Here is a 54808-nt window from a genome sequence, read left to right as displayed (position 1 = left end):
CGCCCGGCTCGGCGAGGCGGCGACGGCCCGCGTGGTCGACGCCGAGGACCAGGGCTCGGTGGCCGGCTTCTTCGCGGGGATCGCCCATCTCGACCACCTGTTCACCCCGGGCTCGGCCTACGCCTACGGCCGTATCGACGAGATTTCCGACGCGGTCGCCGAGAGCCCGTTCCGCAGCAAGTTCTGGGGCCAGTACTGGGCGGTGAAGCACGCCTTGCCCAAACTGGCGCGGGACGGCTCGATCGTGCTGATGTCGGGGGCGGCCAGCGTGCGGCCGCTGGCCGGGGCGGCGGCCTACGCCGCCTGCAACGCCGCAGTCGAGGGGCTGGGCCGGGCCCTGGCCCTGGAGCTGGCCCCGATCCGGGTCAATGTGGTCTCGCCCGGCACGGTCGACAGCGATCTTTGGCGTCGTCGGCCGGCCGCCCAGCGCGAGGCGGCGTTCGCCGGCTATGCGGGCCTCGCCGCCCTGGGCCGCGTCGGCGCGGTCGACGAGGTGGCGGACGCGGCGCTGTTCCTGATGGGCAACGGCTTCATGACCGGCTCGACCCTCTACGCCGACGGCGGTTACGCCCTGCGCTGAGCCGTCGGCGCCCGGAAAGGCGGCGGACGGCGGCTTTCGCGCGACGCGGCGGTTCGGAGGGTGACGGCGCGGCCGCGACCGCTTACCTAATGAAGGTCATGCCCTCCCGCCTTCGCCCGACCCGCCTGGAATACGTCGTCGACGGCCACCGCCTGCGCGCCCAGTTGTCGGCCGCCGCGCTGGACGCCATCGGCGACGAGGCCGAACAGCGCCGCCGGGCCATCGACATCCTCAAGGGCGCCCTGTTCCGGGGGCGGATGATCGCCAAGGAACGGCTGGAGAACGGCGGCGGCGGCATCGAGACCGCGCGGTTGCTGTCCGGGGTCACCGACGAGGTGGTCTCGGCCCTCTACGACTTCACCACGGTGCACGTGTTCCGCGCCCGCAACCCCACCGAGGGCGAGCGGCTGGCGCTGATGGCGGTGGGCGGCTACGGCCGCGGCACCCTGGCGCCGTTCTCCGACATCGACCTGCTGTTTCTGCGGCCCTACAAGCAGACCGCCCACACCGAGAGCGTGATCGAGTACATGCTCTATGCGTTGTGGGACCTGGGCTTCAAGGTCGGCCACGCCTCGCGCACCATCGAGGAGTGCGTCAAGCTCAGCCGCGAGGACTTCACCATCCGCACGGCGCTGCTGGAGGCGCGGCGCCTGACCGGCGACGAGGTCCTGGCCGCCGACATGCAGCGCCGCTTCCGCGACGAGGTGGTCAAGGGCACCGGGGCCGAGTTCGTCGCCGCCAAGCTCAAGGAGCGCGACGAGCGCCACGCCCGGGCCGGGGCCAGCCGCTATCTGGTCGAGCCCAACGTCAAGGAGGGCAAGGGCGCGCTGCGCGACCTCAACACCCTGTTCTGGATCGCCCAGTACCTGCACCCGACCGACAGCCTGGAGGGCGTGCTCAAGCTCGACATGTTCGAGCGGCGCGAGGTCGCCACCTTCATCCGCGCCTCGGACTTCCTGTGGTCGGTGCGCTGCCAGCTGCACTTCGCCACCGGCCGGCCGGAGGAGCGGCTGACCTTCGACCTGCAGCCCGAGATCGCCCGGCGCATGGGCTACGGCGACCGCGGCGACGCCCCGGCGGTGGAGCGGTTCATGCGCCGCTATTTCATGACCGCCAAGGAGGTCGGCGCCCTGACGCGGGCCTTCACCGCCAAGCTCGAAGCCGAGCACATGAAGAAGCCGCAGGGCCTGTCACGCTTCCTGCCCGGGCGGAAGACCGCGCGCAAGGCGCTGGACGCCCCCGGCTTCCACGAGGACGGCGGCCGGCTGAACATCGACGGGCCTCAGACCTTCGAGCGCGACCCGGTCAACCTTCTGCGGATGTTCGTCATCGCCGACCGGCGCAATCTCGACCTGCACCCGGACGCCTTCACCACCGCCACCCGCTGCCTGAACCTGATCACGCCCAAGCTGCGGCGCGACCCGGCGGCGGCCAAGGCCTTCCTCGACGTGCTGGCGCGCGGCAAGCACGCCTATCGCACCCTGACCCTGATGAACGAGGCCGGCGTGCTCGGCCGGTTCATCCCCGAGTTCGGCCGCGTCGTCGCCCAGATGCAGTTCAACATGTACCATTCGTACACGGTGGACGAGCACACCCTGCGCGCGGTCGGGGTCATCGCCGACATCGCCCGCGGCCAGCTGGGCGAGGACCATCCGCTGTCGGTGTCGATCTGGCCGCTGATCGACGACCACGAGGCGCTGTTCCTGGCCATGCTGCTGCATGACGTCGGCAAGGGCGGCGTCGGCGGTCAGGAGAAGGCCGGGGCCCGCGCCGCCCGCTCGGCCTGCGAGCGGCTGGGCCTGGAGCGCGAGCGCATCGAGCTGGTCGCCTGGCTGGTCGAGCACCACCTGATGATGAGCGACTTCGCCCAGAAGCGCGACGTCGCCGACCCCAAGACCGTCGCCGCCTTCGCCCGGGTGGTGGAGAACCCCGAGCGCCTGCGCCTGCTGCTGGTGCTGACCGTGGCCGACATCCGCGCCGTCGGGCCGGGGGTGTGGAACGGCTGGAAGGGCCAGCTGATGCGCGAGCTCTACGCCGCGACGGAATCGCTGTTCCGGGGCGGGCGGGCGGCCGATCCCGCCGCCGGCCTGCAACGCCACCAGGAAGGCGCCGCCGCCGAGGCGCGCGAACGGCTGCTGGCCGCCGATCCCCAGGCTGGGCCGTGGGCGCGGGCGATGGAGAACGCCTACTTCCTCAGCTTCACCCCCGACGAGCAGCTGACCCACGCCGCGCTGGGGCGGCGGGCCGACGGCCAGGGCGGGGCGGCGGCCGACGCGCGGGTGCGCGACGACCTCAACGCCGCCGAGGTGACCATCGCCGCCCACGACCGCCGGGGCCTGTTCGCCGACCTGGCCGGGGTGATCGCCGCCCTGGGAGCCAACGTCGTCGGGGCCCGGGTCTACACCGCCAGGGGCGGCCAGGCGCTCGACGTCTTCTATGTGCAGGACGCGGTCGGCGGTCCCTACGGCTGCGACAACCCCCGCGCGCTGCGCCGGCTGGCCGACGCGCTGGAGGCCGCCGGGCGCGGGGAGGCGGCCCGCTTCGAGCCGCGCCGCCTGGCCGAGCTGGGGCGGACGGCGGCCTTCGCCATCGCCCCCACCGTCGCCGTCGACAACGAGGCTTCGGAGGACGCCACAGTGATCGAGGTCTCCGGCCGCGACCGTCCCGGCCTGCTGGAGGCCCTGTCGCGCCGCCTGACCGAGGCCAGCCTGTCGATCCAGTCGGCCCATATCGACGGCTATGGCGAGCGGGCGGTCGACGTCTTCTACGTCCACCAGGCCGACGGCCGGAAGCTGGCCGACGCCCGCCGGATCAACAGCCTGAAGACCCACCTGCTGGCCGTGCTGGAGGAGGCCGAGCGCGGACCGCCCGGCGGGCGGCCCAGGCTGGAGCGCGCCCGGGCGAGCGTCGCCCGCTAGGGCCGGGCCGTTAACGCAACATCGCTTGACCGCTCCGGTCGCGGCCGGTACGGCCGCAGGGTGAGCCGCCCCGACGTACCCCTGAACACAGACGCCCCAGCCACGGACGCGCCCGCGGCGGACGACGCCCTGTCGGAGGCGCTGGTCGAACCTCAGACGGTGCGCACGCCCCGGCCCAAGGGGCAGAGCCTGATCCGTTCGTCGATGGTCTATTCGGCCCTGACCCTGGTCAGCCGGGTGATGGGTTTCGTCCGCGACCTGGCGGTGACCTACCGCATGGGCGCCAGCCTGACGCCGGCCGCCGACGCCTACAACACCGCCCTGGCCTTTCCGAACCTGTTCCGCCGCATCTTCGCCGAGGGCGCCTTCGCGGCCGCCTTCGTGCCGGCCTACGCCAAGGCGCTGGAGCGCGACGGCGAGGAGAAGGCCGACATCCTGGCCGCCGACGCCATGGCCACCCTGGCGGCGGCGACGATCATCATCGCCGTGGCCGCCCAGCTGAGCATGCCGTGGCTGATGTACCTGATCAGCCCCGGCTTCGCCTCCGATCCGGTGAAGTTCAAGCTGGCGGTGGTGCTGACCCAGATCACCATGCCCTACCTGCCGTGCATGGCCATCGTCGCCCACCTGTCGGGGGTGCTGAACGCCCGCGGCAAGTTCGTGCTGTCGGCGGCGGCGCCGATCTTCCTCAACCTGTGCACGCTGGTCGCGGTGCTGCCGCAGGACGGCGCGGTCTCGGCCGCCTGGGCCGCCTCGTGGGGGGCGCTGGCCGCCGGCGTCGTCCAGGCCGGCCTGCTGTGGTGGGGCGTCAACAAGTCCGGGGCCAAGGTGCACTGGCGCCTGCCGCGCCTGACGCCGGAGATTCGCGGGCTGATCGCCCTGTCGATCCCGGGGGCCATCGCCGCCAGCGCCACCCAGATCAACATCTTCATCTCCAACTTCCTGGTCAGCCACGTCAACGGCGGCCGCTCGTGGCTGGCCACGGCAGACCGGCTGTACCAGCTGCCGATGGGCCTGGTCGGGGTGGCGGTGGGCGTAGCCCTGCTGCCGCGCCTGTCGCGGGCGGTGCAGGCCGACGACAGGGCCGACGCCCAGACGGCCATGGACCAGGCGATCACCTTCTCGCTGGCCCTCACCCTGCCGGCCGCGGCGGCCCTGACCGCCATGCCGTTCTTCCTGATCGACGGGCTCTACACCCGCGGCCAGTTCACCGCGATCGACGCCCACGCCACGGCCGCCGCCCTGTTCCACTACGGCTGGGGCGTGCCGGCCTTCGTGCTGACCCGCATCCTGGCCCCGGCCTTCTTCGCGCGCCAGGACACCAGGGCGCCGATGCGCTTCGCCCTGATCTCGGTGGCGATCAACATCACGCTGGGGATCGCGCTGTTCCGGCTGGTCGGCGTGCCGGGCGTGGCGGCGGCGACCAGCGTCGCGGCCTGGGTCAACGTGATGCTGATGCTGGGAACGCTGGCCCGGCGGCGGACCTATACGCCCAGCCTGCAGGCCTGGTCGCGCCTGGCCCGCATCGCCCTGGCCACCGCCGTCCTGGCCGGCCTGCTGGCCCTGGCATCGCACTATCGCGGCCATGTCGAGGCGCTGTTCGGGGGCTTGCACGTCGGCCGCGCCCTGGGCGCCAAGGAGTTCGCCATCGTCCTGACCACCCTGGTCGGCGGCGCGCTCTATCCGCTGATCCTGTTCGGCCTCGGCGGGGTCACCCGCGCCGAGCTGCGCGCCGCCCTGCGCCGCCAGCCCAAGGCGGCGGGCGCGGACGCTTCATCGCCGCCGGACCTGCTTTGAGGCGACTTGCCCTGGGGCCGGGTTCCGGCTACGCCGAGGCCATGGATTTGACGCGCTTGCACGCCCAGGGGCGATGGCGTCGCTGACACGCCCCCCAAAACGTCCCCGGCGGCGGAGGTCTCCGCGCGCCCGTCACCCGTTCCCGATCCGAAGAGCGCTCCCATGACCGACCAAGCTCCGGCCGCCTACGCCGGCCCCAAACGCATCCTGTCCGGCATCCAGGCCTCGGGCTCGCTGCATCTCGGCAACTATCTCGGCGCCCTGAAGCGGTTCGTCGCCGTCCAGAACGCCGACACCTTCGTGTTCGTCGCCGACCTGCACGCCATCACCGTCTGGCAGGACCCGGCCCAGCTGGCCGCCCAGACCCGCGAGATCGCCGCCGCCTATCTGGCCTCGGGCCTCGACCCCAAGCTCGCCACCATCTTCCCGCAGTCGGCGGTGCCCCAGCACACCGAACTGGCCTGGATCTTCAACTGCGTCGCCCGCCTCGGCTGGCTCGACCGCATGACCCAGTTCAAGGAGAAGTCGGGCAAGCACAAGGAGCGCTCCAGCGTCGGCCTCTACACCTATCCGGTGCTGCAGGCGGCCGACATCCTGCTCTACAAGGCCACCCACGTTCCGGTGGGCGAGGACCAGAAGCAGCACCTGGAGCTGACCCGCGACATCGCCCAGAAGTTCAACAACGACTTCAACGTTCCAGGCTTCTTCCCGATCACCGAACCGGTGATCGAGGGGCCGGCGACGCGGGTGATGTCGCTGCGCGACGGCGCGGCCAAGATGTCCAAGTCCGACCCGTCGGACCAGTCGCGCATCAACCTGCTCGACGACGCCGACGCCATCGCCTCCAAGATCCGCAAGGCCCGCACCGACCCCGAGCCGCTGCCCGAGACGCTGGACGGACTGGCCGAGCGGCCGGAGGCGGGCAACCTCGTCGGCGTCTACGCGGCCCTGGCCGACCTGACCAAGGCCGAGGTGATCGCCCAGTTCGGCGGCAAGGGCTTCGGCGTCTTCAAGCCGGCGCTGGCCGACCTGGCCGTGCAGAGGCTCGCGCCGATCACCGCCGAGATGCGGCGGCTGATGGCCGATCCGGCCGAGATCGACGGGGTGCTGAAGGCGGGGGCCGAAAAGGCCCGCGACATCGCCGCTCCGGTGGTGGCCGAGACCCGCAAGCTGGTCGGCCTGCTCCAGCTCTGAGGCGGCCCGAGACAGCCCGCTTGCGCGCGGGGGCGGCAAGCGCCACCCTCGCGCCATGAGCGTGCGCAAGTTCCTGGTCATCGCCGACGACAGCCCCGAGTTCCAGGCGGCGCTGCGCTACGCCTGCACGCGGGCGCGCTCCACCGGCGGCCGGGTCGCCCTGCTGCGGGTGGTTGAGCCGGCGATGTTCGAGCACTGGTCGGGCGTGCGCGAGGAGATCGAACGCCAGAGCCGGGCCGAGGCCGAGGGGCTGTTGCAGCGCCTGGCCGAGCAGGTGGTCGCCGCCACCGGCCATCCGCCGGAGTTCCTGATCCGCGACGCCGAGAACACCAAGGCGGCGGTGCGCGCGGCCTTGGCCGAGGACCCCGACATCAAGATCGTGGTGCTGGCCGCCGCCGGCGGCGGCCGGGGGCCGGGGCCGCTGGTCTCGTCGATCGCCAAGGACGGCGTCAGCTGGGGCGCGCGCAAGGTGCCGGTGACGGTGGTGCCCGGCGACCTGACCGACGACGAGATCGCCGACCTCGCCTAGGCGGCGGGTCCGCCTCCGGCCGGAAGGACGGCCGCCGCGAGCAGGGCCGCGCCATAGAGGCCGAGGCCGAACACCAGATGGTTGGCCAGGCTGCGCAGCCTGGCCTTGCCTGGCGAGGGGGTCCTGGAGGCGGCGATCCCCATGCCCATGCCGGGCTGCATGGTCAGGAACGGCGCGGCGACGGTGGCGAGGCCGAAGAGGACGGGAGCCAGCGGCGTCGGCCGCTGCGCCCAGCCGGGGCCGGCGATGGCCAGCAGCGTCGCCGCGAAGATCAGGCCGATGGCGTAGTGCGCCGCCCAGCCGATGACGCGCTCCCCGGCGACCGGGGCGGCCTTGGCGATGCTGTCGTGGACGAAACGGCCCCTGGGGAAGTGCCCGATCCAGCGCCCGACCAGCCCCCAGTTGGGCGGCGGGGCGCCGGTGGCGCGCCACAGGGCCTGGCCCCACAGGTCGGACGTCGCGGTCGCCCCGACGCCCATCGCCGCGGCGCGGATCGCGAACTCCAATCCTTCGGTCATGACGCGGATGCTCCTGTCGACGTCCGGCCGTCGTCGGACGCGCCGGATCGATACATCAATCAATAGATTGATTGAATGATGGGGAAGGGCTAGGGTCGTGTCAATGCGCGATCCGCCGTCCCCGCCGATCTTCCTCGAACTCGCCGAGCTGGCGCGCAGCCTGGCGCACCCGCATCGGCTGGCGCTGCTGGAGCACGTTTCGCAGGGCGAGCGCGCCGTCGAGCGGCTGGCCGAACTGACGGGCCTGTCGATGGCCAACGCCTCCCAGCACCTGCAGCACCTGCGCCGCGCCGGCCTGGTCCAGACCCGCCGCGACGGCAAGCGGGTGCTGTACCGTCTGGCCGAGGGGCCGGTCGAAGCCCTGCTGGCGGCCCTGCGCCGGCAGGTCGAGCACGCCCGCGGCGAGGTCCAGCGGCTGGTCGCCGACAGCCTGGACCGGCGCGAGCGGCTGGAGGCGGTGTCGCGAGAGACCTTGCTCGCCCTGATGCAGGCCGAGGGCGTCACCCTGCTCGACGTCCGCCCCGAGGACGAGTTCGCCCAGGGCCACCTGCCCGGCGCCCTGAACATCCCGGTCGAGGAGCTGGAGCGCCGGCTGGCCGAGCTGCCCCGCGACCAGGAGATCGTCGCCTATTGCCGGGGGCCCTACTGCGTCCTTTCCGTCGACGCCGTCGCGGCCTTGCGCGCCCGCGGGTTGCGCGCGCGCCGCCTGGAGGACGGCTTTCCGGACTGGAAGGCGGCCGGGCTGCCCGTCGAGGCGGCCTGAGCGCCGGACCGTCGCTTCAGCCCGCCCGCCCGCGCAGGCGGCCGGCCAGGTGCAGCGCCGAGGCCAGGGCCGCGCCCAGGCCGGCGCCGATCAGGGCCGAGATCGCCGCCGTCGTCGCCCAGCCGAGGACGCCGCCGACCCAGGGGACGCGGCCGGCCGTCGCCGCGGCGGCTTCCACGGCGTGGGGCAGGGCGGCGAGGCCGAAATGGTCGAGGCCGTGGACTATGATGCCGCCGCCGACCCACAGCATGGCCGCGACCCCGACCGTGGCCAGGACCCGCATCGCCACCGGCATGCCGCGCACCAGGGCGCGGCCGAAGGCGCGGGCCAGGCGGCCCTGGCGGCGGGCCAGGTTCAGGCCGATGTCGTCCATCTTCACGATCAGCCCGACCACGCCGTAGACGCCGACGGTGATGAGCAGCCCGACCAGGGCCAGGGCGGCGGCCTGGATCGCCAGGGGGCGGCCCTCGACCGAGGCCAGGGCGATGGCCATGATCTCGGCCGACAGGATCAGGTCGGTGCGGATCGCGCCCTTGACCTTCTCGGCCTCCAGCGCCTTGGGATCGGCCGCGGCGGGCGCGGCCTCGTGCTCGGCGCCGTGGGCGCCGAACGCCTCGATGATCTTCTCGGCGGCTTCGAAGCACAGATAGGCGCCGCCGACCATGAGCAGCGGCGTCACCGCCCAGGGGGCGAAGGCGCTCAGCAGCAGGGCGCCGGGCAGCAGGAACAGGAACTTGTTGCGCAGCGAGCCGACGGCGATCTTGGCGACGATGGGCAGCTCGCGTTCGGGGGCGAAGCCCATGGCGTAGCCGGGGGTGACGGCGGCGTCGTCGACCACCACCCCGACCGCCTTGGAGCCGGCCTTGCCGGCGGCCCCGGCCACGTCGTCGAGCGAGGCCGCCGCGACCTTGGCGATGGCGGCGACATCGTCCAGCAGAGCCACCAAACCCGACGCCATCCCGTTCTCCCCGTTCCGATGCGGCCGCGAGGGCCTCGTTCGGACCTACAGGAGCGGGGCGGCGGTTGTCGACGCCCCGGGCGAGGCGCGCATGGCGAAAAGGCCGCCCGCGGGGCGGACGGCCTTTCAGGTCTCGGATCGCAGCGGCCGCGGCCGGCCGGTCAGAAGCTTTCCCAGCCGTCCTCGTCCTCGGCCGCCGCGATCTTGCGCGCGGCCGAGCCGTGATAGGCCGGCGCCTGGGCGGCGCGGCGGGGCTCGGGCCGGGCCGGCGGGCGCGGGGCCTGCCGGTGGGCCGGAGCGGCGGCCTGGACCATGCCGCCGCTGACGCGGAAGCGGCCGACGCGCTGGTTGAGGTCGATGGCTTCCTGGGCCAGCGAGTGGCTGGCGGCGGTCGACTGCTCGACCATGGCCGCGTTCTGCTGGGTGATCTGGTCCATCTGGTTGACGGCGGTGTTGACCTCGTTGAGGCCGGTGGCCTGCTCCTGGGCCGAGGCGGCGATCTCGACCACCAGGGTGTTGATCTCGCTGACCTTGCCGACGATGCGGTTCAGGGCCTGGCCGGTCTCGCCCACCAGGTTGGCGCCCGAGGCGACTTGCTGGCTGGAGGTCGAGATCAGCGACTTGATCTCCTTGGCGGCGTCGGCCGAGCGCTGGGCCAGGGCCCGCACCTCGGAGGCGACCACCGCGAAGCCCTTGCCGGCGTCGCCGGCCCGCGCCGCTTCGACGCCCGCGTTCAGGGCCAGCAGGTTGGTCTGGAAGGCGATCTCGTCGATGACGCCGATGATCTGATGGATCTGCTGCGAGGACTTCTCGATCTGGCTCATCGCCTCGACCGCGCGGCGGACGATGTCGCCCGACTGCTCGGCGTCGCCGCGGGCGGCGGCCACCGTCTCGCGGGCCTGGTTGGCGCCGTCGGCGGTCTTGCGGACCGTGGCGGTGATCTCGTCGAGGGCGGCGGCGGTCTCTTCCAGGCGGGCGGCCTGCTGCTCGGTGCGCCGCGACAGGTCGTCGGCGGCCTGGCTGATCTCGCCGGCTCCCGAACGCATGCCCGACGAAGCCGAGACGATGGCGCTGAGGGTTTCTTCCAGAGCCTCGATCGCGCCGTTGAAATCGGTGCGGAGCTTCTCGTATTCCGGCGCGAACGGGTCGTGCAGGCGGAAGGTCAGGTCGCCCTTGGTCAGGTGGTCGAGGCCGAGGGCCACGCCGTGCACGGCTTCGGTCTGCTCGCGCTCGGACTTGGCGCGGGCGGCCTCCTGCTGCTCGCGGCTGGCGGCGTCGCGGGCCTGCTGGGCCTCCTGCTCCTGGTGCATGGCGGCCAGGCGGACCTGGTTGTCGCGGAACACCGTCAGTGAGCTGACGATCGCGCCCAACTCGTCCTTGCGCTTCAGGGCGTCGACGTCGACGCGGTTGTCGCCGGCGGCCAGGCGCTCGGTGGCCGAGGCGATGCGGCCGACGGCGCGGCGGATGTTCATGACCAGCACCACGGCCACCAGGCCGACGGCCAGAAGGGTGGCGGCGACGATGGCCATGCTGAGGCCGCTGAGGGCCTGGGCGTTCTTGGCCGAGGCCTGGGCGCGGGCGTTGGTGTCTTCGGCGGCGGCGTCGACGGCCTTCTTCAGGGTGCCGTTCATGTGGGCGTACTGGGTTTCGAACGGCACGGTGAACTGGGCCGCGGTGGCCGCGTCGGCGGTCAGCATGGTGGTCACCACGCCGATGGCGTCGTCATAGGCCGCCAGCTCCTTCTTGAGCGCGGCCAGGGGCGCCTTCTGGCTGGCCGGCGCGCCGGCGAGGGCGTTGTCGACGTCCTTGCGGATGGTCTTGACCTGCGCGTCCAGCTCCTTGATCTGGCCGTCGATCTTGCCCGTGTCGATCGAGGCCGACTGGTGCGTCAGCAGCACGTAGAGCTCGCCGTGGGCGGCGGTGATCCGCTGCGAGATGTCGGCCAGGCGCAGGCTGTCGGGCATGTCCTGGCTGACGACGCGGTTGAGCGTCGCGGTCTGCCCGCGCAACACCATGATCGAGCCGCCGGCGATCAGCGCCAGCATGACCAGGGCGAACACCGGGGCGAAGGCGATCTTGACGATCAGCGGCATATCATCGAGGCGCAGGGCGCGCATGCGTGGCTCCATCATGGCCGTGCAAGGTCTGTGACATTCTGTCTCGCATCGAGACAATGACCGTTGAGTAAACGCCGATACGGGAATGCCTGGAAAATCTTCCGGCCGGCGGCGAAGTCAGACTCCAGACGTGAAAAAGGGGCGGGATCGCTCCCGCCCCGTCTTGGATCGAGAAGACTCCGAGAAGCCTTCCCATCTGTCGGCCGGCCCGTCCGCCAACGGGGGCGCGCGCTCCGAACGAGGCGCGCCGTCCGCGACGGGACGGGCCCGGCGTCCCGCCGCGTCAGGCGCCGGGGAAGCGCACGGGAACGCGGATGGTGCCGGTCTTGCCGCCCATCGGCAGGGCCTGGGCGACGCACATGGCGGCGGTCTCGAAGCCCTTGGACGGGGCGTTGCTCTCGACGACCTTGCAGGCCGACAGCTTGCCGTCGGCGGCGGTGCATTCCAGCATGACGTTGGCGGCCTGCTGGGTGTTGGCGTGCTTGGTCAGGCACGAGTCGATCTGGGCTTGCAGGCCGGCGGCGCTGGCCGAGCCGGCGAAGGCGAGGGCCCCGGCGAAGCCGGCGGCGATGAGGGTGGGATATTTCATCCTGAACAGCTCCTTTTGAGCAGGTGACGAGAAGGAGCGTGTAGGGCCAAGGTGTTAAGGACGCCTTTCAGAGTACGCCGTTCTCTCTACGAACCGCGGCGGACGTTGCGCCGGCGGCCTCGGCGGGCCATCTAGCGTGCGACGGAGTTCCTTGCGATGTTCATTCAGACCGAAGCCACCCCCAATCCCGACGTGCTCAAGTTCCTGCCCGGCCGCGACGTGCTAGGCGAAGGCGCGCGCGAGTTCCGCGACCTGGACGAGGCCCGCGCCTCGCCGCTGGCCGCGGCCATCTTCGCGGTGGACGGCGTGGCCCGGGTGTTCTTCGGCCCCGACTTCGTCACCGTCAGCAAGCGCCCGCACGACCTGGAATGGCCGCAGCTCAAGGCCCCGGTGCTGGCGGCGATCATGGAGCACTACACCTCCGGCGCGCCGCTGTTCCTGGCCGAGGACGGCGCGGCCGGCGCCGAGGACCACGACGCCGACGTCTACGAGGGCGAGACCGCCCAGATCGTCGCCGAGATCAAGGATCTGCTGGACACCCGCATCCGCCCGGCGGTGGCGCAGGACGGCGGCGACATCCTGTTCAACCGCTTCGACGCCGCGACCGGGGTGGTGTGGCTGCACATGCGCGGCGCCTGTTCGGGCTGCCCCTCGTCCTCGGCGACGCTGAAGGCCGGGGTCGAGAACATGCTCAAGCACTATGTGCCGGAAGTGACCGGGGTCGAGCAGACCCTCTGACGGCGTCTCGACCAGCCCCGGCGCCGGCCGGGCTGGCCAATCGGCGCCCGCGGCTATATAGCAACCCGTCTTGTTGCGAATAGGAGCCGGCCGATGTCCGCCACCCCCCTCGACGACCGCGCGCTGGACCAGCTTTTCCGCGAGGCCCGCACCCGCAACGGCTGGCGGACCGAGCCCCTGCCCGAGGCGCTGCTGCGCCAGGTCTACGACCTCGCCCGGATGGGGCCGACCTCGGCCAACATCAGCCCGGCCCGCTTCGTGTTCGTGACCAGCGACGAGGGCCGCGCGCGGCTGGCCGGTCTGGCCTCCGAGGGCAACGCCCCCAAGATCGTCGAGGCGCCCTGCACGGTGATCGTCGGCTACGACCTCGACTTCGCCGACCACGTGCCCAAGCTCTTCCCGCACAATCCCGGCGCCAAGGACTGGTTCCCCAAGGGCGCGGCCTCCACCGAGCAGGCGGCGTTCCGCAACGGCTCGCTGCAAGGCGCCTATCTGATGCTGGCGGCCCGCTCGCTGGGCCTGGACTGCGGGCCGATGTCGGGCTTCGACAACGCCGGGGTCGACGCGGCCTTCTTCGCCGGCACGGCGGTCAAGTCGAACTTCATCTGCTCGATCGGCTACGGCACCGACAAGAACCTGTTCGCGCGCAGCCCGCGGCTGGCGTTTGAGGAAGCCTGCAAGATCGTCTAGTCAGCGGGCGTGCTGATCCTCGCCCTCGACACCGCCTCGCCCGCCTGCTCCGTCGCCGTCCTGCGCGACGGGAAGACCCTGGCCGCGCATGTCGAGCCCATGGCGCGCGGCCATCAGGAGCGGCTGGCCGGCCTGATCGCCGAGACCATGGCCGAGGCGGGCGCGGCCTTCGACGCCCTCGACCGGATCGGCGTCGGCGTCGGGCCGGGCTCGTTCACCGGCCTGCGGGTCGGCCTGGCCTTCGCCAAGACCCTGGCCCTGGCGCTGGATCGGCCCTGCGTCGGGATCGGCTCTCTGGAGGCGCTGGCCGCGGACGAGCCCGGCTTCAACGCCGCCGTGATCGACGCCAAGCGCGGTCAGGTCTACCTGCAGGTGTTCGAGGACGGGCGCGCCCTGATGGCGCCGGACGCCCTGGACGTCGGCGTCGCCGCCGCGCGGCTGGCCGAGCTGTGGCGCGGCGGCCCGGCCCGGCTGATCGGTTCCGGCGCGGCCTTGCTCGACGGGGTCATCCCCGGCGCGGCGCTGACGGCGCGCGAGGCCCCCGATCCCGTCGCCCTGGCCCGCATCGCCGCGCGGCGCGCCAGCCTGACGCCGCCCCGGCCGCTCTATCTGCGCGCGCCGGACGCCAAGCTTCCCGGCGGGATCTCGCCGCCGTGATCCTGCGGCCCGCCCAGGCCTCCGACGTTCAGGCCCTGGTCCGCCTGCACGCGGCCGCTTTCGACGCGGCGTGGAGCGAGGCCGACCTGCGCGGCCTGCTGGAGGCCGAGGGCGGTTTCGGCGTCGTCGCCGAGGACGGCGACCGCGCCCTCGGCTTCATCCTGTGCCGCGCCGCGGCCGGCGAGGCCGAGGTGCTGACCCTCGCGGTCGATCCCGCCGTGCGACGGCGCGGCTGCGGCAGGGCCCTGGTCGAGGTCGGCGCGGCCGGCGCCCAGACGCGCGGGGCGCTGTCGCTGTTCCTGGAGGTCGCCGCCGACAACCCGGCCGCCCTGGGGCTCTATGAAGCCGCCGGCTTCGCGCGGGTGGGGCTGCGGCGCGGCTACTATCCCCGGCCGGGGGGACCGGCGGCCGACGCCCTGGTCCTGGCGCGGGCGCTGCCGCCGGCCTGAGCCGGACCTGTTTCCACGAGGGGCCGGGCTTTTGCTCGACGGCCTCTCGGCCTATGTTGTGGCCGCATTCAGTCTGGGATTCGCCGCGTGGACCGCATCGAGAAACTCTGCATCGAAAAAGGCATGCGCATGACGGACCAGCGCCGCGTGGTCGCGCGCGTGCTGTCCATGGCCTCCGACCATCCGGACGTGGAAGAGCTGTACCGTCGCGCCCACGAAGTCGATCCGCACATCTCGATCGCCACGGTCTATCGCACCGTGCGCCTGTTCGAGGAGGCCGGCATCATCGCCCGCCACGACTTCCGCGACGGCCGCTCGCGCTACGAAGAGGCGACCGAGGTCCACCACGACCACCTGATCGACATGAAGACCGGCAAGGTCGTCGAGTTCGTCGACGAGGAGATCGAGGCCCTGCAGGCGGCCATCGCCCGCAAGCTGGGCTACAAGCTGGTCGACCACCGGCTCGAACTCTACGGCGTGCCGATCGAGGAATAACCCGCCCCGTCCGCGACCGGGCGAAACTTGCGTCGCGCCCCCCGCGACCCCATAACGCCGTCCATGACCGATCAAGCGCCGCAAAAGCGGCTCTACATCAAGACCTACGGCTGTCAGATGAACGTCTATGACAGCGAGCGCATGGCCGACGTCCTGCGCCCGCTGGGCTACGGCGTCACCGACCAGCCCGAGGGCGCCGACCTCGTCGTGCTCAACACCTGCCACATCCGCGAGAAGGCCACCGAGAAGGTCTATTCCGAGCTCGGCCAGATCCGGCGGATGAAGGAACGCAAGGCCGAGGCCGGCGGCCAGATGACCGTGGCCGTGGCCGGCTGCGTCGCCCAGGCCGAGGGCGAGGAGATCATGGCCCGCCAGCCGGCGGTCGACCTGGTGGTCGGGCCGCAGTCCTATCACCGCCTGCCCGAGCTGATCGCCCGCGCCCACCGCGCCTCGGGCCAGCGCCTGGCCGCCGACTTCTCGGCCGACGAGAAGTTCGACGGCCTGCCGGCCGAGCGCCATGTCGCCGGCGTCACCGCCTTCCTGACCGTGCAGGAAGGCTGCGACAAGTTCTGCACCTTCTGCGTGGTGCCCTACACCCGCGGCGCCGAATATTCGCGCCCGGCCCAGGACATCCTCGACGAGGCCCGCCGCCTGGCCGACAAGGGCGTGCGCGAGGTCACCCTGCTGGGCCAGAACGTCAACGCCTATGCGGGCGGCCAGGGAGGCGGCTTGGCCGAGCTGGTCCGCCGACTGGCCGATATCGGGGGCCTCGACCGCATCCGCTACACCACCAGCCACCCGCGCGACATGGACGACGACCTGATCGCCGCCCATGGCGAGATTCCGCAGCTGATGCCCTATCTGCACCTGCCGGTGCAGGCCGGCTCGGACAAGGTGCTGAAGGCGATGAACCGCGCCCACACCGCCGAGAGCTACCTGCGCCTGGTCGAGAAGATCCGCGCCGCCCGCCCGGACATTGCCATGTCCGGCGACTTCATCGTCGGCTTCCCCGGCGAGAGCGACAAGGACTTCGAGGCGACGCTCGAGCTGGTCCGCGCCGTCGGCTTCGCCAGCGCCTTCTCGTTCAAATATTCCCGCCGTCCGGGCACGCCGGCCGCGGCCATGCCGCTGCAGGTGGCCGAGGAGGCCAAGGAAGAGCGCCTGGCCCGCCTGCTCGACCTGCTCGACGAACAGCAGCGCGCCTTCAACGCCGCCTGCGTCGGCCGCACCCTGCCGGTGCTGTTCGAAAAGCCCGGCCGCCACGCCGGCCAGGTGGTCGGCCGCAGCCCCTACCTCCAGGCGGTCCACGCCGAGGCGCCGGACGGCCTGATCGGCCAGATCGTTCCCGTACGGATCGAGAGCGCCGCCAAGATGAGCCTGGCCGGCGTCCTGGCCGGGCATGCCGCGATGGAGCCCGCTTGAGTTCGGCCGGTCAGGAGTTCGTGCCGCTGTCCGAAGCGGCGCTGTGGGCGGTCTCCGGCCCCAACAGCCGCCACGCCGCCCTGATCGAGGACGGCTTTCACGTGCTGGTCGAGACCCCCGGCGGCGGGGTGTCGCTGTCGGGCCAGGCCAAGGACCGGGTGGCGGCCAAGCGCGCCGTCCAGGCCCTGGCCCGGCGCGCCGACGCCGGGACCGAGGTCACCGAGGCCGACGTTCGCGTGGCCATCGCCTCGGCGCGGACGGGCGAGGCCGGCCCCGGCGGCGCGGCCCTGCCGGTCGGCCGCCGCGGCGGCGTGGCGGCCAAGACCGCCGCCCAGGCCCGCTATCTCGACCTGCTGGCCAGGCACGACCTGGTGTTCGGCGTCGGCCCCGCGGGCACCGGCAAGACCTTCCTGGCGGTGGCCCATGGCGCGGGCCTGCTGCTGCGCGGCGAGGTGGACCGCCTGATCGTCACCCGTCCGGCGGTGGAGGCCGGCGAGCGGCTCGGCTTCCTGCCCGGCGACATGAACGAGAAGGTCGACCCCTACATGGCGCCGGTGTGGGAGGCGCTGTCCGACATCCTCGGGGCCGACCAGCTGCGCCGCCGCCGCGACAAGGGCGAGATCGAGGTGGCTCCGATCGCCTTCATGCGCGGCCGCACCCTGAACCACGCCTTCGTCATCGTCGACGAGGCGCAGAACGCCTCGCGCCTGCAACTGAAGATGGTGCTCACCCGCCTGGGCGAGGGGGCCAAGATGGCGGTGACCGGCGACCCGACCCAGGTCGACCTGCTCAATCGCGCCGATTCGGGCCTGTCGCACGCCGTCGGCCTGCTCGAAGGGGTCAAGGGCGTCGCCGTGGCCCGCTTCGCCGCCGAGGACGTGGTGCGTCATCCCCTGGTCGAGCGCATCGTCAAGGCCTACGACGCCGACGCGGCGCGCGATGGCGGCGGGCGTCGATGATCGACATCGAGATCGAGGACGACGCCTGGCTGGCGGCCTTGCCCGAAGCGGCCGACCGCGTGCGCGCCGCCGCCGACGCGGCCCTGGCCTTCGCCGGCCGCTCGGGTTCGGCGGTGGTGCTGCTGGCCGACGACGACGCCGTGCGCGAGCTGAACGGCCAGTTCCGCCGCAAGGACTCGCCGACCAACGTGCTGTCCTTCCCCGCGCCGCCGAATCCAGAGGGCCTGCTGGGCGACGTCGCCCTGGCCTTTGGGGTCTGCGCGGCCGAGGCGAAGGCCCAGGGCAAGCCGCTGGCCGACCATCTGCAGCATCTGGTTGCGCACGGCGTCCTCCACCTCGTCGGCTACGACCACCAGGACGAGGTCGAGGCCGAGGCGATGGAGGCCCTGGAGCGGCGCATCCTCGACAGCCTGGGCGTCGCCGACCCCTACGCCGAGCGCGACTGAGGCCGCGTCCCGGCGCGCCGGCGCGTTTCCCAGTTCAACGGAAGCGAAAAAGGCTTTAGCCTCGCAAGTCCGGAAGCGGCGCAGGCCCTTCCCCCACAACGGAGCCAGACCGGCGCACATGCCGAGCGACGATCAGAGTCCCAGGCCCGAGACGCCGCCGAAGAGCCGCGGCGTCCGGGCGTTCCTCAAACGGTTGCGCCGCCGTCCGGCCGCCGTTCCCCAGCCCTCCGGCTCGGCGGCGGATCGCGCCGTCGACATCGTCGACCAGGCCGAGGCGTTCAAGAGCCTGCGGATCGAGGACGTGATGACGCCGCGCGCCGACATAGCGGCGATCGAGATCTCCACGCCGTTCGACGAGGTGGTCGGCGAGTTCGTCGAGATCGAGCACTCGCGCATGCCGATCTATCGCGACACCCTCGACGACCCGGTCGGCGTGGTCCACGTCAAGGACGTGTTCAAGCTGCTGGCCGACGAGGCCCGCCGTCCGGCCGGGACCGAGCCGGTGCTGCACCGCCTGCGCCGCGAGGTGCTGTACGTGCCGGCCTCGATGCGGGCCGCCGACCTGCTGCTGCGCATGCAGGCCAGCCGCATCCACATGGCCCTGGTCATCGACGAGTTCGGCGGCACCGACGGGCTGGTGACCATGGAGGATCTGGTCGAGGCGGTGGTCGGCGACATCGCCGACGAGCACGACGAGGCCGCCGCCGCCCAGGTGATCGCCCGTCCCGGCGGCGTGTTCGAGGCCGACGCCCGCGCGCCGCTGGAGGACCTGGAGGCCGCCCTGGGCGTGAGCCTGACGCCCGAGGACCAGGAGGAGGAGATCGACACCGTCGGCGGCCTGGTCTCGACCCTGGCGGGGCGCGTGCCCCAGCGCGGCGAGGTCATCGCCCATCCCGCCGGCTTCGATTTCGAGATCACCGACGCCGATCCGCGCCGCGTCAAGCGCCTGCGGGTGCGGCGCGCGGCGGCCCTGGACGCCCGTCCGGCGGAAAGCCCGGCCCCGGCGTGACGGCGGCGACGGCTTCCGGTCCGCCGCGCCGGCCGCCGGCCTGGGTCCTGGCGCCTGTCGCCGGGCTGGCGCCGGCCCTGGCCTTCCCGCCGTTCGGCCTCGTCGTCGGCCTGGCCGGCTTCGGCCTGATGCTCTGGCTGCTGGACCGCGCCGAGCCCGCCAAGCCGCTGCGCAGCGCCTTCTGGCGCGGCTGGCTGGCGGGGACGGCCTATTTCGCGGTCGGGACGTGGTGGGTGACCGAGGCCTTCCTGGTCGACGCCGCCAACCAGGGCTGGATGGCCCCCATCGCCCTGGCCCTGCTGGCGGGGGGGCTCGGCCTGTTCTGGGGCGCGGCGGGGCTGGTCTATCGCCTGCTGCGGCCCGTCGGCGTGCTGCGGCTGGTCGTCTTCGCCGGCGTGCTCTGCCTGTTCGAATGGCTGCGCGGCCATGTCCTCACCGGCTTTCCCTGGAATCTGCCGGGCGAGGCGTGGCGGGCCGGTTCGGCGCCCTCGCAGGCGGCCAGCGTCCTGGGCGCCTACGGGCTGAGCTGGGTCACCGTGGCCGCCGCCGCCGCGCCCGGCCTGATCGAGGGCCGCCGGCCCGGCCGCGCGACGCTGGGCGCCCTGGCCGCCGCCGGCGTGGTGGTGGCCGGCCTCTACGGCTTCGGCCTCGTCCGTCTTTCCCGCCCCGCGCCGAGCCGGCCCGACGCGCCCCTGATCCGGGTGGTGCAGGCCGACGTGCGCCAGGAAAGCAAGTACGACGCCGAGAGCTTCGCCGCGATCGTCGACCGCTATGTCGGCCTGACCGCCCGGCCGGGCGCCCGGGTTCCGGACGTCGTGGTCTGGTCCGAGGGCGCGGTGCCGGCCGCCGTCAACGACTACCTGGCCCCCGGGACCTGGACGCGCGCGGCGATCGCCGGGGCGCTGCGGCCCGGCCAGACCCTGCTGGTCGGCGCCTATCGCGTCGCCGGCCCGCCTGAGCGTCCGACCTACTACAACAGCCTGGCGGCGGTGCGCGCCGGCGAGGCCGGGGACCTGCGCGTCGTCGGCCTCTACGACAAGTTCCGCCTGGTGCCGTTCGGCGAATACATGCCGATGGACGGGGTGATGTCGCGGATCGGGTTCAAGAAGCTGGTGCATGTCGGCGACGGCTTCATGCCCGGCCCGCGCCCGCGCCCGCTGGTCGTGCCCGGACTGCCCTCCGTCCAGCCGTTGATCTGCTACGAGAGCCTGTTTCCAGGCTTCACCCGCGAAGGCGCCGCCGCCTCCGGCGCGCGGGCGGACTGGATCGTCAACGTCTCGAACGACGCCTGGTTCGGGGCCACGTCGGGGCCGATCCAGCACCTCAACCTGGCCAGCTACCGGGCCATCGAGGAGGGGCTGCCCATCGTGCGGGCGACGCCGACCGGGGTGTCGGCCGTGATCGACCCGTTCGGCCGCCCCCTGCCGGACGCCAGCCTGGGTTTAGGGAAAAAAGGCTTCATCGACGCGCAGTTGCCGGAAAAACTAAAACCGACCTTTTTTTCCCGCGCGGGCGATCTACTATTCTGGGTGTTGATCGGATTCTCCGCGGTCGGCGCGGTTGTGTCGCGTCGGTCACATCAGCGTACAGATCAGAATTATTTCGCCCCGGTTCCGCCCAATTGAGGTGACTATTACGGGGCCGATAGAGAAAGCGCGGCGCCAGCTATGGTAGATAAAACTGATCTTGAACGGTCCCCTAATCCCGTCGACATCCACGTCGGCGCCAGAGTGCGGACCTTCCGAAAACAACTCAGTGTAAGCCAGGAAAAGCTCGCTGAAGATCTTGGGCTGACCTTTCAGCAGGTCCAAAAATACGAGCGCGGCGCCAACCGTATCAGCGCGTCCAAGCTTTATGAAATCGCCTGTTCCTTGCGGCGTCCTATCATCGATTTCTTCGACGGACTGCCCGATCCCATCGCCGGACGGGCCGGAGGACTGTCTGAACCGGGCGGCGCCCAGTTCGTCAACGAACTCCTGATGACGCCGGAGGGCATGGCCCTGGCCGAACTGTTCCCCAAGATCAAACGCCCCCGCGTCCGCAAGCGCGTGCTCGATCTCGTCAGGGCCCTGGTCGAGGAAGAAGAAGCGGGCGAAGGCAGCGACTGATCGTCGCGCCCTGCCTCAGCTTTTCTAACAGCGTCCCCGCGCAAAGGGTCGCTTGCAGATATAAACATGTCTTTATATGGTGGCCGTCCCTGACGGCCGCCGACGGCGCGACGACTGCTCATGTCCCGCGCCGCCTGCGGCCTGCGCCATTGGAGTGATCCCGGGTGAGCCGTTCGTCCTACATCTTCACCAGCGAAAGCGTGTCCGAAGGCCATCCGGACAAGGTCGCCGACCGTATCTCCGACACCGTGGTCGACGCCTTCCTGGCCGCCGAGCCCGAGGCCCGCGTCGCCTGCGAGACCCTGGTGACGACGAACCGCATCGTGCTGGCCGGCGAGGTGCGCGGCGCCTCCAAGGACCAGACCAAGCAGATCATCAAGGACCTGGAGCCCAAGGTCCGCCAGGCGGTCAAGGACATCGGCTACGAGCAGAAGGGCTTCCACTGGCAGAAGGCGAAGTTCGCCTGCCACCTGCACGGCCAGTCGGCCCACATCGCCCAGGGCGTCGATTCCTCCGACAAGAAGGAAGAGGGCGCCGGCGACCAGGGCATCATGTTCGGCTACGCCACCAGCGAGACCCCGGAGCTGATGCCGGCGCCGCTGCAGTACAGCCACAACATCCTGCGCGAACTGGCCCGCGTGCGCCATTCGGGCGAGCGTCCGGAGCTGGAGCCGGACGCCAAGAGCCAGGTCACCCTGCGCTACGAGAACGGCAAGCCGGCCGAGATCCTGTCGGTGCTGGTCAGCCACCAGCACAAGAAGCGCATCGACGGCAAGATCGCCACCTCCAAGCGCGTGCTCGAGGTGATCAAGCCCTACGTCCTGTCGGTGCTGCCGGCCGAGCTGGTCACCAAGAAGACCAAGTGGATCGTCAACCCGACCGGCCGCTTCGAGATCGGCGGCCCGGACGGCGACGCCGGCCTGACCGGCCGCAAGATCATCGTCGACACCTACGGCGGCGCGGCTCCGCACGGCGGCGGCGCCTTCTCGGGCAAGGACCCGACCAAGGTCGACCGCTCGGCGGCCTATATCTGCCGCTACCTGGCCAAGAACGTCGTCGCCGCCGGCCTCGCCGACCGCTGCACCATCCAGATCAGCTACGCCATCGGCGTGGCCAAGCCGCTCAGCTTCTATGTCGACCTGCACGGCACCGGCCGCGTCGATCCGGAACTGCTGGAAAAGACCCTGCCCGAACTGGTCGGCGGCGCCACCCCGCGCGCCATCCGCGAGCACCTCGGCCTCAACAAGCCGATCTACGCCCGCACCGCCGCCTACGGCCACTTCGGCCGCACGCCCGACAACGACGGCGGCTTCTCCTGGGAAAAGACCGACCTCGTCAGCGAACTGAAGGGCCTTGCCTAGCCATCGTCCCAGCTTCGGTGAAATTGAAGGCCTCCCGGCGATGGGAGGCCTTCTTTCATCTCGGCCACAATACCATCTGGGTGCAGCGGAACAGGGCGATGGTCTTGCCGGTGTCGTCGTGCTTGGCCTCGGCGTCCCAGACCTGGGTCATGCGGCCGCCGTGGACCAGGCGGGCCTCGCAGGAGACCACGCCCTCGCGGGCGGTGCCGAGGAAGTTGGACTTCAGCTCGACGGTGGTGAAGCCGGCGGCGCCGGCGGGGACCGAGGCCATGCAGCCGTAGCCGCAGGCCGAATCGACCAGGGCGATGACGGTGGCCGCGTGCAGGAAGCCGTTGGGGGCCATGTGCTTGCCCTCGACCGTGAAACTGCCGCGCACCAGCCCGGACTGCACAAGCTCCCATCGCAGGTTCAGCAGGTCGGGCAAGGTTCCCTGCTGCCGCTCGGTGAACAGGGGGGCCAGATTCTCGCTCATTGGAAACTCCCGTGCCGGCCTTGGCCGGAAAAGAAACGCTTGGCGCCGAGGACGGTCTCGCCCGAGCGCATGGTCGCAAGGCCCAGGCGGGCCTCGCGGCGCGTGGCGGCCTCCCAGTCGAGGCTCCACTGGTCGAGGGCCGAGGCGCGGTCGTTGCGCAGGCAGCCTTGGGGGAAGGCGGCGATCTGGCGGCCCAGCGCCCTGGCCGCCTCCAGCGCCTGGCCGTCGGCGACCATGCGGTTGGCCAGGCCGATGTCGAGCGCCTCGCGCGCGTCGACCGGGCGGCCGGTGAGGATCAGGTCCATGGCCCGCGACTGGCCGATCAGGCGCGGCAGGCGCACGGTGCCCAGGTCGACCAGCGGCACGCCGAACCGCCGGCAGAACACGCCGAAGGTCGCGCCCTCGGCCGCCACCCGCAGGTCGCACCAGCAGGCCAGCTCGAGGCCGCCGGCCACGGCGTAGCCTTCGACGGCGGCGATCACCGGCTTGGAGAGCCGCATCCGCGTCGGACCCATCGGCCCGAACTCGCCGTCCTCGGCCACGCGCCGGCCGGTCTCGCCCTCGCCCTCGGCCACGGCCTTGAGGTCGGCGCCGGCGCAGAAATGCCCGCCGCGCCCCTGCAGGATGGCGACGGCGGCGTCCTCCTCGGCCTCGAAGCGCTGGAAGGCGGCGTAGAGCGCATGGGCGGTCGCCAGGTCGACGGCGTTGCGCCGCTCGGGCCGCTCGATGGTGACGACCGCCAGCGGGCCGTCGCGTTCGTAGGAGATCAGGTCCATGGTCGAACACCGTTTTCTTTGCAGACGGACTATGCCTGTTTGACCCATACGGAAAGCAAGCGGCAAGACGGCGCCATCCGCGCCCTGGCGCGTTTGCTAGACGCCGCCCCCAGACTAGGAGCTCCGCCATGACCGAGGCCAGCCTCGCCGCCCACGCCGCCGCCGGCCGGGCGCTGATCCGCGACAAGGCGCTGGTCGCCGGCCATTGGGTCGCCGGCGACGGCGCGGTCGAGGTCGACGACCCCGCCGAGCGGACGAGGCTGGGCTCGGTCCCCAGGCTGTCGGCCGCCCAGGTCGAGGAGGCCGTCGCCCAGGCTGCCGCCGCGTTCGCCGATTGGTCGCGGCGCAAGCCGGTCGAGCGCGGGCGCTTCCTCTCGGCCTGGGCCGACCGCGTCGACGCCGCCGAGCAGGCCCTGGCCGCCCTGATCTCGCTGGAGAACGGCAAGCCCTACGCCGAGGCCCTGGGCGAGGTTCGCTACGCCAATTCCTTCATCCGCTGGTTCGCCGGCCAGGCCGAGCGCATGGACGGCGAGGTGATCGCCACCTCGGCCGGCGACACGGTGCTGACCTTCAAGGAGCCGGTCGGGCCGGTGGCGGCGATCACGCCGTGGAACTTCCCCGCCGCCATGATCACCCGCAAGGCGGCCGCAGCCTTCTGCGCCGGCTGCACGGTGGTGCTCAAGCCGGCCTCGGCCACGCCGTTCACCGCCCTGGCCCTGGCCGAGCTGGCGCTGGAGGCCGGCCTGCCGCCGGGGGCGTTCAGCGTGGTCACCGGCGACCAGGCGGTGATCGGCGGCGTGCTGACCGGCTCGCCGCTGATCCGCAAGCTGTCCTTCACCGGCTCGACCCCGGTCGGCCGGCTGCTGGCGGCCCAGTGCGCGCCGACCCTGAAGAAGCTGTCGATGGAGCTGGGCGGGGCCGCGCCGCTGATCGTGTTCGAGGACGCCGACCTCGACGTCGCGGTCGAGGGGACGATCAAGGGCAAGTTCCGCAACGCCGGCCAGACCTGCGTCTGCCCCAACCGCATCTATGTCCACGCCCGCGTGCGCGAGGCCTATCTGGACAGGCTGGCCGCCGCCGTCGCCGCGCTCAAGGTCGGCAAGCCGTTCGAGGCCGGCGCGCAGATCGGCCCGCTGATCGACGACAAGGGCCTGGCCAAGGTCGAGGACCATGTGGCCCGCACCGTGGCCGCCGGCGGCCGGGTCCTGACCGGCGGCGCCCGACACGCGCTCGGCGGCGGCTTCTACCAGCCCACCGTCCTCGACGGCGGCGACGACGAGATGTTCCTGCACGAGGAGACCTTCGGCCCGGTGGCGCCGGTGTTCGCCTTCGACAGCGACGACGAGGCGATCGCCCGCGCCAACGCCTCGGAGTTCGGCCTGGCCGCCTTCGTGTTCACCCGCGACCTCGACCGCGCCATGCGGGCGGCCCGGGCGGTGGAGGCCGGCGTGCTCGGCGTCAATTCCGGCCTGGTCTCCAACGCCGCCAATCCGTTCGGCGGGGTCAAGCAGTCGGGCTACGGCCGCGAGGGCTCGGTCTACGGCCTGGACGACTATGTGCAGGTCAAGTCGGTGACGCTGGCCCTGCGCTGAACGAGCCGGGGAGCCCCCGGGAGGCCGGAGCGCGGAACGGAACAGCGGCGGACGCATTGACCCCGCACGGGGCTTGCGCTTCCATCCAGGAGCGAGCCCCGCGCAGGCGTTCGCGCGCGGGGCGACAAGGAGGGGCGCATGACCGACGGGACGCCGAACGAGCCGCAATCCGCCCCGCCGCCGTCCCCGCCGCCCGCCGCCCGCAAGGGCTCCTGGCTGACCCGCGCCGTCGGAATCGCCGCGGCGGGCGCGCTCGTCGTCGGCTTCGGCGGCGGCGTGCTGACCGCCCAGACCGTCGGCAAGCTGTTCCCGCACCGGGGCGGAGAGGCCTCGGCCCAGGCCGACAAAGGCTTTTCCTGGCCGCTGTTCGGCAAGCCGCGCGCGGCCGGGGCCCGCCGCGCCGGTCCGGCCAAGCCCGAAGGGTTCGCGGTGTGGAAGAGCCGCCTCGACACCTCGGGCGCCGCTCCCGCCGCCTGCATCCAGTTGAGCCGCGACCTCGACCCCGGCAAGTCCTACGCCGACTATGTGCTGGTCTCGCCGGACCTCGGCCGCACCCCAGCCGTCAGCGTCAGGAACGACGAGCTGTGCGTCGCCGGCATCGGTTTCGCCGACCGCCGCATCACCCTGCTCAAGGGCCTGCCGGCCAAGGGCGGCGAGACCCTGGAGGCCAACGCCGACGTCGATTTCACCTTCGGCGAGAAGCCGCCCTATGTGGGTTTCGCCGGCAACGGCGTCGTCCTGCCGCGCGAGGATTCCGACGGCGTCGGCATCGAGACCGTCAACGTCCAGAAGCTGGCCATCGAGGTCTGGCGCGTGCCCGACCGCAACCTGGTGCGCAAGTCCATCGCCGCGCCCGACCCGACCGGCGAGGGCCAGTACGCCGACGACTACGGCGAGGACAGTCCCAACGACGAGGGCCGCGTGGTCTGGAAGGGCGAGGTCGCGGTCAAGGGCGACGCCGGCCAGCGCGTGACCACCGTCTTCCCCCTGGGCGCCGTGCTCAAGGAGATGAAGCCGGGCGGCTATGTCATCAAGGCGCGCGACGCCTCGGGCGGCCGCGACCTGAAGAAGGACAAGGACCACGACAGCTACGACCCCAATCCGCCGGCCCAGGCGCGGCGTTGGGTGATCTTCACCGACATGGCCCTGGTCTCCTACACCGGCTCCGAGGCGCTGGACGTCACGGTGCGTTCGCTGAAGACCGCCAAGTCGCTGGCCGGCGTGCGCGTGGCCCTGGTGGCCAAGAACGGCGAGGACCTGGCCGAGGGCCGGACCGACGCCGCCGGCCGCGTGCGCTTCCTGCATCCGCTGCTGGAAGGCGAGGGGGCGGGCGCGGCCAAGATGCTGATGGCCTATGGACCGCAGGGCGACCTGGCGGTGCTCGATCTCGACCGCTCGCCCGTCGACCTGTCCAAGCAGGGCGTCGGCGGCCGGGCCGACCCCAACGCCTCCGGCGCGACCACGGCCGGCCGCACGGTGGCCACCGACATCGACGGCTATCTCTACGCCGACCGGGGCATCTATCGTCCGGGCGAGACCGTGCACCTGGTGGCCATGGTCCGCGACCGCGAGGCGCGCAGCGTCGAGGGCCGCAAGGGCGAGCTGGTGGTGCTGCGCCCTTCGGGCGTGGAGTTCAAACGCTTCGCCTTCGACAAGGCCCCGGCCGGCGCGGTCGCCCAGGACGTCGCCCTGCCCAAGAGCGCCCCGCGCGGCCGCTGGACCGCCAAGCTGCGCTTCGAGGGCGTCGAGCAGGACGCCGGCGCGCTGAGCTTCTCGGTCGAGGACTTCGCGCCGCAGCGGCTGGCGGTGACCGCCGTCGGCCAGGCCGACCGGCCGGTGGCCGCCGGCGAGACGCGCATCGTCGACGTCACGGCCCGTTTCCTCTACGGGGCGCCGGGCGCGGGGCTGCAGACCCAGGGCGAGGCCCGCCTGCGCGTCGATCCCAACCCATTTCCTCAGTATAAGGATTATCGTTTCGGCGACGAGCAGACCCCCTTCGAGGAAAAGCTGGTCGAGCTGTCGGCCACCGTCACCGACGGGGCCGGCCACGCCGCCCTGGCCGTCGATTCCAGTCAGGGCGCCGGCGCCAGCCAGCCCCTGGTCGCCGCCGTCACCGCCTCGGTGTTCGAGCCGGGCGGCCGGCCGGTGCGCGAGGGCCTGACGCTGAAGGTGCGGCCGAAGCCGCTCTATCTGGGGGTCAAGGTCGATCCCGGCGACGGCGGCGGCTTCGGCGCGCGCAACCAGTCGCCGACCAATATCGACATCATCGCCGTCGACGCCGCCGGCCGTCGCGTCGCCGCCGCCGGGGTGAGCTGGACCCTGATCACCGAGAACTGGGACTACGACTGGTTCCAGCAGAACGGCCGCTGGCAATGGCGGCGCACCAGCCGCGACGTCGTCGCCGCCAAGGGGTCTGGCGACGTCGCGGCGGGCGCGGCGTTGCGCTACGCGCGCCGGCTGGGCTGGGGCGACTATCGCCTCGTGGTCGAGGGGCCGGACGGCGCCAAGACCGTGACCCGGTTCTCGGCCGGCTGGGGCGCGCCGGCGCGCGAGGGCGAGAGCCCCGACGTCGTGCGCGTCAGCGCCGGCACGCGGAGCTACGCCCAGGGCGACACCGTCGAGCTGACGCTCAAGGCGCCCTACGCCGGCGAGGCGCAGGTCGCCGTCGCCACCGACCGCCTGATCGACTTCAAGACCCTGAGCGTCGGCAAGGACGGCGCCAGCCTGAAGCTGAAGACCTCGGCCGCCTGGGGCGGCGGGGCCTATGTGCTGGTCAGCGTCATCCAGCCGCGCGACCCGGCGTCCTCGCCCAAGCCCCGACGGGCGCTGGGCCTGGTCTATGTTCCGCTCGACCCCAAGAACCGCAAGCTGACCGTCGATCTCGGCACGCCGGTCAAGCTGGACTCCAAGGCGCCGGTGTCGGTGCCGGTGGCGGTGCACGGCCTAGGCCTGGGCCAGCGGGCCCACGTCACCATCGCCGCCGTCGACGAGGGCGTGCTGCGGCTGACCAAGCAGGACAGCCCCGACCCGGCCAAGTGGTACTTCGGCAAGAAGGCGCTGACCGTCGACTACCGCGACGACTACGGCCGCCTGCTCGATCCCAATCTCGGCCCGCCGGCCAACGTCAATTTCGGGGCCGACGAGATCGGCGGCGAGGGCCTGACCGTCACGCCGATCAAGACGGTGGCCCTGTGGTCGGGGGTGGTCGAGACCGGCCTCGACGGCAAGACGACGGTGAAGCTGCCGGCGGCCGACTTCAACGGCGAGCTGCGGGTGATGGCCGTGGCCTGGACCGACGCCGCCGTCGGCTCGGCCTCCAAGCCGATGACCGTGCGCCAGCCGGTGGTCGCCGACCTCAACCTGCCGCGGTTCCTGGCCCCGGGCGACAAGGCGGTGGCCACGCTCGAACTGCACAACCTCGAAGGCAAGGTCGGCGACTATGTCGCCGAGATCGCCGGCGGCGGCGGGGTGCTGGCGCCGTTCAAGAAGCTGTTCCACCTGCTGCTGGGCCAGCGCGTGGCCGAGCACGCGCCCCTGAACGCGCCCACCGTGGCCGGGATCGGCCAGGTGGCCTTCAAGGTCACCGGGCCGGGCTTCTCGACCAGCAAGGACTATCCGATCCAGACCCGGCTGGGCTGGGGCCCGGTCACCCGCACCGTCACCGAGCTGCAGGGGGCGGGACAGGCGTTCACGCCCTCGCCGGAGCTGATGCGCGGCCTCGCCGCCGGCAGCGTCACGCTGCAGGTCAGCTATTCGCCGTTCAAGGGCTTCGACCCCGGCGCCGTGGCCCTGGCGCTCAACCGCTATCCCTACGGCTGCACCGAGCAGCTGGTCTCGACGGCCTATCCGCTGCTCTACGCCGCCGAGATGGCGTCGGACGCCAAGGTGCGGCGCTCGACCGTCGGCCTCAACGAGGCGGTGGGCAAGCTGCTCGACCGCCAGACCCTCGACGGCGCCTTCGGCCTGTGGCGGGTGGGCGACGGCGAGGCCGACCCCTGGCTGGGCGCCTTCGCCACCGACTTCCTGATCGAGGCCCGCAACCAGGGCGCGCCGGTGCCCGACGGGGCCGTCGATCGGGCCCTGGCGGCCATGCGCCAGGTCTCGCGGCCGGAGGGCTGGGCCTCGGTGTCCTATCGCCTGGAATCGCCGCGCGGCTGGTGGCGCACCGACGACGAGGCCAAGAAGGCGACGGCCCGCCTGCGCAGCCGCGCCTCGGCCTATGCGCTCTACGTGCTGGCCAAGGGCGGACGCGGCGACCTCGCCCGGCTGCGCTGGTGGCACGACGTGCAGATGAAGAACGAGTCCTCGCCGCTCGCCCGCGCCCAGATCGGCGCCGGCCTGGCCCTGATGGGCGACAAGGCCCGCGCCCGCGACAGCCTGCGCCAGGCGGTCGAGGCCCTGGGCTATCGCGACGAGGTCGACTGGTACCAGAGCCCGCTGCGCGACCTCGCCGCCGTCATCGCCCTGGCCTACGAGGCCGGCGCGCCCGACCTCGCCCGGCCGCTGCAGAGCCGGCTGGACGGCGCCGTGCGCGACCCGGACCAGCTGAACACCCAGGAGCAGGCCCGCCTGCTGCAGGCCGCCCACGCCATGCTCAAGGCGGCCGGGCCGGTCAAGATCCAGGCCCAGGGCGACCTTATCGGCCTGTCGGCCACCGCCGGCGCGCCGCGCTGGGCGGTGGGCAAGCTGGCCTCGGCCCGCTTCGTCAACGCCGGCGGCGGCGGCCTGTGGCGCACGGTGACGGTGGCGGGCGTGCCCCTCGCCGCGCCGGCGGCCGAGGCCCAGGGCCTGACCGTGGCCAAGAGCCTGTGGACCATGACCGGCCAGCCGGCCGACCCGGCCAAGCTGCGCCAGGGCGACCGGGTGATCGTCCGCGTCTCCGGCGTGTCGCGCCAGGGCCGCTCGATGATGCTGGTGGTCGACGACCCCCTGCCGGCCGGCTTCGAGATCGAGACCACCCTGGGCCCCGACGACGCCCAGCCGGCCAGCGGCTCCGGCGGCGGCCCGTTCAGGTTCCTCGGCGTGCTGACCAGCCCCAGCATCCAGGAAAGCCGCGACGACCGCTATGTCGCGGCCATGACCCTGGACGGCGGCAAGCCGTTCTCGTTCGCCTATGTCGCCCGCGCGGTGACCCCCGGCGACTTCTTCCTGCCCGGGACCCAGGCCAAGGACATGTACCGGCCCCAGGTCTTCGCGCGCTCGGCCGGCGGGCGCGCGGCCATCGCGACGGGGCCGTGAGCGGGCCGGGCATAGGGTGAGGGCGTTTCGGGCGTTCAAGAGGCTGGGCGGCGGCCCGCGCGGGGCCATGCGGCTGTTGGTCTTCGGCCTGATCGGGCTGGTGGCGCTCGAGGCCGCGGCGATCGGGCTGGACGCGGCCTTCCCGGTCGACATGGGCAAGGCGCGGCGCTCGTCGCCGGTGGCGCTCGACCGCCGCGGCGGCTGGCTGCGCGCCCTGCCGGTCGAGGCCGGGCGCTGGCGCATCCGCGCCGACCTCGACCGCACCGACCCGATATTCCTAAGGCGGCTGGTCGCCGTGGAGGACGCCCGCTTCTGGGTCCATCCCGGCATCGATCCCCTGGCGGTGCTACGCGCCGGCGCCCGGGCGGCGGCCACCGGCCGCGTGCGCTCGGGGGCCTCGACCCTGAGCATGCAGACCGCCCGCCTCCTGGAGCCGCGCCCCAGGACGCTGGCCGCCAAGCTGATCGAGATGGTCCGGGCCGCCCAGCTGGAGGCCCACCTGTCCAAGCGGCAGATCCTGGCCCTGTACCTGACCCTGGCGCCCTACGGCGGCAATCTGGAGGGCGTGCGCGCCGCCAGCCTGGCCTATTTCGGCCACGAGCCCGAGACCTTGACCGACGGCGAGCAGGCGCTGCTGATCGCCTTGCCGCAGTCGCCCGAGGCGCGCCGGCCCGATCGTCGGCCGGAGGCCGCGCGCCGGGGCCGCCAGGCGGTGCTCGACAAGCTGGTCCGCGCCCGCGTCCTCACCGAATCCCAGGCGGCCGAGGCCCAGTCCGAGGCCCTGCCGCGACGGCTGGGCTTCCCGGCCCGGGCCTGGCACGTCGCCGGCGAGCTGGCGGCGAACGCCCCGGCGGGCCAGGCCAGCGTGGTGGCGACCCTCGACGGCGCCCTGCAGGCGCGGCTCGAGCCTCTGGCCGCCGAGACGGCCCGGGCCCAGGGCGAGCAGGTCTCGGCCGCGATCCTGGTGGTCGAGATCCGCAACCGCGCGGTGCGGGCCGCCGTCGGTTCGGCCGGGCTGCAGCGGCCGGGCGGCTGGGTGGACATGACCCGGGCCCTGCGCTCGCCCGGCTCGGCCCTCAAGCCGTTCATCTACGCCTTCGCCTTCGACGACGGGGTGGCGGCCCCCGACACCCAGATCGACGACGCCGCCCGCCGCTTTGGCGACTACCAGCCCGAGAACTTCGACCACGTCTTCCACGGCAAGGTCACCGCCCGCGAGGCGCTGACCTATTCGCTGAACGTGCCGGCGGTGGCCACGCTGGAGAAGATCGGCGCCGACGCCTTCCAGGCGCGGCTGGAGGCCGGCGGCGCGCGGCTGGTGCGGCCGGCCGGTCCGGCCCAGGACGCGGGCCTGGCCCTGGCCCTGGGCGGCGAGGGGATCACCCTGCGCGACGTCGCCTTGCTCTACGCCGCCCTCGGCGACGGCGGCGTCGCCAAGCCCCTGGCCTGGACCGAGGCCGAGGCGGCGCGCCGGCCGGGACAGGGCGGCGTGCGGCTGATGCGCGCCGACACCGCCGCCCAGATCCTCGACATCCTGCGCGAGGCGCCGGCGCCGCGCGGGCGGGCGCCCTCGGCCCTGACCCAGCGGGGGCCGCGCATGGCCTTCAAGACCGGCACCTCATACGGCTTCCGCGACGCCGTGGCGGCCGGCGTGGTCGGCGGCTATGCGGTGGTGGTCTGGACGGGCCGGGCCGACGGCGGCGCGCGAGGCGGGCTGACCGGCCGCGACGCGGCCCTGCCGCTGCTGTTCGACGCCGCCGACGCCATCGACGCGCCGGTCTCGGCGCCGCGCCCCATCGCCCCCAAGGCCGCGCCCGAGGGCCTGCGCACCCTCGAGAGGGCGGTCTCCGAGGGGCCGCGCCTGATTTTCCCGCCCGACGGCGCGGCGGTGCAGGTCGACGCCCTGGGCCCCCGCTCGCGCGGGCTGGTGCTGGCGGCCAGCGGCGAGGGGCTGCGCTGGTACGTCGACGGCCGGCCCCTGGCGGCCGACCCCTTGAGCGGGCGCGTGGTCTGGCGGCCGGCGACGGCCGGCTTCTACCGCTTGGTCGTGGTCGACGAGCAGGGGCGCAAGGCCGCCGCCAAGGTGCGGGTCAGGGGCGGCTGAGCCGCCCGCCCGGCCTTTGGATCAGCCGCGCGGCCAGACCCGGCGGAAATCCTCGACCCCGGCGATGGTCACGCCCTGGTCGGTGACCAGCCCGTCGGCCAGCGAATAGACCCAGGCGTGGACCGCCAGCTCCTGGCCCCGCGCCCAGGCGTCCTGGACGAAGACGTCCGAGGCGACGTTCTTGACCTGGCGGATGACGTTCAGCTCGACCAGCCGGTCGTGGCGCGGCTTGCCTTCGGCCAGGGCCTCCAGTTCGTCGCGGTGCTCGGCGTAGACTTCCCGGATCGGGTGCAGCCAGTGGTCGACCAGGCCGCGCCGCTGGCCGTCGACCGCCGCCGCCACGCCGCCGCAGCCATAGTGGCCGACGACCATGATGTGCTTGATCTTCAGCACCTCGACGGCGAACTGCAGCACCGACAGGTAGTTGGCGTCCTGCGGCGGCGCCAGGTTGGCGACGTTGCGGTGCACGAACAGCTCGCCCGGGTCGAGGCCGACGATCTCGTTGGCCGGAACCCGGCTGTCGGAGCAGCCGATCCACAGGTATTCGGGGCTCTGCTGCTTTTCCAGGCGACGGAAGAATTCGGGGTCGACCTGGGTCTTGCCTCGCGACCAGGCCCGGTTGTTGTCGATCAGGTCCTTCAGCATCGAAGCCTCCTCACGCCGCAACTGGCGGGGTTAGACCGGAAAGCGGGCGCGGCCGCAACCGTGTCCGTGGCGGCGCGCCTTCGCCGCGAGGATTTCAGCCGGCGTCCGGCTGGCGGTCGGGACGGGCCGCCGCGAAGGCCGGGTGCCCCCCCGCCTGCTCGGCGACGGCGCGGATGCGGGGATAGGGCGACAGGTCGACCTCGAAGCGCTCGGCCGAATAGACCTGCGGGATCAGGCAGCAGTCGGCCAGGGTCGGCGCATCGCCATAGGCCCAGCCGCGGCCGTGCCGGCCGATCAACGCCTCGAGCGCGGAAAAGCCGTCGCCGATCCAGCGGGCCGTCCAGGCCTTGACCTGATCCTCGCCCGCGCCGAGGTCGTTCTTCAGCGTCTGCAGGATGCGCAGGTTGTTCAGCGGATGGATGTCGCAGGCGACCAGGGCGGCCATGGCGCGGACATGGGCGCGGCCGACCGCGTCGGCCGGCAGCAGGGGCGGCGTCGGATGCGCCTCCTCCAGCCATTCGAGGATGGCCGGGCTCTGGGTCAGCACCGCCCCGTCGATCTCCAGGGCCGGCACCAGGCCCTGCGGGTTCAGGGCGCGGTAGGCGTCCGACTTCTGCTCGCCCGCGCGCAGGTCGACCGGCGCGGTCTCATAGGCCAGGCCCTTGAGATTGAGGGCGATGCGCGTGCGGTAGGAGGTGCCCGAGCGCCAATAGGCGTGGAGGATCGGAACGGACATGGCGGGCCCTTGGCGTTGGCGGTTCAGCCGATGACGAACTTCAAGGCGCCGACGCCGTCGATCCCGCCCTCGACCTTGTCGCCGCGGACCAGGGGGCCGACGCCTTCCGGCGTGCCGGTGAAGATCAGGTCGCCGGCCTCCAGCCGCCACAGGCGCGAGGCCTGGGCGATGGTCTCGGCGACGGACCAGATCATGTCGGCGACGGCGGCGTCCTGGCGCACCTGTCCGTTCACGGACAGCCAGATCCGGCCGGAAGGCGGCGCGCCCTCGGCCGGCCGGATGACGCCGAGGGGCGCGGAGGCGTCGAAGCCCTTGGCCGCGTCCCACGGCTGGCCCTTGGCCTTGAACCCGGCCTGCAGGTCGCGGCGGGTCAGGTCGACGCCGACGGCGTAACCGAACACCAGCTTCAGCGCCTCGTCGGGCGAGAGGTCCTGGCCGCCCGCGCCGAGGGCGGCGACCAGCTCGATCTCGTGATGCAGGTCGGCCGTCGCCGACGGGTAGGCCACCGTCCCGCAGTCGCCGGCGTCGTCGGCGGCGACCACGGCGTCGGCCGGCTTGGCGAAGAAGAACGGCGGCTCGCGGTCGTCGCCGCCCATCTCGCGGCGGTGGGCGGCGTAGTTGCGTCCGACGCACAGCACCCGGCGGACGGGGAAGCGCGCCGGCGTTCCGGCGACGGGCGCGGCGACGGGCGGGCGAGGCGGCAGCACGAACTGGGTCATGGCCGCGAGGCTTACTGCGGTTTCCGGCGCTGGGGAACACCCGGCGCCGCGCCGGACGCTTGGTCGCGCCCTTCTTGATCGATCTAACCGTTCTTTCACTTGCCCCGGCGGCGTCGATCATGCTTTCGAGGCGACGGGGGTTTGCAGAGTTCCGGGGGGAAGGACGCGGCCATGTTGATCATCGAGAGCCTGACGCACGTTTATCCAAACGGCGTAAAGGCGCTGGACGATGTCGATCTGACCATTCCACGCGGCATGTTCGGCCTTCTGGGGCCGAACGGCGCGGGCAAGTCGACCTTGATGCGCACCGTCGCCACGCTGCAGAGGCCGACGTCCGGCTTCGTGCGTTTCGACGACATCGACGTGATCAAGCAGCCCGAGGCGCTGCGCCGCACGCTGGGCTACCTGCCGCAGGACTTCGGCGTCTATCCGCGCATCTCGGCCTACGACATGCTCGACCACATGGCGGTGCTGAAGGGCGTCGCCGATCCCCGGGCGCGCAAGGACACCGTCGAGGCCCTGCTCTATCAGGTCAACCTGTGGGACGTGCGCGGCAAGGCGCTGGCCGGGTTCTCCGGCGGCATGCGCCAGCGTTTCGGCGTCGCCCAGGCCCTGATCGGCGATCCCCGCCTGATCATCGTCGACGAGCCGACCGCCGGCCTCGACCCCGAGGAGCGCAACCGCTTCCTCAACCTGCTGGCCGAGATCGGCGAGAACGTGGTGGTGATCCTGTCGACCCATATCGTCGAGGACGTCGCCGACCTGTGCCCCAGCATGGCGATCATCTGCGACGGCCGCATCGTGCGCCAGGGCGCGCCGGCGGCGCTGATGGAGGCCCTGCGCGGCCGCGTGTGGATGAAGGCCATCGAGAAGGCCGATCTCGAGGCGTGCAAGGCCCGTTACGACGTGATCTCCACCCGGCTGTTCTCGGGCCGCACGGTGATCCACGTCCTGGCCGATTCCGATCCGGGCGAGGGCTTCATCCGCGCGCGGGGCGGCCTGGAGGACGTCTATTTCTCGACCCTGTCGGCGACGCGCCGGCGTGTCGAGCGGCCCGCCGACGCGGTCGGGGCCGCCTGAGGATGTTCGGCAAGATCGCGGGCTTCGAGTTCCGCTACCAGATCCGTCAACCGATCTTCTGGATCGTGATGATGGTGTGCTTCCTGATGACCTTCGGGTCGGTGACGGTCGACCAGATCCGTATCGGCGACCTTGGGCCCAACGACTTCCGCAACGGCCCGTTCGCCCAGATCCAGACCATGCTCTTCGTGGCCGTGTTCTACATGTTCGTGACCACGGCCTTCGTCGCCAACGTGGTGGTGCGCGACGACGACACCGGTTTCAGCGCCATCATCCGCACCACGCGGGTCCGCAAGTTCGACTATCTCTACGGTCGCTTCCTCGGCGCCTTCGCCGCCGCCGCCCTGTCGTTCGTGGCGGTTCCCGCAGCCATCCTGGCCGGCTCGCTGATGCCGTGGGTCGACCGGGAACTGATCGGCCCGTTCGTGGCCGCGCACTATCTCTACGCCTATTTCGTCGTCGCCCTGCCGCCGCTGTTCCTGACCTCGACGGTGTTCTTCGCGCTGGCCACCCTCACCCGCTCGATGATGTGGACCTATGTCGGGGTCATCGGCTTCCTGGTGCTGTGGCTGGTCGCCACCTTGACGTTCGCCAAGCCCGAACTCGACCACATCACGGCGATCTGGGAGCCGTTCGGCGTCGGCGCCTTCTCGGACGCCACCAAGTACTGGACCGCCAACGAGCGCAATCACCTGTTGCCGCCGCTTGTGGGTCCGGCGCTGTGGAACAAGGCCCTGTGGCTGACGGTGTCGGGCGCGGCCCTGGCCCTGGCCTATGTCATCTTCCGTTTCGACGACGTGCGCCTGTCGGGACGCCGTCGCAAGGCCGCCAAGCTGGCGGCCCTGGCCGAGCCCCGGCCGGCGGCTGTCCCGCTGGGACGCCTGCCCCGGCCGCGTTTCAACCTGGCGACGACGGCGACCCAGGTCTGGGCGCGCGCGCGGCTGGACATGGCCCAGGTGTTCTTCAGCCCGGCCTATGGCGTGATGCTGGCCTTCGGCCTGTTCAACGTGCTGACCGAACTTTGGGTCTCGGTGGACATGGCGGCCTATGGCGGGGCGGTCCACCCGGTGACCCGGATGATGATCGCCGCCCTGGGGACGTCGTTCACCTTCTTCGCCTTGATCATCGCCGTGTTCTACGCCGGCGAACTGGTCTGGCGCGAGCGCGACAAGGGGACCAGCGAACTGATCGACGTCACGGCGACGCCGACTTGGGCCTTCGTCCTGCCCAAGATCCTGGCGATCGCCCTGGTGCTGGTCTCGACCCTGGGGGTGAGCGTCGTGGCCGCCGTCGGCCTTCAGGCCGTCAAGGGCTATTTCCACTTCGAGCTTGGCAAGTACCTCGTCTGGTACGTGCTGCCGCAGGCGGTCGACTTCCTGCTGATCGCCGTGCTGGCGGTGTTCATCCAGGCGCTCAGCCCGCACAAGTTCTTCGGCTGGGGTCTGATGATCCTGTTCGTGATCTCGCTGTTCGTCCTGCCGGGCCTCGGACTGGAGCATCGCCTTTACCGCTACGCCGGCTCGCCGCCGATCCCCCTGTCCGACATGAACGGCCAGGGGCGCTTCTGGATCGGAGCGGCCTGGTTCCAGGTCTATTGGAGCGCCTTCGCCGTGGTGCTGACGGTGCTGGCCTACGGCCTGTGGCCGCGCGGCATGGAGACCCGGCTGAGGCCGCGCCTGCGGGTCCTGCCACGCCGCCTGGCCGGCCCGTCCGGCATGGTCGGCGGGGCCGCCCTGGCGGCGATGGCGGCGGTCGGGGTGTTCATCTTCGTCAACACCAACATCTGGAACGAGTATCGCACCGTCCAGGACAACGAACGCTGGCAGGCGGACATGGAGAAGGCGCTGCTGCCGTTCGAGAACCGTCCCCAGCCGACGGTCACCGCGGTCAAGCTGGACGTCGACATCCGCCCGCGCCAGCCGCGCATCGTCACCAAGGGCGTCTATGTCATCGAGAACCGCACCGGCGCGCCGCTGCGCGAGATCCATCTGCGCTTCGACCGCGGCCTCGACGTCAGCGCCCTGACCGTGCAGGGCGCCTGGCCCAAGAAGACCTACGACCGCTTCAACTATCGCATCTTCGCCTTCGACATGCCGATGCTGCCGGGCGAGAAGCGCACCCTGTCGTTCCAGACCGAGCGCGCCCAGAAGGGCTTCGTCAACGGCCGCCCGTGGCTGCGGGTGGTGGACAACGGCACGTTCATCGACGATTCCGAGATCGCCCCCGCGCTCGGCATGGACCGCAACGGCCTGCTGCAGGATCGCACCAAGCGGCGCAAATACGGTCTTCCGGCCGAGCTGCGCATGGCCCCGCTCGGCGACCCGGCCATGCGCGCCTACAACTATCTGCGCCACGATTCCGACTGGGTCGACGCCGACATCACCGTGACCACCGACGCCGACCAGACGCCCATCGCCCCGGGCGCGCGCGTCTCGGAGACGGTCAAGGGCGGCCGCCGCACGGCGCGCTTCGTCAGCGACGCGCCGATCATGCACGGCTTCTCGCTGCAGTCGGCCCGCTACGCCGTGCGGCGAGAGACCTACAAGGGCGTCGACCTGGCCGTGCACTACCACCCGGCCCACGCCTGGAACGTGTCGCGCATGATCGACGCGGCCAAGGCGGCGCTGGACTATTGCAGCGCCAATTTCAGCCCCTACCAGTTCCGCCAGCTGCGCTTCGTCGAGTTCCCGGTGACGGCCGGCGAGTTCGCCCAGTCCTTCGCCAACACGGTGCCCTGGTCCGAGGGGATGGGCTTCATCGCCGACTACAAGGACCCCGAGAAGATCGACATGGTCACTTATGTCGGGGCCCACGAGATCGCCCACCAGTGGTGGGCCCACCAGGTGGTCGGCGCCGACGAACAGGGCGCGACCATGCTGTCGGAGACCCTGGCGCAGTATTCGGCGCTGATGGTCATGAAGCGCCTCTACGGCCCGGACATGATCCGCAAGTTCCTCAAGTACGAACTGGATGGCTATCTGCGCGCGCGGGGGGGCGAGGCGATCGAGGAGCTGCCGCTCGACCGGGTCGAGAACCAGCCCTACATCCATTACCGCAAGGGCTCGCTGGTGATGTACCGGCTGGCCGACGAGATCGGCGAGGAGGCGGTGAACCGCGCCTTGCGCAAGTTCCTCGACGCCTACGCCTTCAAGGGCGCGCCGTATCCGACCTCGGCCGATCTGGTGGCGCTGCTGCGGGCCGAGGCGCCGGCCGACAAGCAGCAGCTGATCACCGACCTGTTCGACAAGATCACCCTCTACGACCTGCGGGCCTCGCGGGCGCGGGTCGCCCGACGCCCCGACGGCCGCTTCGACGTCGCCGTCACCGTGGTCGCGCGCAAGCTCTACGCCGACGGGCGCGGCAAGGAGGTCGAGGCGCCGCTGTCCGAGGCGATCGACATCGGCGTGTTCGACGCCGAACCCGGCAAGAAGGCCTTCTCCAAGCGCAACGTCCTGGCCCTCCAGCGGCAGGTGCTGCACAGCGGCGAACAGACCATGGTGGTGACGGTGGACCACCCGCCGCGCTTCGCCGGCGTCGATCCCTACAACAAGCTGATCGACCGCAATTCCAACGACAACGTCATCAGGACCGACTGACGCCCGGCGGCCGGGCCGCGAGGCGTCGGGCCGGCCGTTTCGGCGCTATTTGAGGCCGTCCTTGAGGCCCTTGGCCAGGCTCAGATGGTTCTGGATCGTCGGCGCGGTTTCGGCGGCGAAACTCTTGAGCTGGGCGACCGTCCCGTCGTTGGCGTAGCGTTGGAAGAGGTTCAGGGCCGCCTGGTGCGCATCGACCTGGCCGTCGACATAGACCTTGTCGAAGGCCTTGGCGTCGGCCTTGTTCAGCTCGTCGACCTTGCCCTGAAGGTCGTCGGGCAGGGCGGCGGGCAGGGTGATCGCTTGGCCGGACGCGGCGATCGCCTTCTTCAGGCCCTCGGTGGTCTTGACGTGGGCGTCGATCATCATGCGGGCGAACTTCTTCACCTCGGCGTTGTTCGCGCGCGTCAGCGCGATCTTGCTCGCCTGGATCTCGTAGAGGTCGCCGGCGGCGGCCTTGGCCACGAAATCGGGTGCGGCGGCCTCGTTGGACGGTGTTGGGATGGTGGCGGCGGGATTGGCGTCCGGCTGCTGGGCAGCTTGGGGCGCGCCGCCGTCCGCCGGGTTCGAAGTCTCCGCCTTCTTGCCGCAGGCGGCGAGGGAAAGGGCGAGGACGCCGACACCGGCGATAAGGACTGCATGTTTCATGAAGCGTCTCCTGAATGGCGTTGACAGCTTTGGACCTGCGCTCCAAGCGAGGCCTGTGGACGCAAGAACCTCACGCCGACGTGAACGGTTCCAGGCTTGCGGAGGAGGACGCGGATGAGCGAGGCCGCCGAAGGGCCCCTGGCGGGCCTGCGGGTGATCGAGATGGGCACGCTGATCGCCGGCCCGTTCTGCGGCCAGATTCTCGGCGATTTCGGCGCCGAGGTCATCAAGCTCGAAGATCCCGGCAAGGGCGACCCGATGCGCCAGTGGGGCCGCACCAAGCCCAAGGGGCACTCGCCCTGGTGGCCGGTGATCGGCCGCAACAAGAAGTCCGTCACCCTCGACCTGCGCGCGCCCGAGGGCCAGCGGATCGCCAAGCGCCTGATCGCCGGGGCCGACGTGGTGGTCGAGAACTTCCGCCCCGGCACGCTGGAGAAATGGGGCATGGGCTACGAGGCCCTGGCCGCCGACAATCCCGGCCTGGTCATGGCCCGCGTCTCCGGCTTCGGCCAGACCGGCCCCTACGCCCAGCGCGCCGGCTACGCCCTGATCGGCGAGGCGATGGGGGGCCTGCGCCACATCACCGGCGAGCCCGACCGGCCGCCGGCGCGGGCGGGGATCTCCATCGGCGACAGCCTGGCGGCCACCTATGCGGCGCTGGGGGTGATGATGGCCCTGCACGCGCGCGAACGGACCGGCCGGGGCCAGGTGGTCGACGCGGCCATCTATGAGAGCGTGCTGATGGTCATGGAGAACCTGATCACCGAATACGGCCTGACCGGCTACGTGCGCGAGCGGTCGGGGGCGGTGCTGCCCGGCATCGCGCCCTCCAACGCCTATCCGACCGCCGGCGGCGAGATGGTGGTGATCGGCGCCAACCAGGACACCGTGTTCAGGCGGCTGGCCGAGGCGATGGGCCAGCCCGGCCTGGCCGACGACGCCCGGTTCGCCACCCACGGCGCGCGGGGCGAGCGCCAGGCCGAACTCGACGCCCTGATCGCCGACTGGACCGGCGGCCAATCGACCGAGGCGGTGTTGGCGCTGATGGAGACGCACGGCGTGCCCGCCGGCCGGGTCTATCGCGCGCCCGACATGCTGGACGACCCGCAGTTCCAGGCCCGCGAGGCCATCGTCGAGACGCCGCACCCGGTGTTCGGCAGCGTCAAGATGCAGAACGCCTTTCCCAAGCTCTCGGCGACGCCGGGCCGGGTGCGCTGGCCGGGACCGGCCCTGGGCGAGCACACCGAGGCGGTGCTGGCCGGCGTCCTCGGCCTCTCGCCGGACGAGATCGCCGGCCTGAAGGCGCGCGGGGTGGTCTGATCGTTCGCCGGGCGCTCAGGCGCGGCCGGTGATCTCGGCCAGGGCGGCGGCCACCTGGGTGACGTCGTAGGGCTTGCGGATGACCGGGGCGTCGAAGCCTTCCGGCACGCCGGGCGCGCCGTCGCGGTTGTCGCCGTAGCCGGTGGCGAAGATGAAAGGCACCTTGCGGGCGGCCAGGGCCTCGGCCACCGGCCGCACCGAGGCGCCGTTGAGGTTGGCGTCCAGCACCGCCGCGTCGATCGGCTGGTCGACCAGCTTGAGCGCCTCACTGACCTCGGCCGCCTGGCCGACGATCGCCGCGCCGGCCTCGCTGAGCCCGGCGCTCAGTTCCAGCGCCAGCAGAAGGGCGTCCTCGACGATGAGGATGCGCAGGCCGTCGACGCGCGCGGCGGCGTCGCCCTGGGCCGGCTCGTACGGGACGCCGGCCTCGGCCAGCTGCGGCGCGGCGGGCGCGGCCTCGACCGGCGCGGCCAGGGCCGAGGCCCCGGCCCGCAGCGTGGCCCGCACGCCGGTGGCGGTGAAGTCCAGCCGCACCTCGCCGCCCAGCACGCGGGGTGACCTGGTCGAGCAGGGTGGAGCCGAACCCCCGGCGGGACGGCGGCGTCACGGTCGGGCCGCCGTGCTCGCTCCACACCAGCTCGAAATCGCCTTGCGCGCCCAGCCGCCAGCGCACGTTGACCTGGCCGTGGTCGACGGACAGGGCCCCGTACTTCATGGCGTTGGCGGCCAGTTCGTGCAGGGCCAGCGACAGGGCGTTGGCCGCCTGCGGCGTCAGGCTGACCGGCGGCCCGTCCCAGCGCGCCTGGCCGGGGACCAGGCCGCCCAGTTCGGCGGCGACGATGTCGCCGACGGCCGCCCCGCGCCAGCGGGTGGCCACCAGCAGCTCGTGCGCCGAGGCCATGGCCTTGAGGCGGCCGGTGAAGGTCTTCAGAAACCCCTCGATCGAGCCGGCCTTGCGCGCCGACTGGGCGGCCAGCGACTGCACCGCCGCCAGCACGTTCTTGACCCGGTGGTCGAGCTCGGCGACCAGCACCTCGCGCTGGGTCTCGGCCGCCTTGCGTTCGGCGATGTGGGTGCCGGTCATCACCAGGAAGTCGACCTCGCCGTCGTCGTCGAGGATCGGCGTCACCTGCACGTCGATCGGCACGATGCGGCCGTTGAAGCTGCGCAGGTCGGCGTCGAAGCGGACGGTCTCGCCGGCGCGGGCCTGGGCCACCGCCTCGCGGATGGCCGCCGCCATCGCCGGGTCGTAGGCCCAGCGCTCGGTCTCCCAGATCAGCCGGTTGTCCAGTTCGCCCTGGCCGGACACCTCCTTGACCCGCAGGTTGCTCTCGATCACCCGGCCTTCGGGGGTCAGCATGGTGGCCAGCCCGCTCATGCCGTCGACCAGGCGACGGATACGCCGGGCGTCGGCCTCGCGCAGCAGCTCGTCGACGGCGATGGCGGCGAGGTCGAGCAGGGCCTGGCGGTCGGCCTCGGTGGGCGCGGGGCGGGGCTCGACGTCGCTGACGCCCAGCACGCCGATCGCCTCGCCGGTGCGCGTCTTCAACGGCGCGAAGGCGCAGTAGCGCACGTCGGTGGTCGTCTCGCCCAGGCGGGCGGCGTAGCGGGGATCGGCGCGGATGTCGCCGCTGAAGATCGGCTCGCCCAGGGCGACCGTCAGGTCCGAGACGGTGCCGGCCTTGGGCCAGGAGACCAGATCCTCGACCCCGTAGGCCGAGCGCACCCAGATGGTCTCGTCGTCGAGCAGGGTGATGGTCGCCCGCGGCGCCCGCAGCGTCAGGGCCGCCAGCCGGACGATTCGGTCGAGCCGAGGATCGGGCGCGCCGCTGAGCACGCGCATCTCGCGCAGGGCCTTGATACGTCGGCCTTCTTCGCCTGGGTCCGTCAAGCGCGGAGCCTTGTCCACCGTTCACACTCGATCCACCATAGCGCGCGTCGCGGACAAAGGTAGCGCTTCGCGTCAAATGGGGCGCACGCGGACGCTTCGCGGTCACGATAACTTAAAATCCAACCGTCATGAGCGGGCTTGGGCGCGAGTGAAAACACGCTATGGTGGCCCGCGACGCTGGAACCTTGGGCGCCGGCGTCGCGTTGATCGCTCGTCCCACACGCCGCATGACCGCGCCGCACGACCGGAGATTTTTCATGCCCGCCGAGTCCCGCCTCAACCACGCCGCCGACAACATCTCCGACGCCGCCGAAAAGGCCGCCGACGCCGTCTCCAGCGCGGCGCACCACGCGTCCGACAAGGCCGAACGTTCGTTCAACGATGCGGCCCGCCGCATCGAAAAGGCGGTGCACGAAGGGCTGGAAGCCCTGCGCAGCCGCTCCGGCGACGTCGGCGAACGCTTCGACGTCGCCCAGCGCGTGGTCGCCGACCAGGTGAAGGAGCGTCCGTGGACGTCCACCCTCACCGCGCTCGGCGTCGGTTTCCTGGTCGGCCTGCTCGTCGCCGGCAGCCGTAACCGTTGATCGTCGAACGTACGCTGATGGCCCTGGCGGCGGCCGCGGCAGTCGCCGCCGCCGCCGCGATCAGTGTCGCCGCCGCCGCCTTCGCCCTCTATGCGTTGCTGCAGGGGCCGCTGAGCTCGGCTGGGGCCGCCGCCGTGGTCGCGGCGGTGTTCGCCCTGGTCGTCGCCGTCGCCGGCTTCTTCGCCGCGCGCAAGACCGAAGGCCGCGACCGCCACGCCCCCAAGCACGCCGACGCGGCCGGGCTGATCGACCTGGCCATGAACCTCGTTCGCGACAAGCCCGTGGTCAGCGCCGGGGCAGCCATCGCCGCCGGCCTCATCGCCCTGCGCAACCCACAACTGGTCGGCGTGGTGCTGCGGGCCTTTATGGATGGCAGGTCGCCCCCTAAATCCTGAGCCGGGTCGCCGACGGCGCAACCTTTCCCACCGCCCGCCGGTTGCTCGCCGGGGGCGGCGCGTTTTCATGTAGAGCGGAGTCCTCCCCCATGTTCGAACTGCCCGACCTTCCCTACGCGCACGACGCGTTGGAGCCGGTGATCTCCCGCCGCACCATGGAGTTCCACCACGACAAGCACCATGCGGCCTATGTCAACGTCACCAACGAGCTGGTGCAGAAGTCCGGCCAGGGCTACGCCAGCCTCGAAGAGGTCATCCGCGCGTCGGCGGGCAAGGACGCCAAGCTGTTCAACAACTCGGCCCAGGCCTGGAACCACGCCTTCTTCTGGAACAGCATGGCCCCGGCCCGGCAGGCGCCCTCGGGCGCCCTGGCCGCCGCCATCGACACGGCCTTCGGCGGCCTGGAGCAGTTGAAGACCGCTTTCGTGACCGAAGGCGTCGGCCACTTCGCCTCGGGCTGGGTGTGGCTGGTCGCCGAGGGCGGAGCCCTCAAGGTGATCTCGACCCATGACGCCGCCGACACCGTCACCGAGGCCGGCGTGACGCCGCTGCTGGTCTGCGACCTGTGGGAGCACGCCTACTACCTGGATCACCAGAACAACCGGAAGGGCTTCCTGGAGACCTGGTTCGACACCCTCGCCAACTGGGAGTTCGCCGCCGTCCAGTTCGCCTCGGCCGCCGGCCAGGGCGAGGGCTGGCGCTATCCCGAGCCCAAGGCCAAGGCCGCCTGATCAATAGATGAAGGAACACCCCGCCCCGTTCGGACGTTTATCAGAAGAGCGGGGCGGCGCCGAAAGGATAGGCGCCGCCAGAGCCTCAGGTTTCTTGGGAGAACTGAAATGCTCAGATGGGCGCTTATTTTTCTCGTCGTGGCCCTGGTGGCCGCGGTTCTCGGGTTTACGACGATCGCCGGCGCGGCTATCGGGGTCGCCAAGATTCTATTCTATATCTTCGTGATCCTGTTCTTGGTCTCGCTGGTCATGCATCTGGTGCGCGGGCGCACGCCCTGAGGCGGACCAGCCATCCAGGCGAGCGAATACGACGCCCCGGTCGACGGCCGGGGCGTTTTCGCGTTCAACCGGCGCCGCGCCGGGGCGAGGCCCAGGCGCGCCACGGCGTGAAGTCCCGGCCGTTCCAGCCGTAGGCTGTGACGGCGATGGTCGCGGCGTCGGCCTCGACGACGTTGAACCCGGCCGGCGCCCCCCGCTCGCGCCGCGACAGGGTCCCCGCGCCGACGGCGTAGGTGCGCCCATCGCCGAACGGCGCGGGCGCGACGAACGGGATGTGGACGTGGCCGGTGAGGATCAGGTCGGCGCCGGCGAGGTTCAGCCGCCGGGCCGCCTGTCGCCCGCCGCGCACCCGCCCGGTCATCGGCGCGCCCAGGGCCTCGGTCAGGGGATGGTGACAGGCGAACACCTTCAGGGCGCCGGCCGGCGCGGCGGCGAAGGCGGCCTCGGCCGCGGCGATCTGGCCGAAGCCGATCGCGCCCTTCGACCAGTTCAGCCGCGCCTGCGCCCCCCGGGCGGTGTTGGCGGCGCGCAGGCATAGGCCGGGGGCGGCGAAGGTCTGGTCGCGGGCGGGCCGGCCCGTGGCCCGCCCATAGGCGGCGAACGGGGCGATGAGCCGCGCGGCGAGGTTCAGATAGGGCGTGTCGTGGTTGCCCGGCGTGGCGATCCACGGGCGGGGCAGGCCGGCCAGCCACCCGGCGGCGGCCTCGAACTCCCGGCGGCGGCCGTTCTGGGTCAGGTCGCCGGTGAGGACGATCAGGTCGAAGCCGCCCGAGCGGGCGAAGGCGGCGGCGGCCTCGACCGCCTCGTGGTTCTCGCAGCCGAAATGGATGTCGGACGCGTGCAGCAGCCGGATCATGTCTCCGGCGTCTCGGGCGCCGCTTCCGGCGGCGGGACCAGGGCGTGGAAGGCCAGGGGAACGAAACGCACCCGCACGTCGCGCGGCAGCCGCGCCGGCTCGCCGTCCAGGGTGGCGGGAATCCAGCGCCGCGCCCAGACGTGGGCCGCACGGCACCGGCCCAGGCTGACGGCGGGGTCGTCGCGCCAGTCGCCGAACAGGTCGCCGAAGAAGGCCCGGACCCCCAGGCGCAGCACGTCCTGCGGTCCCGACGGATTGACGGCCGCCGCCTCCAGCGCGGTCTCGGCGTGCATGGCCCTGGACACCAGCGGGCAGACGAAGGTCAGGGCCTCGGCCTTCTCGTGCCCCTCGCCGTCGAGGGCGTAGCGGACGCGGCCGGAAAAGGCCTGGCGCACCGCCCGCTGCGCCCGCAGCACGGCCAGCCGCAGCTTGCGGTCGCGCGCCGCCTCGCGCGCGGGGGCCCATAGGGCGGGAGCGCCGAGCACGGCGGCCACGTAGAAGGCGCGGCCGTCCGCCTCGCCGCCGCTTACCGGCCGCACGACGCCATGGTCGAGAATCTCATGCAGCGCCGCCTGCCAGCGCCGTTCGCCGTACAGCGCCTTGGGCAACATGTTCATGGTGCCGCCGGGCAATGGGGCCAGCAGCGGCCCTGCGGGTCCGCACAGGGCGGCGGCGGCGCGCGCGGTGCCGTCGCCGGCCAGCACGATCAGCAGGTCTGGCCGATCGGCGATCGCCGCCTGCAGCGCCGCCTGCAGCCGCTCGTGTCCGGGCGCGGCGACATGGGCGTCCAGGCCGGCGTCGGCCAACAGCGCCTCCAGCTGGTCGGCGGCGTGCGGGCCGACCCCGCCCGAGTACGGGTTGACCACGGCGGCCACCCGGCGGAGCTTTGGGCGTTCCGTCGACGGCGGGCTTTCCGTTTCGAGCGTCATCTCGCGGCTTTCGGCTGGCGGTCCCCGACGGCGGCCCCGGTCGGGGCGCGTCCTGGCCTAACGGCGAGCCGCGCCGGCGGTTCCCGGCGATGGAACGGCCCGGCGGATCGACGCGTTGTCCGCGACAGGGCGCGGGGCGTGAAATCCAGAGCGTAACGAGAAGGACCGCATCGATGACCATCAGGATTGTCTGGAGACCGGCGGCGGCGATCGTCGCTGCAGGGCTGCTCGTCGCCGCCTGCACGTCGAGCGGCAATGTCGAGCGCAACGCCGCCGGCGGCGCGGCGCTGGGAGCCCTGGCGGGGGCGGTGATCGGCAATAACGTGGGCAACGGCGACGCCGGCAAGGGCGCGGCCATCGGCGCCGCCGTCGGCGGGGCGGCCGGGGCCGTGCGCGGCTGTCGCCAGGACGGCGGCTGCGGCGCGACCAATCGCAAGCAATATTATGACGAGCGCGCCGGCCGTTATTACTATTTCGATCAGGCAACCGGACGTTATTATTGGGAGAACGGTCAACCGCGCTATTGAGCTTTGCGCCGTCAGGCGCGAGGTTTCGGGGCGGCGAGCCGGTCGGCTGGCCGCCCTATTCTTTTAGCGGGCGCGTATCGGGAGACGGGGCTATGTGGCGACGGAAGATCCTTGGAGCGACGGCGGTCGCGGCTGGGTTGGGCGTGCTGGTCTCGGGCTGCGAGACGACGCCGGCCTGGATGCATTCGAGCAAGGTCGCCGCGCCGTCGCCGTGCGCGGACTTCAGCTTCCCGGTCTATTTCAAGGAATGGTCGGCCGACCTGACCGACGCGGCCCTGCAGGTGATCTCCGATTCGGCCGCCCGGTCGAAGGCCTGCCGGGTCGGCGCGGTGACGGTGGTCGGGCTGTCGGGCGCCAAGGGGTCGGCCGAACAGAACCTCGAGCTTTCCAAGCGACGGGCCGAGGCTGTGGCCAAGGCCCTGACCGACAAGGGCTTCCCAGCGCCGGCCGTGGACGTCGACGCCGTCGGCGAGCAGGGCGCGGTCACCAAGCGCGGGACCGAGCGGCCGTTGCGCCGCCGGGCCGAGGTGCAGGTCCACTTCGCCAGCTGAGGCCGCGCAAGAAAACGGGCGGGCCGTAAGCCGGTCCGCCCAGTCGTGCATCATCGAGAATAAGGGTTGCGGAGACGGCAGACCGGCGTATCGCCGGTCTCAAGTCGGGGGGGCGTCGCCGTCTCCGCAATCAGACAACGTCGCCGGCCGCGCACGGTTCCGCCGATTCTCAAAAATTTCTTCGCGATCGCGTCGCGGCCTCGCCGGGGTGCGAAACGGCCGCGGCGGCGCGCGCGTTTCCAACGAGCGCCGGACGACGGCGAAACATCGAAGGCGAATCGGAGGAGGCGGCCATGACCACCGCGTTCCGGCGTTCGTCGGGCCTCAGCGCCACGCGCACCCGACAGGCTTCGTGGGGGCGGCACATGTTCTGGGTGATGCTGATCTCCATCGCCCTGGCGATGAGCGCCCTTTTCGGCAGCTGGGCCTTCCACTACCGCGCCCTGCGCGACGCCGAGCAGACCCTCACGCCGGACGCCGCCGTCACCGGCCGCTCGCCCGCCGCCAGCGGCGACCGCCGCTTGGCGGGCCATTGCCAGGCCTTCTTCGAACGGTGCTGAGCGCCTAGACGACCGAGTCGCCGCGAAACGCCCGGATCACGAAGCCGCCGATCAACAGCACCAGGAACAGCACGAACAGCAGCTTGGCGATCGATGCGGCGACGCCGGCCAGGCCGACGAAGCCGAGAAAGCCCGCCGCGACGGCGAGCACCGCAAAGATCAAGGCCCAGCCGAGCATGGCGTAACGTCCTCGTGACGCGGCCGCGCCGATCGCGGCCGCTGGCGAGGAACAACCCGGCGCCGGTCGCGCCGGTTCCCTGGCGCTATTTCTCTGGGCTTCGCTTTTCCCGGCCCCTCAGGCGGCTTCCCGGCGGCGGGCCGGATGGAAGAACAGGGCCTGGCCGATGGCCGCCTTCACCGTCTCCGGCTGGAACGGCTTGGTGATCAGGAAGGTCGGTTCGGGCCGCTCGCCGGTGAGCAGCCGCTCGGGGAAGGCGGTGATGAAGATCACCGGCACGTCGAGCCGGCCGAGGATGTCCTTCACCGCGTCGATGCCCGACGAGCCGTCGGCCAGCTGGATGTCGGCCAGCACCAGGCCGGGCAGGCGCCGGTTGACCGCCTCCACCGCCTCGGTGCGGGTGGCGGCGATGTCGAGGACGTTGTGTCCCAGCTCGCGCACCAGCGCCTCGATGTCGGCGGCGATCACCGGCTCGTCCTCGATGATCAGCACGTCGGTGGCCAGTTCGGCGTCGATCTCGCTCTGGGCGCGGCTGATCAGGGCGTCGACCTCGTCGAAGTCGACGTCGAGGATCTGGGCCGCCTCGCTGGGGGTGAAGCCCTCCAGGGCGGTGAGCAGGAACGCCTGGCGCGAACGCGGCGCGATCCGCATCAGCCGGCGGCTGGCGTCGCCGGCGACGTCCTCCTCGGGAGCGTCCTCCAACTGCGCGCCGCTGGTGCACCAGATGGCGTGGAAGACATGGTAGAGGGCGACGCGGGGGCTGTAGCGGTCTTCCAGCGAGCGTTCGCCCGCGGCCAGGGCTTCGAGGGCCACCCGTACGTAATGATCTCCCGTGGCCTGATCGCCGGTCAACGCGCGCGCGTAGCGGCGGACGTAGGGCAGGTGCGGCGCCAAACGGGCAAGAAGACTCATGACCCCTCCCGATCTCCAGGTCTTCGACTGTACCAGGGCGCATTGAGCGCCCGCGTCGCGCAAGACGCAACGATATTGAACGCCCGCTGCACGAAGGGAGTTCCCTCGCGGCTCGGATTTTGCATTGTACATATCGGACCGGGGAACAAGATAGGCGGCCGCGCGTTGAGCGACGAACCCAGAACAGTTCGAGGGGACGGCGTTTCCTCGCCGCACGACGCCGACAAGATGATCGAGCAGACCTATATGGGACAGCGTCGCAGGCCAGATCCGTCTCTAGACGAGGCGCGGTTGCGGCAGCAGGCTATCGGCGTCAAGCTGCGCCAGATGTTCGACCAGGTGGTCAACGAGCCCGTCCCCGACGAATTCCTGGATATTCTCAAGCGGGCGGACGAAAAGCGGGCGGATCGCGATTGATGACGACGTCTCAGAACGCCGCGCCCTCGAAGCCCCAGGCCGATCCGGCCCAGGAAGCCGCCTTCAAACGCGAACTCGTCCAGCTGATCCCGCACCTGCGCGCCTTCGCCCGCACCCTGGCGGGCGACGCGGCCTCGGCCGACGACCTGGCGCAGGACGCCATGCTGAAGGCTTGGGACGCACGGGCCAGCTATCAGATGGGCACGAACATGAAGGCCTGGACCTTCATGATCCTGCGCAATCAGTTCTATTCCGAAAAGCGCCGGTCCTGGCGCCAGACCCAGCTCGACCAGGAGGCCGCCGAGCGGACCCTGGTGGCGGTGGACGACCCGCAGGCGCCCATCGCCCTCGACGAGCTGAGGCTTGGCCTGGCCATGCTGCCGGCCGAGCAACGCGAAGCCCTGGTGCTGGTCGGCGCCGGCGGGTTCGCCTACGAGGAGGCGGCCGAGATCTGCGGCTGCGCGGTCGGTACGGTGAAGAGCCGCGTCAGCCGCGCCCGCAAGGCGCTGGCGGTGGTGCTGGAGGGCGGCGACTATGATCGGGACGGCCGCCCGGCCGGCGACGCCATGCGGGCCATTCTCGCCGATGCGGAGAGGGTAAGCACGGTCAGGTGACGTCATGAAACGGTTGGCGTGGGGGCCGCTGACCACGATCCGTTTTCGCCTCGGGCCGGCCCTGGCCCTGGTGCTCGCGCCGGTGCTGATCCTCGGCGCGGTCCAGTCCGTGGTCGCCTTCGGCAAGGACGCCCAGGAAAGCCGGGCCAACCTGGCCCTCGCCGCGCAAAGAAGCGCCGCCACGGCGCGGGCCCGGGTCGAGGCCGCCGACGTCCTGCTGCAGACCCTGACCCCCGACGCCGTCGGCGTGCAATGCGCCCATCGCCTGGGCCAGGTCGTCGACGCCGTTCCGGGCTACGCCAACCTGATCCGCTTCGACGCCATCGGCCGGGTGTCGTGCGCCGCCGCCTCGACGCCGGGCGATCCCGACCGCCGCCGTTCGGAATGGTTCTCGCGCCTGCGCGCCGGCGAGCGGCTGATCGTCACCCGGGCCCCGCCGGGCGATTTCGGCGCCGACCCCTCGCTGCTGGCCGCCGCCCGGGCGGAGGACGCCACCGGCGCCTTCGACGGAGCGCTGGTGGCGGTGATCCGCCTGTCGAGCCTGCGCCCCGACACCGTCGACGCCGCCCTGCCCGAACACACCGAGGTCGCCCTGGCCGACGCCAGCGGCCGGCTGCTCACCCGCACCGACCCGCTGGCCTTCGCCAACGCTCCGGCCGACACCGGCCGCCGCGCCGCCAAGCAGGGGGCCTTCACCTACACCGGCCGCGACGCCAAGGGCGAGACGCGGATGTTCACGGTCGCGCCGCTGGTCGGCAGCGAGGTGTTCGTGGTGCTGTCGGCCCCGACCCAGGGCGTGCTATCCTGGGCCCAGCTCAATCCGCTGTCGAGCGTGATCTTCCCGCTGCTGTCCTTCACCGTGGCGCTGGGGGCAGTGTGGGTGGTGTCCGACCGGGTGGTGCTGCGCTGGCTGCAGTACCTCCAGCGCATCGCCGCCATCTATGCGCGGGGACGCTTCACCGTCCGCCCGCTCCAGGCCGACCGCGCCCCGCCGGAGATCCGCGACCTGGCCGACACCCTGGCGGTGATGGCCGAGACCATCGTCGCCCGCGACCACTCCCTGCGCGATTCCCTGGCCCAGAAGGACGCGCTGATGCGCGAGATCCATCACCGGGTGAAGAACAACCTCCAGGTCATCAGCTCGCTGATCAACCTGCAGCAGCGGGCGCTCGCCGACCCGGCGGCGCGGGCGGCGATGTCGGACACCTGCCAGCGGATCACCGCCCTGGCCCTGATCTACCGCGCGCTCTACCAGGGCAGCGACCTCAAGCGCGTGGACGTCCGCCGCTTCCTGGAGGAGCTGATCGCCCAGCTGGTGGTCTCGGACCAGTCGCGCGGCGTGGTGGTGCGCACCGAGCTGGAGGCCGACGACCTGATCGTCGACCCCGACAAGCTGGCGCCCCTGGCCCTGTTCGCCGTCGAGGCCATCTCCAACGCCCAGAAGCACGCCCTGGCCGGGCGCGGCGGGTTGCTGTCGGTGCGCTTCAAGGTCGACGGCGACGAGGCCGTGCTGGAGATCTCCGACGCGGGCGGCGGCCCGCCGCCGGACCTCGAGGCCGGCGGGGTGGGCCGCACCCTGATGACCGCCTTCGCCCGCCAGTTGCGCGGCCAGGCCGAGCTGACCGCCAACGAGCGGGGGGGCGTCACCGCGCGGCTGGTTTTCCCGACGCCGGACATTCGCGATGTCGGGCGAAGTCAAAAGGCCGATGCGCCAAATGAAGCCCGCGGCCGGCGGAACCAAGCGGCGGCGTAGCGCGTTCCTGTCCTGCAAAATTCAGGGGAACTGATGATGCGCAAACTGATGCTTCTTATGGTTGTCGCCGCCGGTCTGACCACGGCGGCCTGCAATACTGTCTCCGGGGCCGGCAAGGACGTGAAGGCCGCCGGCCAAGCCGTGACCCAAACCGCCGAGGACGCCAAGCCCAAGTAGGGCGCCTCGATCGCGAGAATCGGACGGCCCGTCTTTCACTCCCCCCCGACGGGCGGGCCTCCGACGCCCCGCCGCAGCGATGCGGCGGGGTTTTCATTTGGCCGGACGCTCAGGCGATCCGATAGCGGATGGGCAGATGCTTGGGGCCGCCCACGAACACCGCCTCGGCCAGGGCCGGGGGGCCGGCCAGCTCCAGCGAGGCCAGGCGCGGCAGCAGCTCCTCGAACAGGATGCGCATCTCCATCTTGGCCAGGTGCTGGCCCAGGCACAGGTGCGCGCCGTAGCCGAACGCCAGGTGCTTGTTGGGCGACCGGTCGATGCGGAAGGCGTCGGGGTCGGCGAACACCGCCTCGTCGCGGTTGCCGGACGGATAGGCCAGCCACAGCCAGTCGCCCTTGGCGATCTTGCGCCCGCCCAGCTCGCAGTCCTCGGTCGCCGAGCGCATGAAGTGCTTGACCGGCGTCGTCCAGCGGATGGCCTCGTCGACCAGGCCGGGAATCAGGCCGGGATCGGCCTTGGCCCGGGCGAACTGGTCGGGGTGCCGGCACAGCCCCCACACCCCGCCGGCGGTCGAGGACGAGGTGGTGTCGTGCCCGGCTGTGGCGACGATGACGTAGTAGCTCATCGCCTCGAAGTCGCTGATCGGTTCGCCGTCGATGACCCCGTTGGCGATCACCGTGGCGACGTCGTCGCGCGGCGAGGCCTTGCGGTCGTCGGTGATGCTTTTGAAATACATGAAGAAGTCGGCCAGCACGGCCTGGATCTGCTGGACGGCGTCGGCGTGGTCCATCATCTCCTGGCGGGCGCGGTTCAGCTCGGGGTCCTGGGCGCCGAACAGCTCCTGGGTCAGCCTGAGCATGCGCGGCATGTCGGACTCGGGCACGCCGAGGATCTCCATGATCACCCGCAGCGGGTAGGTCAGGGCGACGTCGCCGACGAAGTCGCACTCGCCGATCCCGTCCGGGCCGGCCAAGGCCGCCATGCGGTCGACGTGCTCGCGGGCGATGGTGCGGATGCGCTCTTCCAGCTTGCGGATGTTCTGGGGCAGGAACCAGGCCTGGGTCAGCACCCGGTGCTTGGGATGGTCGGGGGCGTCCATCTGCACCAGCGAGCGGACGAGGTGCGGGCTGCCGCCGGTTATCGCCCTGACCTTGCTGTCGGCCTCGATGGTGGTGAAGGTGGTGGACAGGTCGCCGCTGTGGAACAGGGCGTTCTGGCGGCTGACCTCCAGGATGTCGGCGTGCCGGGTCACCACCCAGAACGGGCGGACGCCGTCCAGCTCGGCCCGGCCCAGCGGCTGGTTGGCCCGCAGCCAGCGCATCGCCTCGTGCAGGGGCGTGTCCTGCGCATAGGCCTTGGGGTCGATCACCGTCGCGGCGATCTCATGCGGAATTGTCTCGGACGATAGTTCGGCGACGCTCATCGAATCCTCTCCTGGCGTGTCGCGCCCGGCGATTCGGACCTTTGGCGGCCGACGCCGGAACCCGTTCGATCTTCCCTGGTGTCGCCGTCTGGCGCGGCTCGACGGCGACAATGCGCGCGTGACGCGGGGGAAGCAAAGAGGCTTACCTGCAAGGTCATTGACGAAAGCGGCGCCGGGCTGGCCCGATGCCGGGGCCGCCCACGAGGAGACCGCCATGACCCAGGCCCCGCCATCCCTGCCGTTCGCCGATCTGTTGGGGGTGGATATCGTCGAGGCCGGCCCGACGCGGGTGCTGGGCCGGCTGACGGTGCGCGAGGACTTGTGCACGGCCGGCGGAATCCTGCACGGCGGCGTCTACATGTCGCTGGCCGACACGGTCGGCGCGGTGGGGGCGTTCCTCAACCTGCCGGAGGGCGCGCGCACGACCACCATCGAGAGCAAGACCAACTTTCTCGGCGCCGTCGCCGTCGGGGCGGTGATCACCGCCGAGGCGACCCCCGTGCACGTCGGGCGGCGGTCCTCGGTCTGGCAGACGCGGATCGTCGACGCCTCGGGAAGGCTGGCGGCGCTGGTCACCCAGACCCAGATGACGATCCTGCCCTGACCGGCGTCAGGCCGCCGCGGCGCGGAACCGCGGATTGCGGCGATAGACGCCGGGGGCGCCGGGCGCGGGCTGCAGGGCCTCGGTGACGTCCATGGCCGTCTCGCCGGCCCCCAGCGCCAGATAGCCGTCGTCGGCCAGCAGGCCGGCCAGCCGCTCCAGCACGCGCTTGCGGGTGGTCTCGTCGAAATAGCAGATGTGGACGGCCCC

54 protein-coding genes (1 of these 54 cut by a window edge) are annotated in these 54808 nt (G+C 71.8%); 36 read left to right on the top strand and 18 right to left on the bottom strand.

Going from position 1 to position 54808, the window contains the following annotated elements; all coding sequences use genetic code 11:
• From C5708_RS05315 to C5708_RS05295, 5 genes are all read left to right on the top strand, one after another.
• On the top strand, positions 1-580 hold the 3' portion of the coding sequence (locus C5708_RS05315; RefSeq protein WP_242918630.1) for an SDR family oxidoreductase. 143 nt of this gene lie to the left of the window's left edge; the window shows 580 of its 723 coding nt (coding positions 144-723); its start codon lies off the left edge, out of view; it ends in the stop codon at positions 578-580.
• Positions 581-678: 98 nt separating this feature from the next.
• Positions 679-3498 carry a [protein-PII] uridylyltransferase gene (locus C5708_RS05310; RefSeq protein ID WP_242918629.1) on the top strand — a complete coding sequence of 940 codons (2820 nt, stop codon included), beginning with the start codon at positions 679-681 and terminating at the stop codon, positions 3496-3498.
• A 159-nt stretch (positions 3499-3657) separates the two neighbouring features.
• A complete protein-coding gene (murJ, locus tag C5708_RS05305) occupies positions 3658-5295 on the top strand; it encodes a murein biosynthesis integral membrane protein MurJ (protein WP_347567003.1) in 1638 nt (545 codons plus the stop codon).
• Positions 5296-5457: 162 nt separating this feature from the next.
• Positions 5458-6489 (top strand): tryptophan--tRNA ligase, encoded by a 1032-nt coding sequence (gene trpS, locus C5708_RS05300; RefSeq protein WP_242918627.1) that lies wholly within the window; start codon positions 5458-5460, stop codon positions 6487-6489.
• A gap of 55 nt (positions 6490-6544) precedes the next feature.
• Positions 6545-7018, top strand: coding sequence for a universal stress protein (locus C5708_RS05295; protein ID WP_242918625.1), 474 nt, complete (start codon positions 6545-6547; stop codon positions 7016-7018).
• On the opposite strand, the gene C5708_RS05290 is transcribed toward C5708_RS05295, so the two are convergent.
• Positions 7015-7536, bottom strand: a complete 522-nt coding sequence (locus tag C5708_RS05290) for a DUF2938 domain-containing protein (protein ID WP_242918623.1) — start codon at positions 7534-7536, stop codon at positions 7015-7017. The genes C5708_RS05295 and C5708_RS05290 overlap by 4 nt on opposite strands.
• 103 nt (positions 7537-7639) lie before the next feature.
• Between C5708_RS05290 and C5708_RS05285 the strand changes: the two genes are divergently transcribed.
• Complete coding sequence (locus C5708_RS05285; RefSeq protein WP_242918621.1) at positions 7640-8299, top strand: metalloregulator ArsR/SmtB family transcription factor; 660 nt, start codon at positions 7640-7642, stop codon at positions 8297-8299.
• A gap of 16 nt (positions 8300-8315) precedes the next feature.
• Here C5708_RS05285 and C5708_RS05280 read toward each other — a convergent pair whose 3' ends face one another.
• The 3 genes from C5708_RS05280 to C5708_RS05270 all read right to left on the bottom strand — a co-directional run bounded on the left by C5708_RS05280 (position 8316) and on the right by C5708_RS05270 (position 11963).
• The gene (locus C5708_RS05280) at positions 8316-9257 is read right to left on the bottom strand and encodes a DUF808 family protein (protein ID WP_242918619.1); all 942 of its coding nucleotides are present in this window, start codon (positions 9255-9257) and stop codon (positions 8316-8318) included.
• Between the two features lie 161 nt (positions 9258-9418).
• Positions 9419-11374, bottom strand: coding sequence for a methyl-accepting chemotaxis protein (locus C5708_RS05275; protein WP_242918617.1), 1956 nt, complete (start codon positions 11372-11374; stop codon positions 9419-9421).
• Positions 11375-11657: 283 nt separating this feature from the next.
• A complete protein-coding gene (locus C5708_RS05270) occupies positions 11658-11963 on the bottom strand; it encodes a hypothetical protein (RefSeq protein WP_242918615.1) in 306 nt (101 codons plus the stop codon).
• A 156-nt stretch (positions 11964-12119) separates the two neighbouring features.
• Here C5708_RS05270 and C5708_RS05265 point away from each other — a divergent pair, with 156 nt between their 5' ends.
• The 12 genes from C5708_RS05265 to metK all read left to right on the top strand — a co-directional run bounded on the left by C5708_RS05265 (position 12120) and on the right by metK (position 22297).
• A complete protein-coding gene (locus tag C5708_RS05265; protein WP_242918613.1) occupies positions 12120-12701 on the top strand; it encodes a NifU family protein in 582 nt (193 codons plus the stop codon).
• 93 nt (positions 12702-12794) lie between these two features.
• Positions 12795-13391, top strand: a complete 597-nt coding sequence (locus C5708_RS05260) for a malonic semialdehyde reductase (protein WP_242918611.1) — start codon at positions 12795-12797, stop codon at positions 13389-13391.
• A 12-nt stretch (positions 13392-13403) separates the two neighbouring features.
• Positions 13404-14048 carry a tRNA (adenosine(37)-N6)-threonylcarbamoyltransferase complex dimerization subunit type 1 TsaB gene (gene tsaB / locus C5708_RS05255; RefSeq protein ID WP_242919632.1) on the top strand — a complete coding sequence of 215 codons (645 nt, stop codon included), beginning with the start codon at positions 13404-13406 and terminating at the stop codon, positions 14046-14048.
• 35 nt (positions 14049-14083) lie between these two features.
• Entirely contained in the window at positions 14084-14497 is a 414-nt protein-coding gene (locus tag C5708_RS05250; RefSeq protein WP_242919630.1) for a GNAT family N-acetyltransferase, read from the top strand.
• Positions 14498-14584: 87 nt separating this feature from the next.
• A complete protein-coding gene (locus C5708_RS05245; protein ID WP_242918609.1) occupies positions 14585-14992 on the top strand; it encodes a Fur family transcriptional regulator in 408 nt (135 codons plus the stop codon).
• Between the two features lie 63 nt (positions 14993-15055).
• Complete coding sequence (miaB, locus tag C5708_RS05240; RefSeq protein ID WP_242918607.1) at positions 15056-16414, top strand: tRNA (N6-isopentenyl adenosine(37)-C2)-methylthiotransferase MiaB; 1359 nt, start codon at positions 15056-15058, stop codon at positions 16412-16414.
• Positions 16411-17373, top strand: coding sequence for a PhoH family protein (locus tag C5708_RS05235; RefSeq protein ID WP_242918605.1), 963 nt, complete (start codon positions 16411-16413; stop codon positions 17371-17373). The genes miaB and C5708_RS05235 overlap by 4 nt, the downstream gene beginning before the upstream one ends.
• Positions 17370-17819 carry an rRNA maturation RNase YbeY gene (gene ybeY / locus C5708_RS05230; RefSeq protein WP_242918603.1) on the top strand — a complete coding sequence of 150 codons (450 nt, stop codon included), beginning with the start codon at positions 17370-17372 and terminating at the stop codon, positions 17817-17819. The genes C5708_RS05235 and ybeY overlap by 4 nt, the downstream gene beginning before the upstream one ends.
• Before the next feature lie 118 nt (positions 17820-17937).
• On the top strand, positions 17938-18828 hold the full coding sequence (locus C5708_RS05225) for a hemolysin family protein (RefSeq protein WP_242918601.1): 891 nt from the start codon (positions 17938-17940) through the stop codon (positions 18826-18828).
• Entirely contained in the window at positions 18825-20453 is a 1629-nt protein-coding gene (gene lnt / locus C5708_RS05220; protein ID WP_347566997.1) for an apolipoprotein N-acyltransferase, read from the top strand. The genes C5708_RS05225 and lnt overlap by 4 nt, the downstream gene beginning before the upstream one ends.
• 42 nt (positions 20454-20495) lie before the next feature.
• Entirely contained in the window at positions 20496-20936 is a 441-nt protein-coding gene (locus C5708_RS05215) for a helix-turn-helix domain-containing protein (protein WP_242918599.1), read from the top strand.
• Between the two features lie 164 nt (positions 20937-21100).
• The gene (gene metK, locus C5708_RS05210; protein ID WP_242918597.1) at positions 21101-22297 is read left to right on the top strand and encodes a methionine adenosyltransferase; all 1197 of its coding nucleotides are present in this window, start codon (positions 21101-21103) and stop codon (positions 22295-22297) included.
• Between the two features lie 55 nt (positions 22298-22352).
• On the opposite strand, the gene C5708_RS05205 is transcribed toward metK, so the two are convergent.
• Positions 22353-22769, bottom strand: coding sequence for a PaaI family thioesterase (locus C5708_RS05205; protein WP_242918595.1), 417 nt, complete (start codon positions 22767-22769; stop codon positions 22353-22355).
• Entirely contained in the window at positions 22766-23545 is a 780-nt protein-coding gene (locus tag C5708_RS05200) for a crotonase/enoyl-CoA hydratase family protein (RefSeq protein ID WP_242918593.1), read from the bottom strand. The genes C5708_RS05205 and C5708_RS05200 overlap by 4 nt, the downstream gene beginning before the upstream one ends.
• Positions 23546-23673: 128 nt before the next feature.
• Between C5708_RS05200 and C5708_RS05195 the strand changes: the two genes are divergently transcribed.
• The 3 genes from C5708_RS05195 to pbpC all read left to right on the top strand — a co-directional run bounded on the left by C5708_RS05195 (position 23674) and on the right by pbpC (position 32479).
• Positions 23674-25137 carry an NAD-dependent succinate-semialdehyde dehydrogenase gene (locus tag C5708_RS05195; protein WP_242918591.1) on the top strand — a complete coding sequence of 488 codons (1464 nt, stop codon included), beginning with the start codon at positions 23674-23676 and terminating at the stop codon, positions 25135-25137.
• A gap of 138 nt (positions 25138-25275) precedes the next feature.
• Positions 25276-30375, top strand: a complete 5100-nt coding sequence (locus C5708_RS05190; RefSeq protein ID WP_242918589.1) for an alpha-2-macroglobulin — start codon at positions 25276-25278, stop codon at positions 30373-30375.
• 67 nt (positions 30376-30442) lie between these two features.
• The gene (pbpC, locus tag C5708_RS05185) at positions 30443-32479 is read left to right on the top strand and encodes a penicillin-binding protein 1C (RefSeq protein ID WP_242918587.1); all 2037 of its coding nucleotides are present in this window, start codon (positions 30443-30445) and stop codon (positions 32477-32479) included.
• Between the two features lie 21 nt (positions 32480-32500).
• Here the strand turns inward: pbpC and C5708_RS05180 are convergent, their stop codons facing one another.
• The 3 genes from C5708_RS05180 to C5708_RS05170 form a co-directional block, all read right to left on the bottom strand.
• A complete protein-coding gene (locus C5708_RS05180; RefSeq protein ID WP_242918585.1) occupies positions 32501-33124 on the bottom strand; it encodes a carbonic anhydrase in 624 nt (207 codons plus the stop codon).
• 94 nt (positions 33125-33218) lie between these two features.
• Positions 33219-33860: a maleylacetoacetate isomerase gene (gene maiA / locus C5708_RS05175; protein ID WP_242918583.1), complete on the bottom strand. Its 642-nt coding sequence runs from the start codon at positions 33858-33860 to the stop codon at positions 33219-33221.
• A gap of 23 nt (positions 33861-33883) precedes the next feature.
• Entirely contained in the window at positions 33884-34579 is a 696-nt protein-coding gene (locus C5708_RS05170) for a fumarylacetoacetate hydrolase family protein (RefSeq protein WP_242918581.1), read from the bottom strand.
• Positions 34580-34750: 171 nt separating this feature from the next.
• Between C5708_RS05170 and C5708_RS05165 the strand changes: the two genes are divergently transcribed.
• The gene (locus tag C5708_RS05165; protein WP_242918580.1) at positions 34751-35659 is read left to right on the top strand and encodes an ABC transporter ATP-binding protein; all 909 of its coding nucleotides are present in this window, start codon (positions 34751-34753) and stop codon (positions 35657-35659) included.
• A gap of 2 nt (positions 35660-35661) precedes the next feature.
• Entirely contained in the window at positions 35662-39255 is a 3594-nt protein-coding gene (locus tag C5708_RS05160) for a M1 family aminopeptidase (RefSeq protein ID WP_242918578.1), read from the top strand.
• 45 nt (positions 39256-39300) lie between these two features.
• Here C5708_RS05160 and C5708_RS05155 read toward each other — a convergent pair whose 3' ends face one another.
• A complete protein-coding gene (locus C5708_RS05155; RefSeq protein WP_242918576.1) occupies positions 39301-39900 on the bottom strand; it encodes a DUF4142 domain-containing protein in 600 nt (199 codons plus the stop codon).
• A gap of 114 nt (positions 39901-40014) precedes the next feature.
• Here C5708_RS05155 and C5708_RS05150 point away from each other — a divergent pair, with 114 nt between their 5' ends.
• On the top strand, positions 40015-41220 hold the full coding sequence (locus C5708_RS05150; RefSeq protein ID WP_242918574.1) for a CaiB/BaiF CoA-transferase family protein: 1206 nt from the start codon (positions 40015-40017) through the stop codon (positions 41218-41220).
• Between the two features lie 15 nt (positions 41221-41235).
• On the opposite strand, the gene C5708_RS05145 is transcribed toward C5708_RS05150, so the two are convergent.
• Both C5708_RS05145 and C5708_RS05140 read right to left on the bottom strand, forming a co-directional pair.
• Positions 41236-41448, bottom strand: coding sequence for a hypothetical protein (locus tag C5708_RS05145; protein ID WP_242918572.1), 213 nt, complete (start codon positions 41446-41448; stop codon positions 41236-41238).
• 37 nt (positions 41449-41485) lie between these two features.
• A complete protein-coding gene (locus tag C5708_RS05140) occupies positions 41486-43111 on the bottom strand; it encodes an HWE histidine kinase domain-containing protein (RefSeq protein WP_242918570.1) in 1626 nt (541 codons plus the stop codon).
• Positions 43112-43368: 257 nt separating this feature from the next.
• Here C5708_RS05140 and C5708_RS05135 point away from each other — a divergent pair, with 257 nt between their 5' ends.
• The 4 genes from C5708_RS05135 to C5708_RS05120 all read left to right on the top strand — a co-directional run bounded on the left by C5708_RS05135 (position 43369) and on the right by C5708_RS05120 (position 45100).
• Complete coding sequence (locus C5708_RS05135; protein WP_242918568.1) at positions 43369-43695, top strand: hypothetical protein; 327 nt, start codon at positions 43369-43371, stop codon at positions 43693-43695.
• Positions 43692-44090, top strand: a complete 399-nt coding sequence (locus C5708_RS05130) for a hypothetical protein (protein WP_242918566.1) — start codon at positions 43692-43694, stop codon at positions 44088-44090. The genes C5708_RS05135 and C5708_RS05130 overlap by 4 nt, the downstream gene beginning before the upstream one ends.
• An 89-nt stretch (positions 44091-44179) precedes the next feature.
• Complete coding sequence (locus C5708_RS05125; RefSeq protein ID WP_242918564.1) at positions 44180-44821, top strand: superoxide dismutase; 642 nt, start codon at positions 44180-44182, stop codon at positions 44819-44821.
• A gap of 108 nt (positions 44822-44929) precedes the next feature.
• Entirely contained in the window at positions 44930-45100 is a 171-nt protein-coding gene (locus C5708_RS05120; RefSeq protein ID WP_242918562.1) for a DUF1328 domain-containing protein, read from the top strand.
• Positions 45101-45164: 64 nt separating this feature from the next.
• Here C5708_RS05120 and C5708_RS05115 read toward each other — a convergent pair whose 3' ends face one another.
• Positions 45165-45956, bottom strand: a complete 792-nt coding sequence (locus tag C5708_RS05115; RefSeq protein WP_242918560.1) for a metallophosphoesterase — start codon at positions 45954-45956, stop codon at positions 45165-45167.
• Positions 45953-46885: a diacylglycerol kinase family protein gene (locus tag C5708_RS05110; protein WP_242918558.1), complete on the bottom strand. Its 933-nt coding sequence runs from the start codon at positions 46883-46885 to the stop codon at positions 45953-45955. The genes C5708_RS05115 and C5708_RS05110 overlap by 4 nt, the downstream gene beginning before the upstream one ends.
• 173 nt (positions 46886-47058) lie before the next feature.
• Here C5708_RS05110 and C5708_RS05105 point away from each other — a divergent pair, with 173 nt between their 5' ends.
• The 3 genes from C5708_RS05105 to C5708_RS05095 all read left to right on the top strand — a co-directional run bounded on the left by C5708_RS05105 (position 47059) and on the right by C5708_RS05095 (position 48523).
• Entirely contained in the window at positions 47059-47412 is a 354-nt protein-coding gene (locus C5708_RS05105) for a YMGG-like glycine zipper-containing protein (RefSeq protein WP_242918556.1), read from the top strand.
• 92 nt (positions 47413-47504) lie between these two features.
• On the top strand, positions 47505-47963 hold the full coding sequence (locus tag C5708_RS05100) for an OmpA family protein (RefSeq protein WP_242918554.1): 459 nt from the start codon (positions 47505-47507) through the stop codon (positions 47961-47963).
• A gap of 293 nt (positions 47964-48256) precedes the next feature.
• Complete coding sequence (locus tag C5708_RS05095) at positions 48257-48523, top strand: hypothetical protein (RefSeq protein WP_242918552.1); 267 nt, start codon at positions 48257-48259, stop codon at positions 48521-48523.
• 4 nt (positions 48524-48527) lie between these two features.
• Here C5708_RS05095 and C5708_RS05090 read toward each other — a convergent pair whose 3' ends face one another.
• Positions 48528-48701 (bottom strand): DUF1328 domain-containing protein, encoded by a 174-nt coding sequence (locus tag C5708_RS05090; RefSeq protein WP_242918551.1) that lies wholly within the window; start codon positions 48699-48701, stop codon positions 48528-48530.
• 117 nt (positions 48702-48818) lie between these two features.
• Positions 48819-49613, bottom strand: coding sequence for a response regulator (locus C5708_RS05085; protein ID WP_242918549.1), 795 nt, complete (start codon positions 49611-49613; stop codon positions 48819-48821).
• A 165-nt stretch (positions 49614-49778) separates the two neighbouring features.
• Here C5708_RS05085 and C5708_RS05080 point away from each other — a divergent pair, with 165 nt between their 5' ends.
• The 4 genes from C5708_RS05080 to C5708_RS05065 are packed head-to-tail and all read left to right on the top strand — an operon-like array spanning position 49779 to position 52574.
• On the top strand, positions 49779-50030 hold the full coding sequence (locus C5708_RS05080; RefSeq protein WP_278253798.1) for a NepR family anti-sigma factor: 252 nt from the start codon (positions 49779-49781) through the stop codon (positions 50028-50030).
• Positions 50030-50644 (top strand): sigma-70 family RNA polymerase sigma factor, encoded by a 615-nt coding sequence (locus C5708_RS05075; protein ID WP_242918547.1) that lies wholly within the window; start codon positions 50030-50032, stop codon positions 50642-50644. Before C5708_RS05080 ends, C5708_RS05075 begins: the two co-directional genes overlap by 1 nt.
• Positions 50645-50648: 4 nt before the next feature.
• On the top strand, positions 50649-52397 hold the full coding sequence (locus tag C5708_RS05070; RefSeq protein WP_242918545.1) for a sensor histidine kinase: 1749 nt from the start codon (positions 50649-50651) through the stop codon (positions 52395-52397).
• Between the two features lie 36 nt (positions 52398-52433).
• Entirely contained in the window at positions 52434-52574 is a 141-nt protein-coding gene (locus tag C5708_RS05065) for an entericidin A/B family lipoprotein (RefSeq protein ID WP_242918544.1), read from the top strand.
• Positions 52575-52683: 109 nt separating this feature from the next.
• On the opposite strand, the gene C5708_RS05060 is transcribed toward C5708_RS05065, so the two are convergent.
• Complete coding sequence (locus C5708_RS05060) at positions 52684-53997, bottom strand: cytochrome P450 (protein WP_242918542.1); 1314 nt, start codon at positions 53995-53997, stop codon at positions 52684-52686.
• Positions 53998-54211: 214 nt separating this feature from the next.
• Between C5708_RS05060 and C5708_RS05055 the strand changes: the two genes are divergently transcribed.
• Positions 54212-54601, top strand: a complete 390-nt coding sequence (locus C5708_RS05055) for a PaaI family thioesterase (protein ID WP_242918533.1) — start codon at positions 54212-54214, stop codon at positions 54599-54601.
• Between the two features lie 6 nt (positions 54602-54607).
• Here the strand turns inward: C5708_RS05055 and C5708_RS05050 are convergent.
• A partial coding sequence (locus C5708_RS05050) for a CheR family methyltransferase (RefSeq protein WP_278253797.1) occupies positions 54608-54808 on the bottom strand: 201 nt, incomplete at its 5' end.

Source organism: Caulobacter sp. CCUG 60055 (genome assembly GCF_022750545.1).
Lineage (GTDB): Bacteria > Pseudomonadota > Alphaproteobacteria > Caulobacterales > Caulobacteraceae > PUIC01.
The sequence above is the reverse complement of the archived record's forward strand: the minus strand, read 5'-3'. Positions and strand labels throughout refer to the sequence as shown.

Bases quoted from the DNA above. Each gene is read 5' to 3' on its own strand.
- C5708_RS05105 (WP_242918556.1), top strand. From the start codon at position 47,059: ATGACCATCAGGATTGTCTGGAGACCGGCGGCGGCGATCGTCGCTGCA.
- C5708_RS05285 (WP_242918621.1), top strand. From the start codon at position 7,640: ATGCGCGATCCGCCGTCCCCGCCGATCTTCCTCGAACTCGCCGAGCTG.
- miaB (WP_242918607.1), top strand. From the start codon at position 15,056: ATGACCGATCAAGCGCCGCAAAAGCGGCTCTACATCAAGACCTACGGC.
- trpS (WP_242918627.1), top strand. From the start codon at position 5,458: ATGACCGACCAAGCTCCGGCCGCCTACGCCGGCCCCAAACGCATCCTG.
- C5708_RS05155 (WP_242918576.1), bottom strand. From the start codon at position 39,900: ATGAAACATGCAGTCCTTATCGCCGGTGTCGGCGTCCTCGCCCTTTCC.
- C5708_RS05060 (WP_242918542.1), bottom strand. From the start codon at position 53,997: ATGAGCGTCGCCGAACTATCGTCCGAGACAATTCCGCATGAGATCGCC.
- C5708_RS05165 (WP_242918580.1), top strand. From the start codon at position 34,751: ATGTTGATCATCGAGAGCCTGACGCACGTTTATCCAAACGGCGTAAAG.
- C5708_RS05085 (WP_242918549.1), bottom strand. From the start codon at position 49,613: ATGAGTCTTCTTGCCCGTTTGGCGCCGCACCTGCCCTACGTCCGCCGC.
- C5708_RS05290 (WP_242918623.1), bottom strand. From the start codon at position 7,536: ATGACCGAAGGATTGGAGTTCGCGATCCGCGCCGCGGCGATGGGCGTC.
- C5708_RS05180 (WP_242918585.1), bottom strand. From the start codon at position 33,124: ATGCTGAAGGACCTGATCGACAACAACCGGGCCTGGTCGCGAGGCAAG.
- C5708_RS05280 (WP_242918619.1), bottom strand. From the start codon at position 9,257: ATGGCGTCGGGTTTGGTGGCTCTGCTGGACGATGTCGCCGCCATCGCC.
- C5708_RS05225 (WP_242918601.1), top strand. From the start codon at position 17,938: ATGCCGAGCGACGATCAGAGTCCCAGGCCCGAGACGCCGCCGAAGAGC.
- C5708_RS05125 (WP_242918564.1), top strand. From the start codon at position 44,180: ATGTTCGAACTGCCCGACCTTCCCTACGCGCACGACGCGTTGGAGCCG.
- C5708_RS05295 (WP_242918625.1), top strand. From the start codon at position 6,545: ATGAGCGTGCGCAAGTTCCTGGTCATCGCCGACGACAGCCCCGAGTTC.
- C5708_RS05310 (WP_242918629.1), top strand. From the start codon at position 679: ATGCCCTCCCGCCTTCGCCCGACCCGCCTGGAATACGTCGTCGACGGC.
- C5708_RS05075 (WP_242918547.1), top strand. From the start codon at position 50,030: ATGACGACGTCTCAGAACGCCGCGCCCTCGAAGCCCCAGGCCGATCCG.
- C5708_RS05265 (WP_242918613.1), top strand. From the start codon at position 12,120: ATGTTCATTCAGACCGAAGCCACCCCCAATCCCGACGTGCTCAAGTTC.
- C5708_RS05200 (WP_242918593.1), bottom strand. From the start codon at position 23,545: ATGGACCTGATCTCCTACGAACGCGACGGCCCGCTGGCGGTCGTCACC.
- ybeY (WP_242918603.1), top strand. From the start codon at position 17,370: ATGATCGACATCGAGATCGAGGACGACGCCTGGCTGGCGGCCTTGCCC.
- C5708_RS05195 (WP_242918591.1), top strand. From the start codon at position 23,674: ATGACCGAGGCCAGCCTCGCCGCCCACGCCGCCGCCGGCCGGGCGCTG.
- pbpC (WP_242918587.1), top strand. From the start codon at position 30,443: ATGCGGCTGTTGGTCTTCGGCCTGATCGGGCTGGTGGCGCTCGAGGCC.
- C5708_RS05095 (WP_242918552.1), top strand. From the start codon at position 48,257: ATGACCACCGCGTTCCGGCGTTCGTCGGGCCTCAGCGCCACGCGCACC.
- C5708_RS05270 (WP_242918615.1), bottom strand. From the start codon at position 11,963: ATGAAATATCCCACCCTCATCGCCGCCGGCTTCGCCGGGGCCCTCGCC.
- C5708_RS05055 (WP_242918533.1), top strand. From the start codon at position 54,212: ATGACCCAGGCCCCGCCATCCCTGCCGTTCGCCGATCTGTTGGGGGTG.
- C5708_RS05260 (WP_242918611.1), top strand. From the start codon at position 12,795: ATGTCCGCCACCCCCCTCGACGACCGCGCGCTGGACCAGCTTTTCCGC.
- C5708_RS05100 (WP_242918554.1), top strand. From the start codon at position 47,505: ATGTGGCGACGGAAGATCCTTGGAGCGACGGCGGTCGCGGCTGGGTTG.
- C5708_RS05190 (WP_242918589.1), top strand. From the start codon at position 25,276: ATGACCGACGGGACGCCGAACGAGCCGCAATCCGCCCCGCCGCCGTCC.
- C5708_RS05170 (WP_242918581.1), bottom strand. From the start codon at position 34,579: ATGACCCAGTTCGTGCTGCCGCCTCGCCCGCCCGTCGCCGCGCCCGTC.
- C5708_RS05070 (WP_242918545.1), top strand. From the start codon at position 50,649: ATGAAACGGTTGGCGTGGGGGCCGCTGACCACGATCCGTTTTCGCCTC.
- C5708_RS05135 (WP_242918568.1), top strand. From the start codon at position 43,369: ATGCCCGCCGAGTCCCGCCTCAACCACGCCGCCGACAACATCTCCGAC.
- C5708_RS05150 (WP_242918574.1), top strand. From the start codon at position 40,015: ATGAGCGAGGCCGCCGAAGGGCCCCTGGCGGGCCTGCGGGTGATCGAG.
- maiA (WP_242918583.1), bottom strand. From the start codon at position 33,860: ATGTCCGTTCCGATCCTCCACGCCTATTGGCGCTCGGGCACCTCCTAC.
- C5708_RS05120 (WP_242918562.1), top strand. From the start codon at position 44,930: ATGCTCAGATGGGCGCTTATTTTTCTCGTCGTGGCCCTGGTGGCCGCG.
- C5708_RS05065 (WP_242918544.1), top strand. From the start codon at position 52,434: ATGCGCAAACTGATGCTTCTTATGGTTGTCGCCGCCGGTCTGACCACG.
- C5708_RS05205 (WP_242918595.1), bottom strand. From the start codon at position 22,769: ATGAGCGAGAATCTGGCCCCCCTGTTCACCGAGCGGCAGCAGGGAACC.
- C5708_RS05090 (WP_242918551.1), bottom strand. From the start codon at position 48,701: ATGCTCGGCTGGGCCTTGATCTTTGCGGTGCTCGCCGTCGCGGCGGGC.
- C5708_RS05115 (WP_242918560.1), bottom strand. From the start codon at position 45,956: ATGATCCGGCTGCTGCACGCGTCCGACATCCATTTCGGCTGCGAGAAC.
- C5708_RS05160 (WP_242918578.1), top strand. From the start codon at position 35,662: ATGTTCGGCAAGATCGCGGGCTTCGAGTTCCGCTACCAGATCCGTCAA.
- C5708_RS05110 (WP_242918558.1), bottom strand. From the start codon at position 46,885: ATGACGCTCGAAACGGAAAGCCCGCCGTCGACGGAACGCCCAAAGCTC.
- C5708_RS05275 (WP_242918617.1), bottom strand. From the start codon at position 11,374: ATGCGCGCCCTGCGCCTCGATGATATGCCGCTGATCGTCAAGATCGCC.
- C5708_RS05215 (WP_242918599.1), top strand. From the start codon at position 20,496: ATGGTAGATAAAACTGATCTTGAACGGTCCCCTAATCCCGTCGACATC.